General features: G+C 72.8%; 44 protein-coding genes and 2 tRNA genes. 20 read left to right on the plus strand and 26 right to left on the minus strand.

From position 1 onward, the window contains the following. On the minus strand, nucleotides 1-6,112 hold a 6,112-nt coding region (locus tag ACFOWE_RS20160), incomplete at its 3' end, for an RHS repeat-associated core domain-containing protein (RefSeq protein ID WP_377290046.1). Nucleotides 6,113-6,605: 493 nt separating this feature from the next. Here ACFOWE_RS20160 and ACFOWE_RS20165 point away from each other — a divergent pair. The 3 genes from ACFOWE_RS20165 to ACFOWE_RS20175 all read left to right on the plus strand — a co-directional run bounded on the left by ACFOWE_RS20165 (nucleotide 6,606) and on the right by ACFOWE_RS20175 (nucleotide 9,199). Beyond that, nucleotides 6,606-7,616, plus strand: coding sequence for a zinc-dependent alcohol dehydrogenase (locus tag ACFOWE_RS20165; RefSeq protein ID WP_377290048.1), 1,011 nt, complete (start codon nucleotides 6,606-6,608; stop codon nucleotides 7,614-7,616). Nucleotides 7,617-7,774: 158 nt separating this feature from the next. After that, a complete protein-coding gene (locus tag ACFOWE_RS20170) occupies nucleotides 7,775-8,374 on the plus strand; it encodes a CBS domain-containing protein (RefSeq protein WP_377290050.1) in 600 nt (199 codons plus the stop codon). A 111-nt stretch (nucleotides 8,375-8,485) separates the two neighbouring features. Next, nucleotides 8,486-9,199, plus strand: a complete 714-nt coding sequence (locus tag ACFOWE_RS20175; protein WP_377290052.1) for a CBS domain-containing protein — start codon at nucleotides 8,486-8,488, stop codon at nucleotides 9,197-9,199. A gap of 100 nt (nucleotides 9,200-9,299) precedes the next feature. Here ACFOWE_RS20175 and ACFOWE_RS20180 read toward each other — a convergent pair whose 3' ends face one another. Together ACFOWE_RS20180 and ACFOWE_RS20185 are read right to left on the minus strand one after the other, a co-directional pair. Further along, nucleotides 9,300-9,473: a hypothetical protein gene (locus ACFOWE_RS20180; protein ID WP_377290053.1), complete on the minus strand. Its 174-nt coding sequence runs from the start codon at nucleotides 9,471-9,473 to the stop codon at nucleotides 9,300-9,302. 235 nt (nucleotides 9,474-9,708) lie between these two features. Continuing rightward, a complete protein-coding gene (locus ACFOWE_RS20185; RefSeq protein WP_377290055.1) occupies nucleotides 9,709-10,185 on the minus strand; it encodes a hypothetical protein in 477 nt (158 codons plus the stop codon). A gap of 210 nt (nucleotides 10,186-10,395) precedes the next feature. Here ACFOWE_RS20185 and ACFOWE_RS20190 point away from each other — a divergent pair, with 210 nt between their 5' ends. Further along, nucleotides 10,396-11,088 carry a CBS domain-containing protein gene (locus ACFOWE_RS20190; RefSeq protein WP_377290057.1) on the plus strand — a complete coding sequence of 231 codons (693 nt, stop codon included), beginning with the start codon at nucleotides 10,396-10,398 and terminating at the stop codon, nucleotides 11,086-11,088. A 316-nt stretch (nucleotides 11,089-11,404) separates the two neighbouring features. Here ACFOWE_RS20190 and ACFOWE_RS20195 read toward each other — a convergent pair. Both ACFOWE_RS20195 and ACFOWE_RS20200 read right to left on the minus strand, forming a co-directional pair. After that, nucleotides 11,405-11,478: transfer RNA gene (locus tag ACFOWE_RS20195), tRNA-Lys, on the minus strand. Between the two features lie 103 nt (nucleotides 11,479-11,581). After that, entirely contained in the window at nucleotides 11,582-12,178 is a 597-nt protein-coding gene (locus ACFOWE_RS20200; RefSeq protein ID WP_377290059.1) for a nucleotidyltransferase family protein, read from the minus strand. A gap of 74 nt (nucleotides 12,179-12,252) precedes the next feature. On the opposite strand from ACFOWE_RS20200, the gene ACFOWE_RS20205 reads away from it, so the two are divergent. Both ACFOWE_RS20205 and ACFOWE_RS20210 read left to right on the plus strand, forming a co-directional pair. Then, complete coding sequence (locus ACFOWE_RS20205; RefSeq protein WP_377290061.1) at nucleotides 12,253-12,753, plus strand: DUF6328 family protein; 501 nt, start codon at nucleotides 12,253-12,255, stop codon at nucleotides 12,751-12,753. 25 nt (nucleotides 12,754-12,778) lie between these two features. Beyond that, nucleotides 12,779-12,928 carry a GPGG-motif small membrane protein gene (locus ACFOWE_RS20210; RefSeq protein WP_377290063.1) on the plus strand — a complete coding sequence of 50 codons (150 nt, stop codon included), beginning with the start codon at nucleotides 12,779-12,781 and terminating at the stop codon, nucleotides 12,926-12,928. A gap of 175 nt (nucleotides 12,929-13,103) precedes the next feature. Here the strand turns inward: ACFOWE_RS20210 and ACFOWE_RS20215 are convergent, their stop codons facing one another. The 4 genes from ACFOWE_RS20215 to ACFOWE_RS20230 form a co-directional block, all read right to left on the minus strand. Further along, on the minus strand, nucleotides 13,104-13,838 hold the full coding sequence (locus ACFOWE_RS20215; protein ID WP_377290065.1) for a metallophosphoesterase family protein: 735 nt from the start codon (nucleotides 13,836-13,838) through the stop codon (nucleotides 13,104-13,106). After that, nucleotides 13,835-14,083 carry a BON domain-containing protein gene (locus ACFOWE_RS20220; RefSeq protein WP_377290067.1) on the minus strand — a complete coding sequence of 83 codons (249 nt, stop codon included), beginning with the start codon at nucleotides 14,081-14,083 and terminating at the stop codon, nucleotides 13,835-13,837. Before ACFOWE_RS20220 ends, ACFOWE_RS20215 begins: the two co-directional genes overlap by 4 nt. A 217-nt stretch (nucleotides 14,084-14,300) precedes the next feature. Continuing rightward, a complete protein-coding gene (locus ACFOWE_RS20225; RefSeq protein WP_377290069.1) occupies nucleotides 14,301-14,555 on the minus strand; it encodes a DUF4235 domain-containing protein in 255 nt (84 codons plus the stop codon). A gap of 32 nt (nucleotides 14,556-14,587) precedes the next feature. After that, the gene (locus ACFOWE_RS20230; RefSeq protein WP_377290071.1) at nucleotides 14,588-14,851 is read right to left on the minus strand and encodes a DUF6458 family protein; all 264 of its coding nucleotides are present in this window, start codon (nucleotides 14,849-14,851) and stop codon (nucleotides 14,588-14,590) included. A gap of 59 nt (nucleotides 14,852-14,910) precedes the next feature. On the opposite strand from ACFOWE_RS20230, the gene ACFOWE_RS20235 reads away from it, so the two are divergent. Next, nucleotides 14,911-15,444 carry a shikimate kinase gene (locus tag ACFOWE_RS20235; protein ID WP_377290073.1) on the plus strand — a complete coding sequence of 178 codons (534 nt, stop codon included), beginning with the start codon at nucleotides 14,911-14,913 and terminating at the stop codon, nucleotides 15,442-15,444. A gap of 118 nt (nucleotides 15,445-15,562) precedes the next feature. On the opposite strand, the gene ACFOWE_RS20240 is transcribed toward ACFOWE_RS20235, so the two are convergent. The 4 genes from ACFOWE_RS20240 to ACFOWE_RS20255 all read right to left on the minus strand — a co-directional run bounded on the left by ACFOWE_RS20240 (nucleotide 15,563) and on the right by ACFOWE_RS20255 (nucleotide 19,602). Next, nucleotides 15,563-16,426: an SDR family oxidoreductase gene (locus ACFOWE_RS20240; protein ID WP_377290075.1), complete on the minus strand. Its 864-nt coding sequence runs from the start codon at nucleotides 16,424-16,426 to the stop codon at nucleotides 15,563-15,565. A 200-nt stretch (nucleotides 16,427-16,626) separates the two neighbouring features. Continuing rightward, nucleotides 16,627-17,307 (minus strand): DUF305 domain-containing protein, encoded by a 681-nt coding sequence (locus tag ACFOWE_RS20245; protein WP_377290077.1) that lies wholly within the window; start codon nucleotides 17,305-17,307, stop codon nucleotides 16,627-16,629. A 289-nt stretch (nucleotides 17,308-17,596) separates the two neighbouring features. Further along, nucleotides 17,597-18,478, minus strand: coding sequence for a lytic polysaccharide monooxygenase auxiliary activity family 9 protein (locus ACFOWE_RS20250; RefSeq protein ID WP_377290079.1), 882 nt, complete (start codon nucleotides 18,476-18,478; stop codon nucleotides 17,597-17,599). Between the two features lie 215 nt (nucleotides 18,479-18,693). Beyond that, a complete protein-coding gene (locus tag ACFOWE_RS20255) occupies nucleotides 18,694-19,602 on the minus strand; it encodes an NADP-dependent oxidoreductase (RefSeq protein WP_377290081.1) in 909 nt (302 codons plus the stop codon). 196 nt (nucleotides 19,603-19,798) lie between these two features. Between ACFOWE_RS20255 and ACFOWE_RS20260 the strand changes: the two genes are divergently transcribed. The 7 genes from ACFOWE_RS20260 to ACFOWE_RS20290 all read left to right on the plus strand — a co-directional run bounded on the left by ACFOWE_RS20260 (nucleotide 19,799) and on the right by ACFOWE_RS20290 (nucleotide 32,286). After that, entirely contained in the window at nucleotides 19,799-20,782 is a 984-nt protein-coding gene (locus ACFOWE_RS20260) for a DUF2804 domain-containing protein (RefSeq protein ID WP_377290083.1), read from the plus strand. 224 nt (nucleotides 20,783-21,006) lie between these two features. Continuing rightward, nucleotides 21,007-22,698, plus strand: coding sequence for a serine/threonine-protein kinase (locus ACFOWE_RS20265; protein WP_377290085.1), 1,692 nt, complete (start codon nucleotides 21,007-21,009; stop codon nucleotides 22,696-22,698). Further along, nucleotides 22,695-24,305, plus strand: a complete 1,611-nt coding sequence (locus ACFOWE_RS20270) for a serine/threonine-protein kinase (protein WP_377290087.1) — start codon at nucleotides 22,695-22,697, stop codon at nucleotides 24,303-24,305. The genes ACFOWE_RS20265 and ACFOWE_RS20270 overlap by 4 nt, the downstream gene beginning before the upstream one ends. 460 nt (nucleotides 24,306-24,765) lie before the next feature. Then, a complete protein-coding gene (locus tag ACFOWE_RS20275) occupies nucleotides 24,766-26,154 on the plus strand; it encodes a hypothetical protein (protein ID WP_377290089.1) in 1,389 nt (462 codons plus the stop codon). 2 nt (nucleotides 26,155-26,156) lie between these two features. Beyond that, entirely contained in the window at nucleotides 26,157-27,902 is a 1,746-nt protein-coding gene (locus ACFOWE_RS20280; protein ID WP_377290091.1) for a hypothetical protein, read from the plus strand. Nucleotides 27,903-28,107: 205 nt separating this feature from the next. Continuing rightward, entirely contained in the window at nucleotides 28,108-29,610 is a 1,503-nt protein-coding gene (locus ACFOWE_RS20285; RefSeq protein ID WP_377290093.1) for a helix-turn-helix domain-containing protein, read from the plus strand. Between the two features lie 396 nt (nucleotides 29,611-30,006). Further along, the gene (locus tag ACFOWE_RS20290; protein WP_377290095.1) at nucleotides 30,007-32,286 is read left to right on the plus strand and encodes a M4 family metallopeptidase; all 2,280 of its coding nucleotides are present in this window, start codon (nucleotides 30,007-30,009) and stop codon (nucleotides 32,284-32,286) included. Nucleotides 32,287-32,422: 136 nt separating this feature from the next. Here the strand turns inward: ACFOWE_RS20290 and ACFOWE_RS20295 are convergent, their stop codons facing one another. Both ACFOWE_RS20295 and ACFOWE_RS20300 read right to left on the minus strand, forming a co-directional pair. Then, entirely contained in the window at nucleotides 32,423-33,256 is an 834-nt protein-coding gene (locus ACFOWE_RS20295) for an SAM-dependent methyltransferase (RefSeq protein ID WP_377290097.1), read from the minus strand. A 179-nt stretch (nucleotides 33,257-33,435) separates the two neighbouring features. Further along, nucleotides 33,436-33,567, minus strand: a complete 132-nt coding sequence (locus tag ACFOWE_RS20300; RefSeq protein ID WP_377290099.1) for a hypothetical protein — start codon at nucleotides 33,565-33,567, stop codon at nucleotides 33,436-33,438. A gap of 87 nt (nucleotides 33,568-33,654) precedes the next feature. On the opposite strand from ACFOWE_RS20300, the gene ACFOWE_RS20305 reads away from it, so the two are divergent. Further along, complete coding sequence (locus ACFOWE_RS20305) at nucleotides 33,655-35,022, plus strand: hypothetical protein (protein WP_377290101.1); 1,368 nt, start codon at nucleotides 33,655-33,657, stop codon at nucleotides 35,020-35,022. A gap of 103 nt (nucleotides 35,023-35,125) precedes the next feature. Here the strand turns inward: ACFOWE_RS20305 and ACFOWE_RS20310 are convergent, their stop codons facing one another. Beyond that, nucleotides 35,126-36,748, minus strand: coding sequence for a CocE/NonD family hydrolase (locus tag ACFOWE_RS20310; protein ID WP_377290103.1), 1,623 nt, complete (start codon nucleotides 36,746-36,748; stop codon nucleotides 35,126-35,128). Between the two features lie 503 nt (nucleotides 36,749-37,251). Between ACFOWE_RS20310 and ACFOWE_RS20315 the strand changes: the two genes are divergently transcribed. Then, nucleotides 37,252-37,608, plus strand: a complete 357-nt coding sequence (locus tag ACFOWE_RS20315) for an STAS domain-containing protein (protein ID WP_377290105.1) — start codon at nucleotides 37,252-37,254, stop codon at nucleotides 37,606-37,608. Here the strand turns inward: ACFOWE_RS20315 and ACFOWE_RS20320 are convergent. Then, nucleotides 37,590-37,979, minus strand: a complete 390-nt coding sequence (locus tag ACFOWE_RS20320) for a VOC family protein (RefSeq protein ID WP_377290107.1) — start codon at nucleotides 37,977-37,979, stop codon at nucleotides 37,590-37,592. The genes ACFOWE_RS20315 and ACFOWE_RS20320 overlap by 19 nt on opposite strands. An 83-nt stretch (nucleotides 37,980-38,062) precedes the next feature. Continuing rightward, entirely contained in the window at nucleotides 38,063-38,302 is a 240-nt protein-coding gene (locus ACFOWE_RS20325; RefSeq protein ID WP_377290109.1) for a hypothetical protein, read from the minus strand. Nucleotides 38,303-38,444: 142 nt separating this feature from the next. On the opposite strand from ACFOWE_RS20325, the gene ACFOWE_RS20330 reads away from it, so the two are divergent. Further along, nucleotides 38,445-38,954 carry a DinB family protein gene (locus tag ACFOWE_RS20330; RefSeq protein WP_377290111.1) on the plus strand — a complete coding sequence of 170 codons (510 nt, stop codon included), beginning with the start codon at nucleotides 38,445-38,447 and terminating at the stop codon, nucleotides 38,952-38,954. A 157-nt stretch (nucleotides 38,955-39,111) separates the two neighbouring features. Here the strand turns inward: ACFOWE_RS20330 and ACFOWE_RS20335 are convergent, their stop codons facing one another. The 4 genes from ACFOWE_RS20335 to ACFOWE_RS20350 all read right to left on the minus strand — a co-directional run bounded on the left by ACFOWE_RS20335 (nucleotide 39,112) and on the right by ACFOWE_RS20350 (nucleotide 41,456). Beyond that, the gene (locus tag ACFOWE_RS20335; RefSeq protein ID WP_377290113.1) at nucleotides 39,112-39,585 is read right to left on the minus strand and encodes a VOC family protein; all 474 of its coding nucleotides are present in this window, start codon (nucleotides 39,583-39,585) and stop codon (nucleotides 39,112-39,114) included. A 652-nt stretch (nucleotides 39,586-40,237) separates the two neighbouring features. After that, nucleotides 40,238-40,311 (minus strand) — tRNA-Lys (locus ACFOWE_RS20340). Nucleotides 40,312-40,708: 397 nt separating this feature from the next. After that, nucleotides 40,709-41,116, minus strand: coding sequence for an OsmC family protein (locus tag ACFOWE_RS20345; RefSeq protein ID WP_377290115.1), 408 nt, complete (start codon nucleotides 41,114-41,116; stop codon nucleotides 40,709-40,711). Nucleotides 41,117-41,180: 64 nt separating this feature from the next. After that, nucleotides 41,181-41,456 (minus strand): hypothetical protein, encoded by a 276-nt coding sequence (locus ACFOWE_RS20350; protein ID WP_377290117.1) that lies wholly within the window; start codon nucleotides 41,454-41,456, stop codon nucleotides 41,181-41,183. A gap of 254 nt (nucleotides 41,457-41,710) precedes the next feature. On the opposite strand from ACFOWE_RS20350, the gene ACFOWE_RS20355 reads away from it, so the two are divergent. After that, nucleotides 41,711-42,082: a phage holin family protein gene (locus ACFOWE_RS20355; protein ID WP_377290119.1), complete on the plus strand. Its 372-nt coding sequence runs from the start codon at nucleotides 41,711-41,713 to the stop codon at nucleotides 42,080-42,082. Between the two features lie 174 nt (nucleotides 42,083-42,256). On the opposite strand, the gene ACFOWE_RS20360 is transcribed toward ACFOWE_RS20355, so the two are convergent. Both ACFOWE_RS20360 and ACFOWE_RS20365 read right to left on the minus strand, forming a co-directional pair. Continuing rightward, nucleotides 42,257-43,354 (minus strand): glycerophosphodiester phosphodiesterase, encoded by a 1,098-nt coding sequence (locus tag ACFOWE_RS20360; RefSeq protein ID WP_377290121.1) that lies wholly within the window; start codon nucleotides 43,352-43,354, stop codon nucleotides 42,257-42,259. A gap of 94 nt (nucleotides 43,355-43,448) precedes the next feature. Beyond that, on the minus strand, nucleotides 43,449-44,621 hold the full coding sequence (locus tag ACFOWE_RS20365) for a CynX/NimT family MFS transporter (RefSeq protein ID WP_377290123.1): 1,173 nt from the start codon (nucleotides 44,619-44,621) through the stop codon (nucleotides 43,449-43,451). Nucleotides 44,622-44,717: 96 nt separating this feature from the next. Here ACFOWE_RS20365 and pcaB point away from each other — a divergent pair, with 96 nt between their 5' ends. Beyond that, a complete protein-coding gene (pcaB, locus tag ACFOWE_RS20370) occupies nucleotides 44,718-46,043 on the plus strand; it encodes a 3-carboxy-cis,cis-muconate cycloisomerase (RefSeq protein ID WP_377290125.1) in 1,326 nt (441 codons plus the stop codon). Nucleotides 46,044-46,116: 73 nt separating this feature from the next. Here pcaB and ACFOWE_RS20375 read toward each other — a convergent pair whose 3' ends face one another. Further along, nucleotides 46,117-46,506 (minus strand): response regulator transcription factor, encoded by a 390-nt coding sequence (locus ACFOWE_RS20375; RefSeq protein ID WP_377290127.1) that lies wholly within the window; start codon nucleotides 46,504-46,506, stop codon nucleotides 46,117-46,119. Between the two features lie 201 nt (nucleotides 46,507-46,707). Here ACFOWE_RS20375 and ACFOWE_RS20380 point away from each other — a divergent pair, with 201 nt between their 5' ends. Continuing rightward, a complete protein-coding gene (locus tag ACFOWE_RS20380) occupies nucleotides 46,708-48,633 on the plus strand; it encodes an ABC transporter ATP-binding protein (RefSeq protein ID WP_377290129.1) in 1,926 nt (641 codons plus the stop codon). A 38-nt stretch (nucleotides 48,634-48,671) separates the two neighbouring features. Here the strand turns inward: ACFOWE_RS20380 and ACFOWE_RS20385 are convergent. Continuing rightward, nucleotides 48,672-49,021 (minus strand): penicillin-binding transpeptidase domain-containing protein (locus ACFOWE_RS20385; protein ID WP_377290131.1); only part of this gene is annotated, 350 nt, incomplete at its 5' end.

A 49,021-nucleotide genomic window follows, 5' to 3' on the forward strand; every position in this document is an offset into this window, starting at 1 on the left:
TTCCATCTTTGTATTCGCGGAACATCCATCCCCTGCCCTTGGCCGATCCACGACGGAGTTTCTCCACCTTCCATCCGGGAGTTCCCTTGAGTACGGCCTCGGCCTGAGCCGGGGTGAGATTCTCCAGCAGTAGTGGATTGGCCATCACGTCGTCGATGGACTCGAATACCGAACCGACCGGCCGCAACGCCTTTTGCGCTGCTTCCTTAGCCTTCTCCGCGGCCTTCAGCTTGTCCTTGGCCGCGAGCCAGTTCTTGAAGGCGCCGATCGCGTCGCCGGCGTGCTTCCAGACCTTCTTGCCGAGCTCGTAGGCCTTCTTCCACTTCCACGGCAGCGCGTACTTGGTGGCCAGCTTGCCGGCCAGGCCACCGGCCAGTGAGCCGAGGATGTTGAGGGCGGTGTCCCCGCACGCGCCGACGTTTCCGGTGGTGAAGCACTGGATGCCCGCGGTGATGCCGAGCTCGTCGGCTGCGATCTTGGCCAGGGCCAGGACCGCGTCGAGCATCAGCTTGAACTGCCGGTCGACCTCCGCCTTGGCCGCGTTGGCGGCCGCCTCGGCCTGGTGCTTGCGCTGGAGTTTGCAGGTACGGCTGCTGGGTTTGGCGCACGGGTCGGCCTTGCCCGTGGGGGTGTCAGGACGCAGCCCAGTGGGGTCGGAGGCGCCGATCGGGTCGTTGCCGGCGTAGCCGTAGGGGTTGATCCACTGAGGCTTGTCGAGGTTGAGCAGCGGATCGGGAGAGATGAACCGGGCGATCGAGGGGTCGTAGTAGCGGGCCGACAGGTGGGTCAGGCCGGTGGAGGCGTCCTCGGTCTTGCCGAGGAAGCCACGGTCGGTGAAGGGCAGGTCATCGACGCCGCGGCGCTGGCCGTACGGCAGGTAGCGCTCGCGGGAGACCTCGCCGGTGACGTCGTCGATGGCCAGCTGGGCCGAGCCGTGCAGGCCGGAGGCCAGCCACTTGACACCGGAGACGTCACGCATCGCGACCGTGGAGCCGTCGGGGCCGGTGTAGTAGCGGGTGGCCGTCACCTGGCCGCCGGCCGACCTCACCTCCATGCCGCCGAGGTAGAGGGTGCGACTGCCGTCGGGGTCGCGTCGGATCAGCCTCTCACCGTCGGCGTCGTAGACCATGGAGGTCTCGGCGCCGTCGATGACGGCCTTGTCCAGTTGGCCGAGCGGGTTCCAGGTGAAGGTGCCCTGCTTGCCGTCGACGGTGCGGTGGGTCAGCTGCCCGGCGTCGTCGTAGCCGTAGGTGTCGGTGCGGCCGCCGGGGCGGGTGACGGAGGTGACGGCGTTGGGTCGCACCGCCGCAGGACCCGCGGCGGGATAGCCGTAGGTGGCGGCGGCGCCGCCGTCGGTCAGCGAGGTGAGGTTGCCGATCGCGTCGTAGGCGTAGGACTGGTCGTAGGGGTCGGGGCCCTTGGTGTCGGGTCCGGTCTCGCAGGAGGAGCCGGTGGTGGTGAACGCCTTCGTCAGCCGGTCCAGGCCGTCGTAGGTGAAGCACTCGGACTGGCCGTCGTGGGTGCCGGGGACGGCGGAGGCGGCGTCCAGGATGCGGGTGATCTGCCCACCGGCGTTGTAGGTGTAGTGGTCGTCCTGAGCGGCGGCCGCAGTGGTGCCTGCCTTGGCGGTGGTGGTCAGCCGCGCCAGCCAGCCGGTCGCCGCGTCCCAGGTGAAGGCCCGCTTGACCTGGCCGCCGGCACCGTAGGAGCGCTCGGCCGGCCGGGCGGTCGCGGTGTAGGCGGTGTCCTTGACGTAGGTGGTGCCGCCGCCGTGGTCGGAGGTCAGGGACTCGGGCAGGCCGAGGTCGGTGTAGGAGAAGGCGAGCTTCTCCGCGGTCAGGCCGCCGACGGCGGGCATGGTCTGCTCGGTCGGGTTGCCGGCCCGGTCGTAGGCGGCGGTGAAGACGTACTCGCCCGCCAGCGCGCCCTCGGCGGCCGGGATGGTGAGCTTGGTGCCGGTCGGCCGGTAGGTGTGGTCGTATCCGGTGACCGTGTCGGTGTAGGCGTGACCGCCGACGTAGCGGGTGGCCGAGGTCGGCTGCCCCTTGGCGACGGTGTCGTAGGTCCACTCGGCGGCCTTGGTCCCGGTGCCGGCCTCGCCGACCCACTGGGCGGTGCGCCGTCCGAGGGCGTCGTAGCTGTAGGAGATCCTGGTGCCGTTGCCGTTCACGGTCCAGGCGATCCGGCCGGCCGCGTCGTAGCCGGTGCTGCTGCTTCCGGAGTCGGGGTCGGTGGCGGCCGTACGGCGCCCCAGCCAGTCGTAGGTGAAGGTGCGGACGTTGCCGTTCGCATCGGTGATCTTGCTCAGCCGGCCGGCGGCATCGTAGCCGTAGTGGGTGTCGTGGTGGACGGAGCCGTCCTTCCACTCCTCGGTGCGGACCGGGCGGTCGGCGGCGTCGGTGACCGTGACGGTCCTGCCGCCGACCGGCGGGATGACCTCGGTGCGGTCGGCACCCGGGTAGGCGGTCGTGGTGCGGCGCAGCTCGCGGTCCAGGTGGCGGTCGATGACCGCGGTCGGCCGCTCCAGGCTGTCGTGGAGCGTCTCGCTCCACTGCGGCACGCTGGACAGGGCTGGGTTGAGCAGGCCGCTGCCGGGCTCGTCGCCGTTGTGGAGCGGCTGGGTGACGGCGCGGGTCAGGCCGCGGGCGTCGTAGACGGTGGCGGTGACGATCCGGCCGCCCGCCGGGGAGGCCGCCTGCACCTCGCGGGTGCGGCCCAGGCCGTCGTCGTAGGAGTGGGTGGTCAGGTACCGCGCGCCGTTCCCGGTGCCGGACAGCAGCTTGCGCATCGTGGTGCGGGCCGGGGCGTCGCCGGGCACGTCGTAGGAGACGGTCGCGCTCGGCGTGCCGCCGCTGCGCGGCTCGCCCGGCCCCCAGAGGGCGGTGGTACGGCCCAGCGCGTCGTAGTCGATCTCGTAGCGCCTGCCGTTGGCGTCGGTCAGCAGCGCGGGCAGACCGCTCAGGTGCGAGGAGCGGGTGGTGACGGTGTGGCCGAGCGGGTTGGTGACGGTGACGCCGGTGTGCGGCCAGCCGGTCGCCGGGCTGTAGGCGGTGGTGGTGGTCTTGCCCAGCGGGTCGGTGGAGGTCAGCGGGCGGCCGTAGTCGTCGAACGTGGCCTTGGTGACCGAGACGCCGGTGGCGCTGACGTGGTTGCGGGTCTCGGTGGCGTTGCCGTCGCTGGGGGCGTTGGCCGCCGGGTCGGTGCCGCCGTCGTAGAGGGTGACGGTCCTGCTGATCACCTGTCCGCCCGAGCAGTCGTCCCCGGTGCGGGTCTCGACGGTTGAGGGCAGGCTGGTGAACCACTGCCCGGAGGCGGTGTTGCGGGCGTAGGTCGTGGTGGTGCAGGTGTTGTCGGCGGCGGTGGAGACGTCACCGTAGTCGTTGACCTTGGACGGCAGGCCGTCGGCGTTGTAGGCGGTGCGCTGCTCGGTCCACCGCCAACCGCCCCCGGTCACCTGCTCGCGGGTGCGCTCCCTGGTCCGGTGGACGAAGGCCGGGTCCTGCACGCCCGGCCCGGTGCCGGTGGCCACGACGGCGTACTCGTAGCGGGTCGACTCGGCCTCGGCGTAGGCGCGGGGACCGAGCGAGGTGACCTTCCAGGTCTGCTCCTGCAGCAGCTGGCCCTGGAGCGCGCGGGCGTCGATGACCGTGCCGCCCTCGAAGTCCTTCACCGGGGTGCCCAGGCCGCGCAGGAACGTGTCGGAGGTGACGGTGTAGCCGTCCGGGTCGGAGCCGGAACCACGGACGGTGCGCACGGTGCCGTAGCCGCGCCAGTCGGTCGAGGGCGGCGACAGGCCCGGCTCGGCGTACTCGACCGGGCTTGCCCAGCCGGGTCCGTCGAGGTACTCGTAGGCGTGCACCATGTCCGGCGAGCCGGCCACGAGGTCGCGTTCGGTGACCTTCGTCGCGAGCTGTTTGAAGTAGCGGGTCCAGGCCTCGTTGCCCTCGATGGAGGCGTCGACGTCGTAGCAGTCGCCGGCCTTGTCGGCGAAGTAGTCCGACCCGTCGCGGCCCCTGCCGCCCGAACACGGTGCGGCCTGGCCGTAGGCGACCTCGATCCGGCCGCCCATGCCGTTGGCGATCGCGGCGATGCGCGGCACCATCCGCCACGACAGCAGGTCCGTCCAGTCGGACATGTCGTCGTAGACCATCTTCCCGGCCAGCATGACCGCGTCGAAGTCGGTGGCCGGCAGCGTGATCGGCTCGTCTCCGGCCAGGCCGGTCTGCCGGACCGAGTCCAGCCAGAGCACCGGGTCGTACGGCGCGCCGAAGTCGGTGCGCGTGTAGACCCACTCGTGGTCGAAGTCCAGCCGGGTCACGTGGTTCCAGGCGCCGTCCGGGCCGGCCGCCTCGGTCAGCACGGAGGTCAGCTTGCGGGTGGAGTAGAACGCGATGGCGTCGTTGGCGCAGCCTTGGGCGGTGGCGCACAGCAGGTCGGCCGGAACGTCCACGCCGCCCCGGTCGGCGGTGGTGAAGACCGTGCGCGCGGTCGGGCTGCTCCCGGCCACCTGGGTGTTGTGGCCCCACTCGACCTTCGCCAGCGCCCCGCCCCGGTCGTACGGCAGCACCCGGTAGACCTCGTGCCGGCACGAGGGCAGGCAGAAGTAGTTGGTCTCCTTGTCGTAGGTGTAGTCGACGACGTTCTCGTTGGCGTCGATCGACTGATCCAGGTTCCAGCGCCACACCCCGGTGCAGGTCGGCGGGATGTCGTCGTTGAAGTAGCGCTCCCAGCACGGCTCGCCGCGCTGGTTGGCCACGTACGGCAGCTGCCACTGGGCGTCGCGGCGGTAGCCGAACCGGGAGACCTGCCCCTCGGCGGAGGTCACCTTCCAGTAGGCCTGACCGTCCGCACCCCCGGCCAGCTGCTCGATCTTCCAGCCGAAGTCCGGCACCGTCTTCCACGCGCCCGAGACGCGGTCCTTGACGATCGAGGCGGACCGGCCGCCGATGTTGAGCACCAGCTCCGACTGGGTGTAGTCGTTGGTGGTCGCGTCGTTGTCGTTCTCGTCCGGCGACTCCCAGCAGACCGCGCGCCCGGCCGTGCCGAGCTCGCGAGCCTCCCAGATCAGCTCCCCGGTCTCCCAGTCGTAGGCGTTGTCGACCGTGCAGCGCCGGTACTTGCGCTCGATGAACCCGGCGTTCAGCTCCCAGCCCGCGCCGACCACGCCGGACTGGTTGTTGGTCCAGTCGCCCTGGCCGTCGACGGAGGAGGCGTCGTACTGCAGCGACAGGCCGGGGCCGTTGCCGACCGGCGAGGGCGCCTCCGGCAGCGGGTAGTCGTAGCTGAACGACCCGCCGGAGGTGCCGGCCTGCCAGGTGCCCGACGGTTTGAGATCGGTGGCGCCGAAGTTGCCGTCCGGGCCGGTCAGCCCGCTGGCCAGCAGGTACACCGACCCGGCCGCCAGCTGCTCGGCCGCGGCCTGCTCTGCGCGGGCGCGGACGGCGGCCTTGGCGTCGCCCTTCGGCGGCGCCGCGCTCGTGGCCGGGGCGGCCCTGCCGATCTGCACGTCGGCGACCAGCACGCCGCGCTTGAGGTCGTTGCGGGCCTGGACGTACTGCGGGCGCACCACGCAGCCCTTCGGGCGCGGGCTGGTCAGCGCGCAGGCGGGCAGGCGCACCAGCTGCAGGCGGGAGGCGAGGTTGCCGCCGAAGGCGTTCCGGAAGCCGCCGTAGGAGAACTCCGCCCGCACCGTGCCGGGAGCGGCCGAGCCGTCGGCCCGCTCGATGCGGGCCGCCAGGCCGACGCCGCCGAGCCGGCGCACCGTCTCCGCGTCCAGGGTCCGCACCCTCACCTTGGCGGCGCCGGTGGCCGTGCCGGACGCGCCCACCCGGACCGGCAGGTCAGCGGCCCGCTCCAGCCCGGCCCTGATCTCCACCTCGGCGCTGCCCGCCTTCGGCCAGACCGGCGGTGCGGGGGTGACCTTCGGGTCCTTCTCCTCGGCGCCTTCGGCGGCCTTGGGCGCCGGGACGGCGCGGCCGTCGACCGACGGCTCGGGCTCCGGGGCGTCGGGGGCCGCGGCGGCCCGCCGCACCAGATCGTCGGGCACCCCTATCCCGGAGACCAGCACCGACATCGCCACCATGACGATGGCGGCCGTCAGCCACACGCGCACGCGCCGGATCCGCATCCCGAGCCCTTCCTCAAGGCACGCTGACGCGGACCCCGGAAGGCAGGCCAGAAGGCGTCAGAGAGCAGCGACACAAACAATCACCCGGAATGTTGATCAAGTTGACAGAACAGGTCAACCCAGCGGAGCGTCACCTACCGGATACACGGACGACTCCGGCGCGGACGGATGATCGAAAACCGGTGGCCAGAGAGCCGAAGAAAACGCACCGTGAATGCGCGTTCACCCGGAATTCCTTTATGTGACATATGCCACAAAACTCACTGGAACGTTTCTGGAGCGATTCAAAGGAAAACATGCGACCACAATCCTCCTTTCCGGATTCCGGAATTCATCCGCGGTGCCGGGCCGGGGTGCCCGGTCGCTCTCCCCTGGCGGGAGGGGCCCTTGGTCCTGACAGGTCGGGCCCTTTTCCCGAGTTCTGACCTGCGGTGACGGCGGAGGATGGGGGTGAGACAGATGAGAGGAAGACACCATCATGCGTGCAGCGATCGTCACCGCCTTCGACAAGCCCATCGAGATCCGCGAGGTCCCGATCCCCGAGCCCGCGCCCCACCAGGTGCTCGTCCGGATCGAGGCCAGCGGCCTGTGCCACACCGACATCCACGCCGCCCGCGGCGAGTGGCCGGTCAAGCCCACCCCGCCGTTCACCCCCGGCCACGAGGGCGTGGGCGTCATCGAGAGGCTCGGCTCCGCCGTACGGGGCCGCTCGGTCGGCGAGCGCGTCGCGATCCCCTGGCTGGGATACGCCTGCGGCACCTGTGAATACTGCGTCAGCGGCCGGGAGACGCTCTGCGAGTCCCAGCTGAACAGCGGCTACTCCATCGACGGCGGGCACGCCGAGTACGCGGTGGCCGCCGCCGACTACGTCGTGACGGTCCCCGACGGCGTGTCCCCGGTGGAGGCCGCCCCGCTGACCTGCGCGGGCGTCACCACCTACAAGGCCGTCAAGGTCTCGGGCCTGCGCCCGACCGAGCGGGCCGCGATCTTCGGCATCGGCGGACTCGGGCACCTCGCCCAGCAGTACGCCCAGATCTTCGGCGGGGAGACCATCGCCGTCGACGTCACCGAGGAGAAGCTCCAGCTCGCCAAGGAACTGGGCGCCGCCCACGTCGTCAACGCCGCCCAGGTCGACCCCGTGGAGCAGATCCGGGCACTGGGCGGGGCGGACGTGGCCGTGGTCCTGGCCGCCCACCCGACCGTCCTGGAGCAGGCGCACGCCTCGCTGCGGCGCGGCGGCCGGCTGGTCCTGGTCTCCCTCCCGAAGGACAACGGCATGAACCTGCCGATCTTCGAGACCGTGCTGGGCGGCATCAGCGTGATCGGCTCCATCGTCGGCACCCGCGCCGACCTCGCCGAGGTCTTCCGCCTGCACGCGGCCGGCCGTACCAAGGTGATCTGCGAGACCCGCACGCTCGACCAGATCAACGAGGCGGTCGACGAGGTGCTCGGCGGCCGGGTCCCGGCCCGCCTCGTCTTCGAGATCTGACCCGCCGGACCGGTGGCCGAAAGACCCTGTCCCCCGGGACCTCCGCCCCCTCCGCACCCGCCCCGCCCGGCGGTGGAATGAGGGGGCGGGGACATCCCGTCCCCCTCCCGGGGAAGCCCCCGGGAAAGAGCCCGCCCGCGCACGAAGGGGTTGCCGCCATGCTGGTCCGCGAGGTCATGACCGAACCCGTCGTCACGGTCCGCGCCACCGATCCGGTACGGCAGGCGGTCCGGGTGCTGCACGGCCGCGACATCACCGCGGCGCCCGTCCTCGACTCCGGCGGCCGCCTGGTCGGCATCGTCAGCGAGATGGACCTGCTCCGCGGGGAGTTCGAGCGCGACCCCCGGGCGAGCGCCCGGGCCGTGCTGGGGCACGGCGAGCGCCTGCCCCTGCGGGTCGAGGAGGTCATGACGCCCCGGGTGACGACCGTGACCCCGACGACCGACGTGGTCGAGCTGATCGACCTCATGGTCGGCGAGCGGATCAAGAGCCTCCCGGTGGTCGTGGACGGCCGCCTGGCCGGCATCGTCAGCCGCCGCGACCTGATGGCCGTCCTGGCCCGCGCCGACGAGGACCTGCGCGCCGACGTGCTGGCCGTGCTGCGCGAGCAGTTCCCCGCCGGCCCCCGCTGGGAGGTCACCGTCCGCGACGGCGTCGCCGAGCTGCGCGGCAACGGCGGCGAGCTCGCCGACAAGATCGCCGATCTGCTGGCCCGCACCGTCCCCGGCGTCGTCCGGGTCCGGCACGTCACCGGCTGATCCCCGCGCCGTCCCCTCCCCGGCTCCCCGCCCCTCCCCGATTCCCCGCCCACGTCCCCCGCGCCCCAGGCCCCTGCACCTCAGGCCCCTGCACCCCATCGGAGGTCCGCCATGAAAGTCACCGTCAAGAACGTCATGACCGTCGACGTCGCAGCCGTGACGGCGAACGCGCCCTTCCACACGATCGCCGAGCTCCTCATCGACCGGGGCGTCAGCGGCGTGCCGGTCGTGGACGCCGACCAGCGAGTGGTCGGCGTCGTGTCCGAGGCCGACCTGCTCCGCAAGGAGGAGTTCAAGGAGCGCTACTACGGCGAGGAGTACCGCCCGCCGCTGCGCACCCGGCTCCGCCACCACCTGGCCGCCGACGGCGACGTCCAGCGCCGGGCGGCCGGGGAGACCGCCGAGGAGCTGATGACCTCCCCCGCCGTCACCGTGACCCCCTCCTCGTCCGTCATCATGGCCGCCCGCCTGATGGACCGGCACGGCGTCAAGCGGCTCCCCGTGGTCGGCGACGACGGCGTCCTGCTCGGCATCGTCAGCCGCCGCGACCTGATCCGGGTCTTCGTCCGCAGCGACCACGAGATCGAGCGCCGCGTGCGCGAGGACGTCATCGTGCGCAACCTCTGGGCGGACCCGCAGAGCGTGCGGATCACCGTCCGCGAGGGCGTCGTGACGCTCTCCGGCGAGCTGGAGACGCGCAGCCAGGCCGCCACCGCGGTCCACGTGACCCGCAACCTCGACGGGGTCGTCGACGTGATCGACGAACTCGGCTGGGGCAAGGACGACGTGGCGCCCGTGCCGACCGCCTGGGGCGGGGCCGCCTGAGGCCCGTCCCGCGCCCGCCGTACGGGGAAGCCGGCCGCCTCCCGCGGCCGGGCCTGCCCTGGGCAGGCGTGCGGCGGGCCCGGGACCCGAGCGGGCCGGGTCAGAAGGTGAACCCGGACCCCTGGCCGGGGTCGTCGTCCCCCCGGAACCGTTCCAGCTCGGCCTCCAGGCCGGGCACCAGGCGTTCGAGGGCCTCGTGCCACTCCCGGTGGCGTCCGGGGTGCTCCACCATGGACCCACAGGTCCGGCAGAGCGGCTGCGGATTGCTCGTCATTCGTGATCCCTCCGGGGTGGGTGAGGGCGGGCGATCGGCGTCCCCCTCAACTGCCCCGCAGCGGGCTCCTATCACCCCGCCGCGCGCCGCTGTCGCCTCGCTCCGCGGCGGCTCAGCGCCGCATCCGGTTCCCAGGCGAACCCCGCCGCGTCCGGCTGCCCGCGCGGACCTCACCGCGTCCGGCTGCCCGGCACCGCGTCCGGCTGCCCGCGCGGACCTCACCGCGTCCGGCTGCTCAGGCGAAGACGTAGCACTCCACCTCGGCTCGGCGCCGCGCCTGGCCGCCCGTCTCCGCCTCCCTCACGCACTGCTGCTCCCGGTCGCTGAGCAGGAGCCGCCCGCACACCGTGACACCGGAGTAGGTCCGGCAGTCCAGATCGCGGTTCTCCCGCCCCACCCGGTACTCGCGCTCGGCCGCCGCCAGGCACTCCTCGCGCAGCGACGCGCTGTCGGCGTACCGGCACTGCCCGGTCAGGATCCGGTGCTGCTCCCGGCTCACCTCGATCCGGCCGTCCGGGGCCTGTGCCGTCGCCTGGTCCGGGGCGGGCGACCGGGCCGTCGCCTGGTCGGGGGCCGGTGTCTGGGACCGGCTCACCGCCGTCCCGGCGGCCGAGAACGGTGCCGGAGCCTGGGCTGCGGTCCTCTCGGGTTCGGCGCCGCAGCCGGCGACCACGGACAGCGCCAGTGCCAGTGCGCAGGCGAATGCTCTCATATCGTGACCCCCGGCCCAGGTTAACCCGCACCGGGTCTCATCCGGGGAAACCACGTGCATTGGTTGGGTAGGACCGGCCCGGTGGCCGCCCGGGCGTGGACCGTCGAAAGGCGCAACGACCTGGGGATGAGGGACTTCCGGCCCTCCGCCCGAGGGGTGGCGCCGCGATGTGATGGGGGAAGAGGATCCGCGCTTCCCGAGGAGGAGACGATGCGCGTCAAGGTCGGCGAGGTCATGACCCGCGAGGTGGTGTCGGTCACCGGCGCGACACCGTTCAAGGACGTCGCCCAGACGCTCCTGACGCACCGCGTGAGCGCGGTGCCGGTGGTCGACGGCGACGGCCGCGTCATCGGCGTGGTCTCGGAGGCGGACCTGCTGCTGAAGGAGGAGTTCAAGGAGCAGTACTACCGCGAGGACTACCAGCCGCCGCTCCGCGTCCGGCTCCGCCGCCGGTTCGCCCAGGAGGGGGGCAGGGACCTCGCGGTCAAGGTGCGCGGCGACACGGCGGCCGAGCTGATGACCGCGCCGGCGGTCACCATCCGGCCGGAGGCCGCCGTGGTGTACGCGATGCGGCTGATGGACGAGCACGGCGTCAAGCGCCTGCCCGTCGTCGACTCCGACGGCCGGCTGGAGGGCATCCTCAGCCGTCAGGACCTGCTCAAGGTCCTCGTCCGCAGCGACGAGGAGATCGCCCGGGAGATCCAGCGGGACGTGCTGGACCACTCCGTGTGGGTGGACACCTCCGGGGTGCGGGTCTGGGTGAACCGCGGTGTCGTGACACTGGGCGGGCGGGTACGGCAGCGCAGCGACGCGCAGATCTTCCCCCGCTCGGTGCTCCGGGTCAACGGCGTGGTCGACGTGATCGACGAGCTGCGGTGGGACGTGGACGATCTCGACGGCTGACGGCCGGAACCGGCCCGCCCGGTGGAAGGCCGTCCTCCGCAGGACCGCCCTGCGGAGGGCCGCGGGCGCCCACCGGGCGGAGCCCCGGAAGCCGGGCCCTGAGACCGGACCCCGGGCAGAGAGAAGCCCGGGACGGCAAGATGCCAGGGACAGCGAGAAGCCAGGGACAGCGAGAAGCCCGGGACAGCGAGAAGCCCGGGACAGCGAGAAGCCCGGGACAGCGAGAAGCCCGGGACAGCGAGAAGCCCGGGACAGCGAGAAGCCCGGGACAGCGAGAAGCCCGGGCCACCTGAGGTGGCCCGGGCTTCTCCCGGAGTGCGCCGCCAGGGACTCGAACCCCGGACCCGCTGATTAAGAGTCAGCTGCTCTAACCAACTGAGCTAGCGGCGCCTGACCTCGACAAGACTACCGGACTTCGGACGGTGCTCCGTACACCAGCCGACATGCCCGCAACTCCGGCGTCCCGGCACGCCCCCGGCCCCGGCGCCCGGCCTCAGGGCCAGGACGGGTTACCCGAGGCGTCGACGGGCTCGGAGATCACGCCCAGCCGTTCCAGCAGGACCAGGAACGTGGACGCGTACGGCGACTCCTGGACCACCGCGGCCACCCGGTTCCAGTCGACCTGTTCGCGCAACGCCCTGACCTGGGGGAGCAGGGAACCGTAGTCGCAGGCGTGCTCGGACAGCGGCAGCAACCACGAGATGACCAGGTCCGTCGCCTCCAGGACGGGCACGATCACGGCGGAGGCCTTCAGCGGCTCGGCCCGTTCCAGCAGCGCGGGCGTGACGGTGTTGTCGGCGATCCGGAAGATCAGATCCACCAGCCGGCCGTCGTCGTAGGCCTTGACCAGCCAGTCCTCCGGCGGTTTGGCCGTGGTGAAGCCCAACTCGCGCAGCGCCTCCAGCGCGGACGGGACGTCCTCCTCGGGGAGGACGAAGTCGACGTCATGGAGCGACGGGGCGGCTCCGCGCGCGTAGGCGGCGCACCCCCCGGCCAGAGCGAATCGGACACCGGCGTCTTTCAGTGCGCTGCTCGCACGCTTCAACGTCTCCAGGATCGCGTCGGTGACCTCGTGGCTGTGGCTTCCCATAAACGAGTGGCTACCCCCTGAACGGCTCCGTAGTCCCCGGGCATAAGCAAGTAAAACAGGGGCAATTGACTTTGATGATTGAAAAGGAAGATGTGCGCACAGAGGGCCCGGCGCCCGGCGAGAGCCACAAGGAACGCGTTGACCGCGAGTTGACCGAACTGCTTCAGGGCCTGAGGGTCGCGGTCACCGGCATCCAGGTCCTGTTCGCCTTCCTGCTGACGCTGCCGTTCTCGGCGGGGTTCGAAAAGGTGGACACCCTCGGTCTCTGGCTCTTCTTCATCTCCCTGCTCAGCTCGGCCTGCGCCTCGGTCTGTTTCATCACCCCGGCGGCCCAGCACCGCCTGCTCTTCCGGACCGGGCTCAAGGAACGCATGCTGCACCGCGCCAACGAGCTCGGCGTCCTCGGTGCGATCGCGCTCGCCGTGGCGATGACCAGCGCCGTCGCGCTCGTCACGGAGACGGTGATCCCCGGCTGGCCGGCGGCGGCGTTCGGCGGGCTGGTGGGGCTGCTGAGCGCCTGGCTCTGGTTCCTCCAGCCCCTGGTGGATCTTTACCGGCTCAGGAGTGTTAGTTGACCTCCCTCCGGGGCAGAGGCGGGCCATGGTTACCTTGCTCTGGATCATCGCAGTCGCACTGGTCATCTCCGGGATCTACGTGATCCTGGCCCGCCGCGATCTCCTCTGGGGGATCGTGCTCATCGTCCTCGGTTTCCTGGTCGGTCCGGGGGGTGTGAGCATCTTCAACGTCTGACGCGGGCCGTGGCCCGCACCCGAGCGGAGCGGCCGCTCCCGGACCCACCCATCGTCCGGGGCCTGTCCGCGACAACGACGTCCATGTCCATGACCGCACGAGATAGCGGGCCGGATCCGGTGTCCGGCCCGCTTCGTGTGCGACGCCCCGGCCCGCGGGGCCCGGGCGTCGCGGATCAGTCGCAGCTCTCGCCGTCGCCGCCGTGGCAGTAGACCGCGTAGGCCCGGTTCAGCACCGGCAGCGCCACGTTGCGCACCCGGATCCCACCGGGCGTCATGCCCTTCTCGGTGCCCATGTGCGCGTGACCGTGGACGATCAGGTCGGCGCCCTCGGCGTCCACCGCCTCGGCCAGCAGGTAGCTGCCGAGGAACGGATAGATCTCCCGCGGCTCGCCCTCGAGCGTGTCGTTGACCGGCGAGTAGTGCGACAGCACGATCCGCCGGTCCGCGTCGACCTCCTTGAGCGCCCGGCGCCAGCGGTCCGCGATCCGCTTGGTGTGGTTCACGAACGCCTTGATCTCCGGCTCGCCGAACTCGCTGGCGCACTTGCCGGCGAATCCGCCGCCGAACCCCTTGCCGCCGACCACGCCGAGCCGTACCCCGTCGACGTCGAGGACGACCGAGTCGTCGTGCAGCACCATGATGCCGGCGTCGCGCAGCACCGCCGCGAGCTCCGCGGGCTTGTCGGAGTGGTAGTCGTGGTTGCCGAGCACGGCGACCACCGGGACCGGCAGGTCGCGGAACTCGTCGGCCACCACCCTGCCCTCCTCCAGGGTCCCGTGCCGGGTCAGGTCTCCGGCCAGCAGCAGCACGTCGGCCCGTTCCTCGATGCCGGCGAGGTGCGGGCGGTAACGCCCCCGCATGTCCTCGCCCAGGTGCACATCGCCCACGGCCGCGACTCGCACACTCACAGCTTCTCCTCCCCTTCCGGTTCCCGGACGTCCGCCACGGTCAGCTCGTTGCGGATGGCCAGCCCGGGAACCACCTCCCCGGCCACGTCGGCGATCAGTTCCCGTCGCTCCTCCGAGGTCACCTGGCCGCGCAGGAAGAGCTGCTCTCCCCGCACGTCCACCCGGATGCCGAGTTCGGTGGTGCGCTCGTCCTCCGCCAGCGCCTGCTGCACCCGCGCGGCGACGTACTGCGGAGCCTCTCCCATGATCGAACTCCTTTCACCTCAGCCCCTGATCGCCTTCCCGCCACGCCGCAGGGCAAACGGCACTAAAGATCAACAAAGGTGACGGAGGGAACGACGCGGGACATGCGTGAGCCCCGGCGCCGTCTTCCGGCGCCGGGGCTCGCGCGTGGGCCTGCTTCCGGCCGCTCCCGGGCGTCCCGCGGGCCTGCTTCCGCCCGCTTCTGGGCGTCCCGTGGATCTACTTCCGGCCGCTCCTGGGCGTCCCGTGGACCGTGGAGCGGTCGATCGCCGCCTTGACCATGCCGTAGATGGCGCCCTGGATCGCCGCCGCGACCAGGACCTCCCGCCACCCGTACTCCTCTGACGTGGCCTGGGGCGCCTCCTCCTTGCCCGAGGCGAACTTCCAGATCTGCTTGAAGATGGCTCCGGCGATGAGACCGCCGGCCATTCCGCCGGCAAGGCCCACGGTCCGGGACACGAGGGTGTCGCTCACTTTCCGTCCTCCGTCTCATGCTTCGGGGAAACTCACACCATCGGCGGGTCGTCGTAGCGCTCCTCGTAGACGCGGCGGTGGGTGACCGGGTCCTCCTCGACGACCACCGTTGTGGGCGGCGCCACGGCCCTGCGGGCGACCTGGGCCCGGTAGAGGGCGGTGAGCAGCCAGACGAGACCGCCCAGCATCAGGATGACGCCGAGGACGTTGATGTCGAACCCGGCGAGGTCGAACTCGACCGCCCATGTGAAGATTGCGCCGAGCATGATGAGGATGATGCCGCCTGCGATGGTCATGGGGTTTCCCTCCTTCGTGCCAACGCCCATTCATCTATCCCCCACACGGATCTCAAACGTTGACCTGGGAGGAAGCCGTGGAGCACGACCGTCCCGTCGTCGTGACGGGCCTGATGGGAGCGGGGAAGTCCTCCGTCGCCCGGATCCTCGCCGCGGAGCTGGGCCGGGAGCTGCGTGACAGCGACCCCGACCTCTCCGCCCGGTACGGTGCCACGGCGGCCGAGATGGCCGAGCGCGACGGCGCCGACGAACTGCACCGGCGGGAGGCCGAGCACCTGCGGGACGCCCTCGCCGAGCGCCCGTCCCCGGTGATCGCCGCGGCGGCGAGCACGGTGGAGGACCCGGATTGCCGGGCCGCGCTGGGACCGGCGGTGGTGGTCTGGCTGGACGCACCGCCGGAGGTCCTCGCCGAGCGCATGCTCTCCGGCGGGCACCGCCCGCACTTCGAGCCCGACCTCGGGGCGATGCTCACCAAGCAGCGGGCCCGCAGGGGGCCGCTCTTCACCGAGGTCGCGGACCTGACCGTCGACGTCTCGTCGACCAGGCCCGAGGAGGCGGCCGCCGAGGTGCTCGCCTTCCTCGGTGGCCGCTGAGCCCGAGGAGCCCGGCGGGGTCCGGGGAGCCTGCGGAGTCCGATGAACCCGGCGGGTCCGGGGAGCCCGGCGGGTCCGGCGGGGCCACCCCGCCGGACCCGGGAACGGCCCGCGGAGGTCATCCGGGGAGCGTCTCCCCGCCGATCGGGGCCAGGACCTCCCCGGTGTAGTAGGAGGAGAGCCGGTCGGCCGCGAAGAAGACGTACGACGGCGCGATCTCGTCGGGGTCGGCCGCCCGCTTCATCGGCACCTGCTCGCCGAACTTCTCCACCTTCTCCTGGGGGAAGGTGGCGGGGATCAGCGGCGTCCAGACCGGTCCGGGCGCCACCGCGTTCACCCGGATGCGCCGTTCGACGAGCGTCTGCGCCAGCGAGTAGGTGAGGGCGTTGATCGCCCCCTTGGTCGCGGAGTAGTCGATCAGGCTCTTGTTCCCGCGCAGCCCGTTGATCGAGGAGGTGTTGATGATGGCTCCCCCGTCGGGCATGTGGGCCAGGGCCGCCTTGGTCACCCAGAAGTAGCTGTGGATGTTGACCGCGAACGTGCGCTCCCACTGGGAGTCGGAGAGCTCCTCCAGCGACTGCACCGGCGCCTGCGTGGCGACGTTGTTGACCAGCACGTCGATCCCGCCGAGCGTGGAGGCGGCGGACTCGACCGCCTGCCGGCAGTGCTCGGCGGAGGCCAGGTCGCCGGGGAGCAGCAGGCAGCGCCGCCCCTCCTTCTCGACGAGGCTCTTGGTGTGCTCGGCGTCGTCGTGCTCGTTCAGATAGGCGATGGCGACGTCCGCGCCCTCCTTGGCGAAGGCCACCGCTACCGCCCGGCCGATGCCGGAGTCACCTCCGGTGATCAGGGCGCGCTTGCCGGCGAGCAGGTCGCGACCGGCGTAGCCGCGCATCTCGTCCCGGGGCTCGGGCGTCATCTCGCCGCTGTGGCCGGGGTAGGGCTGGGTCTGGGGCGGGGGCGTGCTGTTCGGTTCCTGTGGCATACGGCCCCGTCTACCCGGCCCCGCGCCCGGCATTCCCTCGGTCCTCTCCACGCCGCCCCACCGCCGCCCCACCGCCGCCCCACCGCCGCCCCACCGCCGCCCCACCGCCGCTCCGCCCTCGGCCCGGTCCCGGCACGACATCGGCCACAGCCCCTGCACGGTGGCGGCACGGTGGCGGCACGGTGGCGGGGCCGGAGGGGTCAGCCCTCCAGCAGCGCCAGCATCCGCTCGATCTGCGCCCTGCGGGAGCTCTCGACCCGGCCGGCCATCGCCCTGACCTCGGGGTGCAGCCCACCGGACGCCTCCGCCGCGGCCAGCTGCACCGCGTCGTCCTGATGGGCGATCAGCGTGTTGAGCAGCGCCCGCTCGAAACCGGCGGGGGCCGCCGCCGCGACCGAGGCGATCTCCCGGGCGTCCGTCTCCGGCATGCCGCCGTGCGCGGCGTGCCCGTCGGGCGGGGCCGTCGGCGGCTGGCCCCACTCGCGCAGCAGGCCCGCCATGGCCGCCGTCTCGTCCTCCTGCGTCACGGCGATCGCCCCGGCCAGCAGCGCGACCTCCTCGCGGACCGGCCGGCCGTGCGCCAGCCGCGCCAGCTCGACGCCCTGGCCGTTGTGGACCACCATCATCTGCAGGAACATCACGTCGGCGGCGTTGAAGCCCCGCTCGGCGCCGGCGTCCGCCGCCCGGCTCGCCATGACCTGCCGCGCCCACTGCCCGTCGGAGGCGCCGCAGCCGGCGGTCCCGGCGACCAGGAGTACGGCCAGGAGCAGAGCCAGGGGCAAAGTCATGGGCAAAGTCATGGGCAGGGCCGGGGACAGGGTCAGGGGCAGGGCCGGTACGGCGCGCCGTACGGTGGCCTCCCGCGCGCGGTGCCCCGCCATGGGCGTCTCTCCTCGTGTCGCGGACCTCATGGAGCCTTCCGCCGGATCTCTGCCGGATCCGCTGTACCCCCGCCGGATCCGCCGGACGGGCCCGTGCCGGGGAGTCCGCATCTCCCCGGCACGGGCGGGTACGGCCGCGCATGCGTGCGGCACGGCCGTACGGCCTGCGCGGACGGCACGGCGGGCGCCGTCCGGTGACCTCGGGGACGCCCCAGAGGCGTCTTCGGGGCGTCTCCGGAGACGCCTCCGGAGCACCTCTGGGGGCCCCTGGAGACGGGGCCGGCGGCGTCTAGAGGCGCTGCCAGAGCGCCGGGACGTTCGGCGGCTCCCAGCCCGGCAGGGAGGTGTGCGCCTGCCGGCACTGGTAGGTCGCCCCGCCGTAGGTCACCCGCGCGCCCACCGCGTAGGCGGTGTTCGGGGCCCAGGTGCCGCCCGGCTGCGAGGTCGGCGTGACGGTGGGCGTCACGGTCGGCGTGGCCGTGGGCGTCGCCGTCGGGGTGGCGGTGGGCGTCACGGTCGGGGTGGGCGACGGGTTGGAGCCGCCGCCGAAGTCGACGTCGCTGCAGGTGTAGAAGGCCTCCTCGCTGCCCACCACCCGCTGCCAGATCGAGTAGATCATGGCGCGGCCGGTGCGCTGCGGAAGGTTGATCGTCCAGTTGGTGTAGGTGGTGGGGTTCTGGTTGTTGAAGGTCTTGATGTGCTCCAGGTCCGACCAGCGCAGCGGCTGGGTGGGGTTCCAGCCGGGCTTGGTGATGTAGAACTCGAAGTTGCTGTTCGCGTGCGGCGCGGTCGCGTGGTAGGTGATCGTCAGCGGTCCCGGGCTGACCCGGGTGGCGGGCCAGTCGGCCCGGGCCAGGTCGAGGCCGCGGTACTTGTCGCGCCCGGCGCTGCAGAGCTTGCCGTCCGGGATGAGCTGGCGGTGCCGCCCGCCCGCGTTCAGCAGGGACACCTCGTGCCAGTCGTAGAACGCCTGGGTGCCCCCGGCCGCGACGGCCGCCTTGCACGCGGCGGAGTCGGGGCTGTCGGGCCCCTCCGTCTTGCAGACGTAGGCCCGGCTGGGCGGGTTCGACATGGATCCGTGAGCCTGCGCGGGGGTCGAGGGGAGGACCGCCAGCAGGGATCCGAGCATGAGGGCGGCGGCCCCGGTGGCCGCCTTGGGTCGCACGTTCACGTGGACTCCTCCTTGGGGGGAAACGGAGGTGACTCATGTCCAACGGCCGACGGATAGCACGTTATTGATAGTAAACCTTACTAAGGATTAACGACGGTGACCACCCTCCGGCAGCCGGGCCGGACCCTCGGGCGGCGACCGGCGCCCTGTACCCCACTCCACGCCCCGGCACCCCCGTGCACCGGGCGGAGGCGCCGGGACCCTTCCCGCCCCGGTCAGAGGACCGTGAGCACCACCTTGCCCCGGCCGTGCCGGCCCTCGACCTCGCGGTGGGCGTCGGCCGCCCGGTCCAGCGGGTAGGTCCGGCGGACGTGCCAGGCGAGGTCGCCCTTGACGTGCAGCCCGGCCAGCTCGGCCAGCCGGGAGGCCAGCCGGAGGCCCCGCGTGGTCTGCACCCCCAGCTCGGCGGCCCTGCCGTGCTCGACCAGGGTGATGATCCGCTCCGGCTCCGCCAGCCGGAGCGAGACCTCCAGCGCCTGTCCGCCCGCGCCGTCGATGACCGCGTCCACCCCCTGCGGGGCCGCCCGGCGGACCCTCTCCTCCAAGCCCTCGCCGTACGCGACCGGGACGGCGCCGAGGGAGCGCAGGTAGTCGTGGTTCTCCTCGCGCGCGGTGCCGACGACCCGCACCCCCCGCAACCGGGCGAGCTGCACCGCCGCGGTGCCGACCGCACCGGCGGCGGCGTGGACCAGGAGCGTGTCCCCCTCGCCCACGCCGAGCTGCTCCACCGCGATGGAGGCGGTCTGGGCCCCCGCGGTCAGTCCGCCCGCGACCTCCCACGACATGCCCTCGGGCTTGGCGGTGACGTTCTCCGCCGGGACCACGACGTACTCGGCGTAGCAGTTCAGCAGATCGAAACCGAGCACCTCGTCGCCGGGCGCGATCCCGCTGACCCCCGCCCCCACCTGGTCGACCACCCCGGCGAACTCGTTCCCCGGCACCCGGGGGAGGCCGCCGGAGACGCCGGGCGGGGTCCAGCCCTGCCGTACCGCCACGTCGAAGGGCTGCACGCCCGCCGTCCGCACCCGCACCCGCACCTGGCCCGCGCCCGCCTCGGGTGTCTCCAGCTCCATGGTCCGCAGCACCTCGGGGCCGCCGAACTCGGAGAACGCCGCCGCCTTCATCCCTGACTCCTCTGCTCGTCCGTGTCAGGCCTCAACCCTGCAACCTCAACCGAAGTCGAGGTCAACTCCCGGCCGGGGCGCCCTCCGCACGGCGCCTTCGGGGACGGGGGCGTGCGGTGGGGCGGGCCGCCCCCGGACCCGCGTCCGGCGCCGGGCTTCTTCCCCGTCGTCCGGATCCGGCCATTACGCTCTCGCCATGCGGACCCATGAGCGCGAGATCACCTCCCCCGTCGACCTGTGCCTGCCGGACGGGCGGCTGAATCCCGCGGCGGTCGGCTGGACCCGGCGACCGCTGCACCGGGCGAACCTGCGCGGCTGGGGGCGGACCAAGCGCTGGGAGTACTGGGGGATCGTCACCCCGGGCCACGTCGTCGGGATCGTGGCGTCCTCACTGGACTACGCGGGCCTGCACGGCGTCTACGTGCTGGACCGCGCCACCGGGGAGGAGATCTCGGAGGACGCCGTGGTGCCGCTGGCGCGCGGCGCCGTGCTGCCGGAGCGCAGCGGCGCCGGTACGGCCTCCGTCCGGGGCGGCGGCGTGGCGGTCGAGATCGTCCAGCGCCCGGACGGCACCTCGCTGCGCGCCCTCGCGCCCGGGGTCGAGGTGGACCTGGAGATCCCGCTCCCCGAGGGGCACGAGTCGCTGGGCGTGGTCGTCCCGTGGGGGCCCCACCGCTTCCAGTACACGGTCAAGGACGTCGGCAGGCCGGTGCGCGGGCGGCTCCGGCTGTCCTCCGGCGAGCACGAGGTGCGCGAGGAGGACTCCTTCGCGGTGCTCGACCACGGCCGGGGGAAGTGGCCGTACGCGATCACCTGGAACTGGGCGGCGGGCGGCGGCCCCGGCCGGGCGGTCCAGCTCGGCGGGAAGTGGACCGACGGCACCGGCATGACGGAGAACGCGCTCTTCGTGGACGGGCGGCTGCACAAGATCGGCGACGAGCTGGAGTGGCGTTACGACCGGACGGACCGGCTCCGCCCCTGGCGGATCACCGGGCCCCGGGCCGAGGTGGAGTTCCACCCGTTCCACGAGAGGGTCGCCCGCACCGAGCTCGGCGTGGTGGGCAGCGAGACGCACCAGTGCTTCGGCCACTTCACCGGGCGGATGCGGACCGACGACGGTGACTGGGTCGACCTCGACGGCCTGACCGGCTGGGCGGAGGAGACCCGCAACCGCTGGTGACCCGCCCGGCCCCTGCCCGCCGGTCCACCTGCCCGCCGGTCCACCGAGTCCCCTTACATCACCAAGTCACGATTGTGAACCTGTTTAAACACGCTTGCGCACATCTCCCCTCTCCGCTCGTCCGCGCCGGACGTCCGGTGCGGGCGAACGGAGTGCTTGGGAGTGTTTGTCACACTTATGGCACTTGAGCGATCACAAGTAGTAAGTCCGCTATTCTCCCGCCTATGCCAGACGGGGAGGGCTTCACGACGCGCTACCGCCTGCTGCGCGAGTTGGGCAGCGGCGGCATGGGCACCGTGTGGCTGGCCAGAGACGAGATGCTCGACCGCGAGGTGGCGGTCAAGGAGCTGACGCTGCCCGCGGGGATGAACGAGGCCCAGCGGGCGGACATGGTGGCGCGCGCCGTACGGGAGGCGCAGGCCACCGCGCAGCTGCGTCATCCCGCGGTCGTCGCCGTGCACGACGTGGCGGTGCACGACGGCAGACCGTGGATCGTCATGGAGCTGCTGCGCGGGCGGACCCTCACCGAGGTGGTCGAGGAGCAGGGCCCGCTCCCGCCGGAGCGCCTGGCCGAGCTCGGCGCCCAGCTGCTCGACGGGCTCGCGGCCGCGCACACCCGCGGCATCCAGCACCGGGACGTCAAACCGGGCAACGTCTTCCTGACCGACTCCGGGCGGATCGTCCTGACCGACTTCGGCATCGCCCGCCTGGCGGGCGACGCGACGCTGACCCAGACGGGCATGCTCATCGGCTCGCCCGGCTTCATCGCCCCGGAGCGCCTCGACGGCGACCAGGGCGGGCCCGCCTCGGACCTGTGGTCGCTCGGCGCCACCCTCTACTTCGGGGTGGAGGGCGTGCCCGCCATCGAGGGCGACACCATGGCGCGGCTGGCCGCGACGCTCGCCGGCCGGATCAGGCCGCCGCGGCGCTCGGGCGCGCTCGGCCCGGTCCTGATGGCGATGCTGGCCCACCACCCCGCACAGCGCCCGGACGCCGGCAGCCTGCGCTGGCTGCTCGACCAGGTCGCCGCCGGGAACGCCCCCCTGCCCCCGCTCCCGCCCCCGCCGCTCCCGGACCAGCAGGCGCACGGCCCGGCGGCGCCCGTGGGCACCGGCCCCCACGGGACCGGGCCGCACGGAACGGGACCCTATGGAACGGGTCCCCACGGCATGGGTCCCCACGGCACCGGACCTTACGGAACTGGACCCCACGGCATGGGTCCCCACGGCACCGGACCTGTGGGCGCGGGCGGGACCGGGGGCTCCAGCCCCGTCCCGGCCAAGGGTCGCAGGCCCCTCCTCCTCTGGGGCGGTGTGGCAGTGGCGCTCTGCCTGGTGGTGGCGGCGGTCGTGACGCTGCGGTTCCCGCCGGGGAAGCCGGAGCGCACCTCGTACGACCAGCCCGTGGACTTCTGCAAGCTGCTCACCGCCGACCAGGTCCGCCAGATCATGAACATCTCCCAGCCCCCGGCAGGGAAGCCGGACGGCGACGGCTGCTCCTGGATCGACGGGAACAGCGGGCTCGCGCTGCTCCCCCTCACCGACAGCGACACCCCGCAGCCGTGGGCGATGACCCCCGAGACCGCGCACGCGCTCTTCACCAGCCTCGACCGGGAGTACGGCGAGGCCACCGAGGTCAACTGGAGCTGGAAGGAGATCGGGGTCGAGCAGGTGACCGCCCAGCGCACGGCCCGCCGCCAGGTGCCGGGCCTGGGCGAGGAGGCCTTCGCCTACGACCTGACCTCCCCTCCCCCTCACGAAGCGACCCACACCAGCGTCGTGACCTTCCGCCTCCTCGACCTCGTCGTCGAGGCCCAGTACTCCTCGCACGCGTCCCGGCCCACCGACGACGACATCAGGAACCGGGCGCTGGAGGCAGCGCGGCGGGGCGAGGCGGCGCTGCGGGGGCTGGAATGAGCGAGCACATGCTGGCCGGCCGGTACCGGCTGCTGGAACGGCTCGGAGAGGGCGGCGCGGGCACCGTCTGGCGGGCACGCGACGAGACGCTCCGCCGCGACGTCGCGGTCAAGGAGATGCGCGGCAGCGAGAACTTCGCCGAGCGCGCGATCCTGGAGGCGCGGGCCGCCGCCCGGGTGAACCACCCGTCCATCGTCATGGTCCACGACGTGGTCACCGAAGGCGGCCGGCCGTGGATCGTGATGGACCTGGTGGACGGCGTCTCACTGGACAAGCTGATCGGGCAGGGGCCGATCCCGCCGCCCCGGGCCGCCGCGATCGGCCTGCGGATCCTGGACGCGCTGGAGGCCGCGCACGCGCACGGCATGCTCCACCGCGACGTCAAACCGGGCAACGTCCTGGTCGAGCGGGACGGTACGGCGATGCTCGCCGACTTCGGCATCGCGGTCCCGCTCACCGGTGAGGAGAGCCTGGCGGACCGGGCCGGCTCCGCCGGGTACACGGCTCCCGAGCGCCTGCGGGAGGAGCCGGCGGGCCCCGCCTCCGACCTGTGGTCGCTGGGAGCGACGCTGTACGCGGCCGTCGAGGGACGGCCGCCCTTCCACCGCGACCACCCGGCCGCCGTGGCCGCCGCGGTGCTGATGCACGAGCCTCCCGCGCCCACCCTGGCCGGGCCCGAACTCGGCGGGCTCCTGCTGGCCATGCTGGCCAAGGATCCGGCCCGGCGTCCCGCGCCCGCGACCGTCCGCCAGGTGCTGAGCGGGCTGGCCCGGACGGACACCGCCCCCGCCGCCGTGCCCCCGACGCCCCGGGGCGCCCCGACCGTGCCGACCTCCGTCTACCGCGCCGCCCCCACCGGGCCGGACGCCGGGCACGGCCACGGTGCTCCGGGACTCCACGGCCACGGCGCCTCCTGGGCTCCGGATCCCGCCCCCGCCCCCTGGACGCCGGGTCCCCCGAGTCCCGGCCCCCGGCGCCGTCGGTGGTGGATCCCCGTCGCGGCCGTGCTGACCGCGGCGGCCGCCGGCGCGGCGGTCGCCTGGGCCACGATCCAGCCGGGGGAACCGGCCGTGGACCCGGGGCGGTTCGCCACCGCCCCGCAGGCCTGCGAACTGCTCACCGTCGAACAGGTGCGCGAACTGGTCGACCAGGTCACCGACCCCAGGATGACCAAGGCGGACGAGTGCACCTGGAACTACCTGAAGAGAGGCACCGCCTACCGCTGGATCAGCGTGCAGACGCAGGCCGTATCCCCGCAGGGGGAGACGGGCGCGCCGGAGGCGGCACGGGCGCTCTTCGAGAGGACGCGCCGGGAGACCGACGCCGAGGCCGGCACCGACACCATGTTCGGCCGGCAGACGAGGTCGGGGGTCCGCGACCTGCCCGGGATCGGTGAGGGGGCGTTCGCCCGCGACTACGCGCGCGAGGGCACGAACATCTCCCGCACCGTCTGCACGGCCTGGCTCCGCGTCAGCAACCTGATCGTCAAGGTGGAGTGGACCCGCGCCGAGGACGGCGGGGTCACCCCGTCCGACCAGGAGACCGTGCGCCGCGCCGCCGAACTCGTGGCGGCGGGCCTCGGCCCGGCCGGAACGCCCGGCGGCTGACCGCTCTCATCCCCCTTTCCCGCACATGGAGGTTCCTGTGAGTCCCGGCAATCCCGAACCCCCGGCGAGACCCGGCGGCCCTCAACCCCCCATGGGCCCCGGCGGTCCTCAGCCCCCCGCAGGTCCGGGTGGAGCCCAACCTCCCACGGGCCCCGGCGGTCCTCAGCCCCCCATGGGCCCCGGCGGTCCTCAGCCCCCCATGGGCCCCGGCGGTCCGTACCCGCCCATGGGCCCCGGCGGAGCCCAGCTCCCCATGGGTTCCCATCCGCACATGGGCCCCGGCGGTCCTCAGCCCCCCACCGGCCCCGGCGGTCCGCACCCGCACATGGGCCACCACGCGGCCATGGGCCCCGGCGGTCCGTACCCGCACATGGGCCCCGGTGGTCCCGGTGGTCCCCGTCCCCCCGTGGGCCCCGGAGACGGTCGACCGCCCACCGTCCCGGCCGAGTGGGGGCCGACCGTGCCCTCCTCGGCACCCCGGCGGGGGTGGCTGCTCCCCGCCGCGGGCGTGGCCGCGCTCGCCCTCGTCGCCGGTGGAGGCGCCTACCTGGTGGTGAGCAAGACCGCGGGGAAGGACTCGCCCACCCCCGCCGGTTCCACCGCCCCCGCCACCCCCGTCGCGCAGTCCCCGTCCGGGCCGATCAATCCGTGCGCCGTGATCGACCAGGTCGAGCTCGACCGTCTCGTCCCGCAGGCGCAGGTGAGCGACTCCACCTCGGACAACCGCACCTCGTCGCCCGCCTACATCGACTGGAACTGCACCTGGAGCAACCTCAACTACTCCTACGGCGAGTACCGCCGGAGCCGTCAGCTCAGGGTCAAGATCACCCAGAACGTGGGGAAGGGCACGGAGACCGCCGACAGCATCGCCCGTCGGGACTACGGCTTCGACCTCCAGTCCTCCCAGTACAGGGAGGCCAATCCCGACAAGAAGACCTACTACTCCCCCGTCCGCAAGTTCACCGGCGTCGGTGACGAGGCGCACGCGCAGTACACCTGGTCCAAGGGCGAGAACGGGTACGCCCTCGTCACGGGGTACAGCCGGGTCGGCGACATGATCATCGAGGTGGAGTACCAGGCCAGCCAGCAGCCCAAGGACGTGCCCATCCTCAGCAGCAAGGGCAGGAAGTTCATCACCGAGCAGAACGCGCTGCGGGAGGTCGAGCTGCTGCTCAAGCAGTCGGCCGAATCCGTCGCGGCCTGGCGGCAGGGCAAGCCGTACGCCCGCTCCACCCCGAAGCCGACGCCGACGCCCTCCGGCACGCCCACGCCGGTGCCGATCGACTTCCCGGCGACCTGCGCCGCGGTGACCCCGGTCGCCGAGCCGCTGGTCCCCGGCGCGGCGCTCAAGTCCGAGCGCACGCAGGAGGCCGACCGGACGACCGTCACCTGCCGCTGGAACAACCGGGAGATCCCGAACGGGAAGAACCTGCGCCTGCGGAGCGTCTTCGTCAGCTTCATCACCTTCGTCAACCGTTCGGGGACCAAGGACGCCTGGGCGGCCAAGCAGTACTACATCGACAAGCGGGCCGACGCCAAGGAATGGGAGGGCAGCGGGTTCCAGGGGATCTTCTGGTACAAGGTGACCGAGCCCAAGGGGCTGGGCGAGCGCGCCTTCTACCAGTACCGGAAGAACCGCACCCCGAGCGCGCACGTCGGGGTCGCCGACGCCGCCGTGCTCGTCGGCTCGACCGTGATCGAGGTCTCCTACGGCGGCTCCGACCGGCCCAAGGGCGCCGAGATCAACTCTCCCAAGTCCGTCCTCATGCCGCAGAAGGAGGTGATCACGGGTCTCGTCCCGGTCACCGAGGCGATCGTCGCCTCCTTCCAGAAGTCGGGGATCGAGTAACGATGGCCGGCGCGGGCGGGACGCCTCCGCAGCAGGGACCGGAGGGCGGCGCCTCCTGGCCGGGCCCTCCGGCCGGTGGAGGCTCCTGGCCCGGAGCCCCGGCCGGCGGGACCCCCTGGCCCGGCGGACTCCCCAATCACGGCCAGACCCCCTGGCGCGACGGCTGGCAGGGCGGACCCGCGGACGCGGGCGGCGCGCCCGGCCAAGGTCACCGGCAGGGCCACCAGCAGGGCCACTGGCAGGGTGGCTGGCAGGGTGACTGGCAGGGCACGGCTCCCCCGCACGGCGGGCCGCCGGACAGGCCACCCGGTACGGCGCGGCGGCGCTGGCTGGTGCCCGCCGCGGCGGGCGCGGCGGCGCTGGCCGTCACCGGCGGCCTCCTCGTCCACGTCTCGGCCGGGACCGCCCCCCAGGGCCCCGCCACGGCCGCGTCGGCCTCCGCGAGGCACACCCCGGCCGGCTCCTCCGCCGACCCCGACGTCTGCGTCATGGTCGGCGAGGGCGACCTGGACCGTCTCGTCCCGGAGGCGGAGAGCTCGCGCCGCCGCAGTGACGACAAGGGGTTCACCTCCTGGCGCTGCCACTGGGACGGCTCCGGCCGCCCGGCCGGGGAGTACACCGAGAGCCGCCGCATCGACGCCGACGTCGTCCGGCTCAAGCCCCCGGAGGGCATGGCCTCCGGGGTCTACGCGGAGGCCGGCTATGACAGCCGCCTGCGGGCCACCCGGACCAAGGTCGACGCCCCGGTCGGGGACGTCCGCATGTCCCCCGGCGTCGAGATCACCGGCATCGGCGACGAGGCGTACGTCCAGTACGTCCGGAGCGGCGACTCCTCCGCCGGCGGCACCGGCGTCAGCAGGGTCGGTGACGTCCTCGTCACGGTGACCTACAGCGCCACCAGGTATCCCCTGGACGGCTCCACCTTCTCCGCGAAGGCGCCGCCGCCCCCCAGGCAGGAGGTGCTGCGCGAGACCCGGCTCCTGCTCGCCCAGGTCGCGGAGTCCGTCGCGGCCTGGCGGCAGGGCAGGCCGTACGCCCGCCCGTCCGCCCCGGCCGCCGCTCCGTCCCCGGCGGCCCCCACCGGGACGCCCCCGGCCGCTCCCACGGCGGCACCCACGGCGACATCCGCGACGGCACCCACCGGGGTCCCCTCCGGGACGCCCACCCCGGAGCCCTCACCGATGATGATCACCTTCCCCCGGACCTGCACCGCCGTGACCCCGGCCGCCGCCCGGCTGGTCCCCCGGGCGAAGACCCAGGCCCAGCGCACGCGGCACCACGACCGGACGGTCTACGGCTGCTGGTGGCAGAACACCGAGATCCGGACCGCCAGGGGACTGCGGCTGCGCAACGTCTTCGTCGGCCTGACGACCTTCCGCACCCGGACCGGGAGCCCGGACCCGGAGGCGGCCGCACGGCACTACGCCGACGCCCTCACCGAGGCGCGCCGCCGGACGGGCGGCGAGCACGAGGGCTCCTCCTACGGGCAGGTCACCGAGGTGCCGGAACTGGCCGACCAGGCGTTCCACCAGTACCGGCGGAACCGGAACGCGGCCGCGCACGCGGGGGTCGCCCGCGCCGTCGTGCTCTCCGGCGGCACCGTGGCCGAGATCGCCTACTGGGCCTCCGACCGGCCCCGGGGCACGGAGATGACCTCTCCGCGCTCCGTCCTCCTGCCGGAGGAGCAGGCGCTGGCAGGCCTGCTCCCGGTCACCGACGTGCTCACCAGAGCCCTCCGGCAGCCCTGATCATCTTCCGGGAAGCGCACCGTCGCGGGCACCGTACGGCGTGCGCTTCCCGGAAGAGGATCACCTGCCCTCAAAGCCGGAGTGGCCGATCTGTACGGAAGGCGTATATCCGCGCTGAATGCCGGGTGTTACGATCTCGGCGCCTCGGTGACCGAGTGGTGATATATCGCGCCGCTCTGTGTGCTCCGTGCGCGCGGGAGGTCTGGTGGACGTCGTCGATACCCGGGCGGACGCACCTGGAGCGCCGGCGCCGTGGGCCGGGTTCGGCCATCAGCTCCGCCGCTGGCGGCAGCGGGCCGGCCTCACCCAGGCGCAGGTCGGCGCCAGGGTCGGTTACGACCACAGCGCGATCAGCAAGCTGGAGGGCGGCAGGCGCGAGCCGTCGCCTCGGCTGGCGCGCCACCTCGACGAGGTGCTCGGAGCCGGCGGGGAACTCCTGGCGGCCTACACGGCCTCCCGGCACGAGGAGACGGACGGCGCGGCCGGGGTCACCGGCGGAGGCGGGTCCGGCCCACCGCCCCGGAACGGCGGGAGCCGGTTCGGCCCGCTGCCCGGGGACATCGGAGAGACCGGGGACACCAAGGACACCCGGGGCCTCGAGGACGCCGAGGGCGCCGGTGGCGTCGGAACCTCGGGTCCGGGCTTCCCGGACCTGCCCGGCTGGCCGGTCCGCCTGCCCAGCAACGGCCTCGAGTGCCCTCTCCACGATGACGAGGGCTGCACGGTGCCCGCTCCCGCGGACGCGCTCCCGGTGTATCTCGCGTTCCGTGACCCCGGGCTTCCCTCGGGCGCCGGTTCCGACACCGTCCACGTGCTCTGCGGGCTCCTGGTGACCTGCTGGCGCGCCGCCGTCGAGCGGGCGGCGCCGGAGACGATCACGGTGGTCGAGCAGGCGCTCCACGCGATCGCACGGCGCACGGAGTCGCTCGCGGGACCGTACCGGCGGGCGCTCCGGCGGCTCGCCGCCGGTTACGCGCAGCTCGCCGGTGAGCTGCGGATGGAGCACGGCCAGAACGGGATGGCGATGGCCTGGCTCCACCGAGGGCTGGACTGGGCCGCCGTGTCCGGCGACATCGCGTCGTGCGCCGCCATCCTCCACGACATGAGCACGGTCGCCCGCCTGGAGTACGACACGTCCTCGGCCCTGGGGTACGCGCGCGCGATCAGAGCCGCCGATCCCGGCCGGCGCTGGACGGCCGTCGTGGCCGATCTCTGCGAGGCACGGGCGCACGCCCTCGGCGGCGACGCGCTGGAGTCCCGGCGGCACCTGGCCCGGGCGCGGACGGGCCTGTCCCGCCTCGGCGAGCGCGACCTGGCCGAGGCGCCGTGGCTGTGCGGGGCCCGTGGAGAGGTCTACCTGGAGTCGGGGACCGGCGGCGCGCTGCGCGACCTGGCCGCCCTGACGGCGGACCGGTCGGTGGCCCGCCTGGCGGCCGAGGCGACGGAGCGGTCGCTGGGCAGCCTCGCCGAGCGGATGCGCCCCGCCAGGCTGCTGTTCACGCTACGGCTGGCCGACTGCCACGCGTGCGCCGGAGATCCGGAGGCGGCGCTGGCCGTCGCCGTCCCGGTCCTGGCGGAGGCGGCCACCGTACCGACCGCGCTGATCGGCCGGGAGCTGCGCGGGCTGCGCAGCAGGCTGGCGGCCCGGTGGAGCGGCCGGCCGGACGTGCGCGACTTCGCCGAGCACCTCGGCCGCGGCCTCCTCTGACGGTCCCCGCCTCCTCCGACAGCGGGGACGCAGGTGGACGCCTCCCGGCGAGGCTCGGCCCGTCCTCCGACCGGCCACCGCGCACCGGCTCACCCGCTTGCCGATCCGCTTGCCGGTTCCGGATACGGCAAGCGCCTTCCGACGCTCTCCGCACAGTCGCCGACACATCCAGTGATCACTCTGCCGGTTCGATCGACAGAAGTTTGCATCATGAGTCGGAAATATTGACCCAATCCTGTCCAAAGTGGGACCGTTCGTCCGCGTTGATCGCGGCGATCCCTGCCGGGAGGTCTTGCCGGGCTCCGCCCGTCACGGCAGGTCTCGCGTCGATGTCCGCGGCGGCGGCCGTACACCGCCACCGCGGTTCCCCCCACATCGCCAGAGAGCGAGAACAGCATGAGAGGGTCCCTCCGGATACCGGCCTCGGCCGGTATCGCCGCCACCCTGACCGCGGCCACCGTGCTCGCCGCACCCGCCTGGGCGGATCCGCCCCCCACACCCGCCACCGCGGCCGCCGTGGCCAAGGCCGAGCAGGCCATCGAACGGCACGGCGAGGCGATCCGCGGGGCCGGCCAGGACGACTACAAGGTGCAGAACGTCCGGGTGGACGCCGACGGCTCGTCACACGTCCGCTACCAGCGCACCTACCGGGGCCTGCGGGTCCGCGGCGGCGACTTCGTCGTCCACCTGAAGCCCGACGGCGCCTTCGCCGACGCCTCGGTGGGCCTCACCGAGGCGCTGACGCTCGGCACCGGCCCGAAGGTGACCGCCGGCACCGCCGCCGGGAAGGCGAAGAGCGCGTTCACCGGGCGGATCACCGAGGCCACCGAACCGGAGCTGTTCGTCGACGCCACCTCCGGGCAGGGACGCCTGGCCTGGGAGACCGTGGTCAGCGGCTGGGCCCCCGACGGGCAGACGCCCTCCCGCCTGCACGTGATCGTCGACGCCGGGTCCGGAGAGGTCACCGACTCCTACGACGAGATCAGGTCGGCCGTCGAGGGCGCCACGACGGCCACCGCGAGCACCGCGAACGCCCTGGTGGACGGGACCGGGAACTCGATCTACTCCGGCACCGTCACGATCTCCACGACGCAGTCCGGGAGCTCGTACAGCATGGTCGACCCTGACCGCGGCAACGGCAGAACGTGCGACATGGGCAACCGCACCAGCGGCTCGTGCACGACGTTCACCGACGCCGACAACACCTGGGGCACCGGCTCCAACGGCGACCGGCAGTCGGCCGGGGTGGACGCCCACCACGGCGCCGCCAAGACGTTCGACTACTTCAAGAACGTGCACGGCCGCAACGGCATCTTCGGCAACGGGAGCGGCGTGCCGAGCCGGGTGCACTACGGCAGCAACTACGCCAACGCCTTCTGGGACGGCTCCCAGATGACCTACGGCGACGGCTCGGGCAACTCCCGGCCGCTGGTCGCCATCGACGTGGCCGGGCACGAGATGGCCCACGGCGTGACCGAGAACACCGCCGGCCTGGTCTACTCCGGCGAGTCCGGCGGCCTGAACGAGGCCACCAGCGACATCTTCGGGAACATGGTCGAGTTCTACGCCGGCAGCAGCGCGGACCCCGGCGACTACCAGGTCGGCGAGAAGATCGACATCAGGGGCAACGGCACCCCGCTCCGCTACATGTACAACCCCTCGCTGGACGGCAGCTCGCACTCCTGCTGGTCGACCAGGACCGCGAGCGTCGACGTGCACTACTCCTCCGGCGTCGGCAACCACTTCTTCTTCAACCTCGCCGAGGGCACCGGCGCGACGCAGTACGGCACCTCGCCCGTGTGCGGCTCGGCCCCCGCGGTGACCGGCATCGGCCGGGCGAAGGCGGAGAAGATCTGGTTCCGGGCGCTGGACGCCTACTTCACCTCCAGCACCCGCTACGTCAACAGCGGCAACCCGGCCAACACCGCCCGCGCCTACACGCTCCGCGCCGCCACCGACCTGTACGGCAGCTGCTCCACCGAGTACAAGACCGTCCAGGCGGCCTGGACCGCGGTCAACGTGGCGGGCAGCGACGCCCCGTGCTCGTCCGGGAACGACTTCGCGGTCTCGGTCTCCCCGACCTCGGCCGCCACCAGCCCCGGCGGCTCCGTCACCGCGACAGTCTCCACCCAGGTCACCGGCGGATCCGCGCAGACCGTGGCGCTGTCCGCCACCGGCCTGCCCGCGGGCGCCACCGCCTCCTTCGACCCCGCCTCCGTGCAGGCCGGCGGCACCTCCACGCTGACCGTGGCCACCACCGCCTCCACCCCCGCCGGCACCTACCCCGTCACCCTCACCGGCACCGGTCCCGGCGCCACCCGCACCGCCACCTTCACCCTGACCGTGAACGGCCAGGGCGGCGGCGCCTGCCAGGGCTTCGAGACCATCAAGACCGGGACCCTGAGCTCCGGCGCCAGCCAGTACCAGCCCGACGGCGGCTCCTTCCAGACCACCGTGAGCGGCGCCCACCGCGCCTGCCTCGACGGGCCCGACGGCGCCGACTTCGACCTGTACCTGCAGAAGCGGGGCACCTTCGGCTGGAGCACCGTGGCCCGCAGCACCTCCTCCGGCCCCGATGAGAGCCTGACCTACAGCGGCACCGCCGGCACCTACCGCTACCGCGTCCACTCCTACCACGGCAGCGGCGCCTACACCCTCGGCTACGACGCTCCGTAGCCTCCGACAGCCGTCCGACAGCCTCCGACGCCTCCCGGGCGCCCGGCCGAGCCCCCCGTGGCTCCGGCGGGCGTCCGGGAGGCCCGATCCCCACGGCGGGAGGCGCGGTCGCCGTGGCGGGCCTCCGCCGGGGGCCTCACGGCTTGCGCGCCACCCCGCCGGCGATGCAGATCCCGCCCAGGCCCAGGGGATACTCGACGGGCCGCTCCGGCCGCCACTCCGGCACGTGCACCACGCCGGGCTCGACCGGCTCCAGCCCGTCGAAGAACCCCGTGATCTCCGGCATGTCCCGGGCCCGGCCGGTGCCCAGCATCGTCAGCAGGACCGCTTCCAGGGCCCGCACCTCCGGCGCGCACGAGCAGAAGTGCGTCAGCTGCATGTAGCTGCCCGGGGCCAGCCTCTCCTTGTAGGTCTTCACCAGGCCCTCGGGGTCCTCGTCGTCGCCCAGGTGGTGCACGACGGCCACCAGCAGCAGGCCGATCGGGCGGGAGAAGTCCAGGAAGCCCTCGACCTCCGGATGGTTGAAGATCTTCTCCGGCTCGCGCATGTCGGCGGTGATCACCCGGGTGTTCCCGTTGGTCTGCAGGATCGCCCGGGCGTGGGCGAGCACGATGGGGTCGTTGTCGACGTAGACGACACGGGCGTCCGGGTTGACCCGCTGGGCGACCGAGTGGGTGTTGTCCATCGTGGGCAGGCCCGAGCCGATGTCGAGGAACTGGTCGACGCCCTGCTCGGCCATGAACTTCACGCCCCGGAAGAGCATCGCGCGGTTCTGCCGCGCCCCCTCGCCGTTGTCGGGGAAGTGCTTCATCCCCTCCATGGCGACGGCCCGGTCCACCGCGAAGTTGTCCTTGCCGCCCAGGAACGCGTCGTAGACCCGGGCGATGCTGGGCCTGCTCGTGTCGATCTCCGGAGGCAGGTAGTCCGGATCCCCGTGCGTCCACTTCAAGCTCTGGGTGCCCTCGCCCATGGCCGCCTCCACCGCAGCTCGTAGATCGACATCGACCGCGTCTGGAGCATAACCAGCGCCTCGGGAAAGCACAGGTCCGGCTGAAACTTTCATCCACCAAACAGGCAGATACAGCCATATAACATCCTGTTTCATGATGAGCGGCGTCCCGGCCGCGCGGTGATGCCGTGGAAGGACGTTCACCGCCGGACGCCCACCGTGCCGTAACAGTCGAACAGCAGCTCACCGGAGAGGAAGCACCCGGTGATCCGCTGGACCGGCCGGCGGCCGTCCTCCCCCGCCGGGCCCTCGCCGGAGCCGATGCCGGGCATCGGGCGGACGGCCCGCCGGGGGTCGTGCGATCTCCTTCACCGGAGACCGATTTGCCCGCCCGTCGTGGTCGCCTGAAGGATGCGGGGGTGATCTCCCCCAGCCCTCGGCGGCGTTCCCTGTTCTTCCTGGCCGGCGGTGTGAGCCGGCAGGCCGCCATGTGGGTCCAGGCCTACACGGTCGCCCAGGTCGGCATCTCCTTCCTGGAGACGGACCCCGCCGAGATCGACCGGCTGGAGGCGGCCGCGGCCCTGCTGCCGGTGCTGCTGGTGGTACCGCTGGGCGTGCTGGCCGACCGGGTTCGGCGCGGGTCCGCCCTGGCGGTGCTGGGCCTGCTGAACGCGGGGGTGCTCGCCTCCCTCTCCGCCGCCGTCTGGTTCCAGGTGCTCACCCTCCCGCACCTCGCGGTGGCGGCGGCCGTACTCGGGCTCACGTGGCTCGCGGGCGACCTGACCCAGGAGGCCTACCTGCCCGCCGCCGTCGGCCGAGACCGGCTGATCCTCGTCAACGCCGCCCTGCTCTGCACGGCCACGCTCATCTCCTTCACGGAGCCGCTGGCGGAGGGCCGCTCCGGCCTCGTGGCGTTGGGCGACCCCCGCTCCATGGCGACGGCCGTCCTAGCCGTCATGGCCGTGGCCTCCGCCGCCTCGGCGCCGCTGTTCCGCGGTGTCGGCGTGGCCGAGGAGCCGCCGCGGCCGTGGACCGGGTGGCGGCGCGAGACGGCCGAGGGGGTGCGCTTCACCCTGACCCATCCCGTGCTGCGGGCGATCACCGTGTGCCTGACGGTCCCGGTGCTGCTGGAGGCGGTGGTCGACGAGGCGGCCCGGCTCCCGCGCGACAGGAGGGACGACGAGGGCGTTCTCATCGACCTGCTCTCCGTGCTGGACGACGGTGCTCCCCTGATCGGAGCCGTGGCGGCGGCGCTGTTGTACCGGCGCGTCGGCGCCCTGCGACTGGCCTGGCTGGCCGTCCTGACGACCCAGCCGTTCATGCTCCTGTACGCCCTGACCGGCCTGGAGGGCGGCCGGATCTGGTATCTGCTCGGCGGCGCCGTCCCCTGGGCGGGCTGGACGGTCGTCACGCTGGTCCTGCTCAGCCACCGCCAGGCGATCACCCCCGCCCGTCTGCTGGGCCGTACCGGTGTCACGCTGCTCGTGTTCGGCATCCTCGCCGAGGTGGCCGGCGCCCTCCTGGAGGTGCTCGTCCGCCCCCTGCTCCCGGCGGTGTTCTTCGGCCAGGTCCTCGAGCCTCCCATCGAGATCGGCGGCCTCGCCCCGCCCGAGTTCCTCGTCCGGGCGGTGCTCCTCGCCCTGTGCACGGCGGGCACTGTCGCCGCGGCCCTCCCGCTCCGAAAGGCCCTGCGCCCCGCCGGGTCCGTCTCCCCGGAGGACCCGCCCGCTCCTCCGGAGGACTCCGCTCCCCCGGCCGCCGCACCGGCGGCCCCGCCCGGGGCCTGAACGGGCGGTCCCCGCATGCGGGAACACGCATGGTCCCGGCACGCGGAAGGCCCCGCGGAGGCGCCCGGCCGGGTGCGCCCCCACGAGGCCGTGCGGGAGAAGGTCAGCGCAGCGGGAGCGTGAGCCGCGCCGGGTCGCCGGCCGGCGAGGAGAACGTGACCTTGGCGAAGGCCGGGTTGTTCTCCTTGTACATCGCGTCGACGGTGTCCACGACCAGCGCCAGGCGGTGCCCGGCGGGCACGTCGTAGGCGGTGCCCTGGAAGGTCACGTCCGCGGCGAACGGCTTGCCGGCCTGCTTGCCCTCGAAACCGTACGGCGTGTGCGTGATCAGCTTCGCGACGCCCAGCACGTTGACGTCGTACAGGTAGGCGAAGAGCGTGCCCTCGGCGGCCGTGGGCGTCACCGTCACGCGCAGCTTCGCGGTGCCGCGCAGCTCGCGCTTCTCGGTGAGGCGGCCGGTCTTCCAGACCCCGGCGTGGGCCCGCTTCACCCCGGCGAGCGCGACCGTGGGCGGCAGCTCGGCGAGCTGCTCCAGCGTGGGCGAGATCATGATGATGCCCGCGCTCGCCCCGGAGTCGATGTCGGCGGAGATGGTGGTCCGCCAGCCGGTGCCCGCGTCACCGGAGAGCCTGCCGGTGCGCAGGAGGTTCTCGTCGCCCAGCCCGAGCGTCAGTTCCGAGCCTGTCAGGGCGGACCAGCTCGGGTAGCTCTCGTAGCCGTCCTGGAGCTTCGGCTGCACCAGCACGGGGCCCTTGGCGTCGATGCCGTTGCCGGCTCCGCGCAGGTGGCGCTCCAGCCAGGCGTGGGTGTCGTCCCAGGCGTCGTTGGGCAGCCCGACCAGGCCGAGGCCCTCGGTCGTCGCGTGGTCGCCGGGGCGCATCTCGAGCAGCTTGGGCCCGGTGAGCCGGTCGAAGAACTCGCCGACCTGGTTGGGCGGGAAGATGCTGTCGCCCCAGGCGTTGGAGATCATCACGGCGGTGCCGTTGGCGTTGATCCGGTCGACGTAAGTGGCCGGCGAGCGGAGGGCCGCCCAGTCCATCACCTTCGGGATGTCGTCGCCCTTGTAGAACTCGTCCAGCATCCCGGTCAGCTCGGGCGAGGGCCTGCCCGTCAGGCGCGCGGCCACGTCCAGGAGTCCGGCCGCCATCAGGTGCTGGGTCCCGCCGCCGTACAGGGACTCGGCCAGGTCGCCCCAGCCGCTCAGCGCGACCACGGCCTTGATGCGGGCGTCGAAGGCCGCGCCGAGCAGGCCGAGGCCCGCGCCGTACGAGACGCCGGCGGTGCCGATGCGCCCGCCGTCGGACGGCGTCTCGGCCAGGGCCCAGTCGATGACCTTGGAGATGTCGGCCACGTCGTCGGCGCCCGCGACGCCGATCCTGTCGCCGGAGCCGTAGAAGCCGCGGGGCGTGTACGACAGCGCCACGAAGCCCTTCTCCGCCAGCTTCCTGGCCTGGACGAGGTATTCGATCTGGGGCAGGCCCCAGGAGGTCGGCAGGATCACGAGGGGCGCCGGGTTCTCGGCGTCGGCGCCGGCGGGGGTGTAGACGTTCGCCTTGAGGACGACACCGGGGGCCACCTCGATGTCGGCCAGGCGGAGCGCCGGCCCGGCGGAGACGGCCACGGCCGGGGCGGCCGTCGCGCCCGCCGCCAGAGCCGGTGTCGCGGCCAGGGGGAACGCGGTGATCGCCGCTACGGCCGCGGCAGCTAAATAGAACCGGTTATACATTCGGCGTGAGGGACGAGGGGGGAGGTTGCGCATGAGGGGTCCCGACACTCAGACCCGGCGCGGGCAGCCCAAAAACAGCGGAGCACCTGGCAATGTGCTCGCCACGGGCTCGCGCTGGGCGAACGAACGACGACCCCGCCGGATGATCGGCGAGGTGGCTTGAATGTAACCAGTTCTATTACTGGTCGGTAGTGTTCCCCGGATCACAAGTCGATGACGGGGAGCTGTGAGGAGTACACGATCCCTGCTGTCAGACGGCCTCGCCGGACGGTTCCGGTTTCCCGCCCCGGGCGGGGTGTCCCGTCAGGTGGGCCGCCGGTTGTCCGGCATCGGGGGCTCCGTCCCGCCTGGACCGTTCCCAGGGACTTTCGCCCCTACTCCCGGGTGCCCCGATGGAGGAGGATGGGGGCAGCACCCCCGATGGGAAGGGACCGCGCCCCTTCAGCCGACCAGCCTCGACGCGCCCGCGGGCGCCGTCCGACCGTCCTCGCTGGAGGGATGAGATGAGATCGTGCCGGTCAGCCGACCCTCGTGAAGCGCCGGTCCGCACCGAGAGGTCCGGTGCCCGCCGCATCTCCCTCAGAGGCGAGGTCGACGTCGCCACCGCCCCCCTGCTCGACGTCCGCCTCGCCGAGCAGCGCATCCCGCCCGGCACCGACGTCGTCCTCGACGTCAGCGGGGTCTCCTTCATGGACGCCTCCGGCCTGAGCGCCCTCATCCGCGCGGACAGGCGGCTGCGCCTCCTCGGCGGCCGCCTCCGGCTGACCGGCGTCCCGCGCAACGTCGCCAGGCTGCTGCTCCTCACCCGGCTGGACGAGCGCTTCGACCTCGCCCGGCGGGGTCAGAGCTCCTGGGGGTAGAAGCTGATCTCGATGAGGTTGCGGTCGGGGTCGCGCAGGTAGACGCTCTCGATCGGCCCCAGCGCCCCGGTGCGGCGCACCGGGCCCTCCTCGATCTCCACGCCGTGCCGTGCCAGCTCGGCGATGACGTCCTCCAGCGGGTCGGCGCTGATCAGGCAGAGGTCGGCGCTGCCCGGGACGGCGCGGGCGGCCTTCGGCTCGAACTCCTCGCCCGCCCGATGGAGGTTGATCTTCGACCGGCCGAAGGCCAGCGCCCGGCGCCCCTCGCCGAACGTGACCGGCTCCATGCCGAGCACCCGGCTGTAGAAGTCGACCGTCACCTCGATGTCGGCGACGGTCAGCACCAGGTGGTCAAGGCGGTCGATGCGCATCGGGGGCCTCCTCGTCACTGCGGTGATCACGGCAGGCGGCCATCCTCGCACGCGGCCCGGCCGGCCCGGCCGGCCGGACCGGCTCACGCACCCGGCGGGGTGTCGCCCACGTAGACGAAGACCGGCAGCGGTTCCTCGCCGGTCCACTCGGTCCTCTCGGTCGTGCGCTTGAAGTAGAGCGGACCGCCCTGGTACGGCATCTGGTAGACGTCCGATCCCTGCGGGACGTCCATGACCGTGTCGTCCAGGCGGCGGATCTCCGGGTCGGCCCCCGGAGGGACCCGCAGGATGCACCTCTCGCTGTCGTCCATGCCGATGGTCACCCCCTCACGGCCTATATATCCGCTCCCGCCGAGATCACTTCCGGGGCGCCGATCCGCCCGGCCGCGCCGGGAGCGGGAAATGTCGGTGGTGATCCCTATCGTGGGTGCGACGGATCACACGAGGGCACGGAGGCCGGAGAGCATGACCACCCAGGAGAAGACCATCACCGGCGAGCGGGCCGACCTGCTGCAGACGCTGGGCAAGCACCGGGGCTTCCTCCGCCAGACGGTCGAGGGCCTGACCGACGAGCAGGCGGCGCTGCGCACCACGGTGAGCGAGCTCTGCCTGGGCGGGCTCATCAAGCACGTGGCCGGCGTCGAGGAGCGGTGGGTGCGGTTCATCGTCGGCGGGGCCGAGGCGATGCACAGCGATCCCGTCGACTGGGAGGGCCAGTTCCGCATGGCGGAGGGCGAGACGCTGGCCGGTCTGCTCGAGGCCTACGAGCGGGTGGCCCGCCGGACCGACGAGCTGGTTGCGACCCTGCCCGACCTGGACGCCGCCCACCCGCTCCCGGAGGCGCCGTGGTTCGAGCCGGGCGCGTCCTGGTCGGCGCGCCGGGTGCTGCTGCACATCATCGCCGAGACCTCCCAGCACGCCGGGCACGCCGACATCATCCGCGAGGCCCTGGACGGCGCGAAGACCATGGGCTGACGGCCCGGCGGGACGTCCCGCACCCGGGACGGGACACGCCCGGTGACCACTGCCGTGTCCCACCATGTCCCACCGTGTCCCACCAGGCCCCTCCGGCGTCTCGACCAGCCTGACGCCTGTCTCTCCTGAGCTCCGGCGTCAGGCTGGAGACGGCTCCTCAGACACGCCAGGGCATGTACTGGAGGGTCCAGGTGTTGCCGTCCGGGTCGGCGAACCGGGCGTAGAGAACGCCGCCCATGTCCTCGACCGGTTCCACCTCCGTGCCGCGCTCGATGAGTTCCGCGCGGGCCTTCTCGATGTCGCCGACCACCAGGTGCAGGCCGCGCAGCGTGCCGGCCGGCATGTCGAGGGACTCGACGCCCTCGGTCAGAACGATCGAGCAGGCCGAGCCCGGCGGGGTGAGCTGGACGATGCGGACCCCGTCGGCGGGCTGGACGTCGACGTCCACGTGGAAGCCGAGGCAGTCGGCGTAGAAGGCCTTGGCCCGGTCGATGTCCGTGACGGGCACCGGCACGAGCTCGAGGAGGAACATGCCGGGACGCACGGGCGGCGCGGCGGGGTCGGCCGGGACATCGGCGACGTCGGCCGGGATCTCGGTCTGCGTAGGCCGGATGCGCTGGGTGTCGGTCATGGCGGATCGCCTTTCGGGGTCGTCTCGCTGAGCATCTCGGCGAGACGGTCGTGCGCCTCACCCGCGCCGCGTCCCATGGGGGTACGGAGCACGCTGCCGCGGGTCTTCCGCGAGGGGTGGCGCACCGTGGTGGTCATTACGGTCCTGCCCGTCCCGTTCACCGAAGACGACCCGAGGACCCCGCCTTCCCGGGCCGGAATCATCCGGCGGATCGGGTCGGCCGGCACGGCGAGCCTCGGCAGCCACATTGATTACCATTCAGTTTTATAACCAGATTGTTTTGTACACTGCCGGACCCGGTACCGTCAAGGACTCGGATCGAGCGACCACACCGTTCCCAGGCCATCGTGGACGGCGCCCATCCCGATGGATCGGCCGGCGGCCAGGAGGCCGCCCTCCCGGCAGGCATCACCGGCACGACATCGACGTCCGGGCCATGAGGCGCCCACGTCGCCGCCCTCACCACGCGCCCGGGATCGTTCAGGCGGTCCTCGTCATTCAGGCCTGCGAAGACAGCCGTCGCTCAGGACGGGGAGCGCTCACCGGACCTGGGCCGAGAGGCGCACGAAAGGGCCGCACCTCTGCGGCCGACCGGATGACCCGCGGAAAGGAAAAACCCGGGCCGATGAGATCGGCCCGGGTTTCCCACCGGTGCGCCGCCAGGGACTCGAACCCCGGACCCGCTGATTAAGAGTCAGCTGCTCTAACCAACTGAGCTAGCGGCGCTTGCGATGGGAGAACTCTACCAGTCCCGCGTAGGGCAACGCACATCCGTACAGACGACGCGGAGCGCGGACGCCGGAGCCGCCGGACGCGGCCCTCCCGGAAACCCTCGGAAACAGGTGCGGGGCCGGACAGTTCCCCCAACTGTCCGGCCCCGTCTTCACCTGGCGGGCCCTGCCGGTGCCTCCCCCAAGACACCGGCGGCTCCGCTCGCGGACGCGATCCCCCCGCGTCCTTTCCGGTAAAAGCCTCTGGGTCTCGTGCCGAGCTTGTCGGCCTCTCGACCTGCTTCCACATTAGCGAGACGAAGGCAACGAGAACGTCATCCACAGGTTGTTTTTGCCTCTACACCCAGAGTGACCCGGTATAGCCCGGACCACGTCCCGAAGACGGGACGGCCTCAGGACGCCGCCCCGGGCAGCTCCAGGAGGATCTCGCTCCGGCCGCGCAGGGCGTTCCCCACCGTGCAGTGCTTCTCCTCGACGCGCCGGGCGACCGCACGGAAGACCTCGTCCGCCTTCTCGTCGCCCTCGGGCAGCTCGACGTCGTAGGTGATGGTGATCGGCCCCAGTTCCGTCGGCGCGGCCTTCTCTCCGCTGACGGTCATCGCCAGGCGGACCAGCCGGTGGCCGCGCTGGGCGGTGAGCGGCTCCACGGTGACGATGTTGCAGCCGCCGAGCGCGGCCAGCAGCAGCTCGACCGGGGTGAAGACCCCCTGCTCGTCGCCGCCGCCCATGGCGACCTCCGCGCCGCGGTCGTTGCGTGCGAGATAGCCGTCCTCGGTCCGCTCCACGTGCACCGATGCCATGGTGTCCCTCCCTCGTCGCTCGCCGGTCACCCTACCGAAGGCGCGGGCGCGGCCGGGCGGCGGATCAGGCGTCCGGGTGCTTGGACAGATAGTCGATGTAGAACGGCCGCAGGGCCTCGCCCAGCTCGCCTTCGCCGGCCACCATGGCGTCACTGAGCAGGGCCGAGACCCGAGTGAGATCGTTGGTCACTTCATCGCCGTCCCCGCTGGCCGCTTTGGCCGGCGGGATCATCTTGAGCAGCTCCCACAGGAAGCCGAGGTCCCCGTGGTGCACCGCGTACCCCACGGCACGGTCATGGAGCTCCCGGGCCGACAGCGCCTCCAGCTCATCCGTTTCCACCGATCCCACCCCCTTACGCCCCATCTGCCCCCAGATGCGGGTGATCATGCGTGTTCACCGTCGATCGAACGGTCACCGCACGGGAGAGAGAAGGTAAACGGTCCACCACCGCGGACCCGACGAGCGGAGATCAGACGCGTCCTCCGCCACGATGGGCGCCGAGGCGTGCAGAGTGGAGGTATGGCCCCCACCGCGAAGATCTACGGTCCTCCGGCCCTACCGGCCGTCCGACAACCGTGCGAGGATCCCCGAACGTGAAGATAATCGCCAAAATCCTCATCGTGGCGGCCTCCCTCTGGGTGGCCACCCGGCTCGTGGACGGCATCGCCGTCTCCGGGGACACGACCACCAAGGACGTCGTCACGCTGATCGCGGTCGCCCTCATCTTCGGCCTCGTCAACGCGGTCATCAAGCCGTTCGTCAAGACCGTCGGCTGCGCCTTCTACGTCCTCACCCTCGGCCTGTTCGCACTCGTCGTGAACGCCGGCCTGCTCCTGCTCACGAGCTGGATCGCCGAGCAGGTCGATCTCCCCTTCCACGTGGACGGCTTCTGGGCCGCCTTCTGGGGCGCGATCATCATCGGCGTGGTGAGCTGGCTGCTCGACCTGCTGCTGCCCGGCGACTGAAGGCCCGGTCCACCGGACCGGGCCGTCGGCCGCCGCTCCCGGGAAGCCCGCCTCCCGGGAACCCTGCCTCCCGGGAACCCTGCCTCCCGGGGAAGTCCGCCTCCCGGGAGCCTCCGCGCCTTCACGGAAGGTCGCGAGCACCCGCGGAAGGCCGTCGCGAGCACCCGCGGAAGATCAGAGCACCCGGTCCCGGACCGCCCGGGCGACCCCCGGATCGTCGGCGAAGACGCCGTCCAGGCCGAGCCGGTAGAGCTTCTCCAGCCAGCCCATCACGTCACCCGTGGCGCGCCCGTAGGCCGGGTTGGCCGGGTCCCCCAGCCGGAAGTCGACCGGGAGCTGGGAGTTCTCGTTCCGCACGGTCCAGGTGTGGACCTTCAACCGGGCCCGGTGGGCATCGCGGACCAGGGTCGTGGGCTCCAGGAGGCGGCCGTCGGGGCCGGTCGGCACGATCCGCCAGGTGTCCACGCCGATGCCGTCGGCGTATCGCGCGACCTCGCGCAGGCCCTCCCGGGTGACCATGCCGTCGTAGGTGAGCGGGTCGCCGGCGGCGACCCGGTCGTACGGCGCGCCGCTCGCGCTGATCAGCTGGATCAGCGGCAGCCGGGTCTTCTTCCGCAGGTCCCGCAGGTTCGCGGTCTCGAAGGACTGGATGAATACGGGCGCGCGCCGCCCGTCCCAGCCGTGCTCGCGCAGGGTCGCGAGCAGCGGCTCCTCCAGGGAGAGCCCGATGGAGTCGAAGTAGGTGGGGTGCTTGGTCTCGGGGTAGACGCCGACCCCGTGCTCCTTGGCCAGCCGCAGGACCTCCGCGAAGGTCGGGATATCCGCCAGCCCGTTGAATACGGTGTTGTCCGGCCGCAGGTCGGGCACACGCTCCACGGCCCGGAGGGTCTTCAGCTCGGCGAGGGTGAAGTCCTCGGTGAACCAGCCGGTCACCGGCCGTCCGTCGATGGTCTTGGTGGTCCGGCGATCCGCGAACTCGGGGTGGTCCGCCACATCGGTGGTGCCGGAGATCTCGTTCTCGTGACGCGCGACGAGCACCCCGTCCTTGGTGGAGACGAGGTCGGGCTCGATGTAGTCGGCGCCCAGGGCGATCGCGGCCTCGTAGGAGAGCAGGGTGTGCTCGGGCCGGTGGGCGCTCGCGCCCCGGTGGCCGATGACGATGGGCGCGTCGCCGCGGTGGTCGGCGGCGGCGGGTTCGGGTCGGTGCAGCACAACGGTGACGGTACCGGCCGCCAGGACGGTCAGCGCCACTGCCAGGAACCTACGGATCAACCTACGGATCATGGTCTGGACCGTAGGGAGCCCAGGTGACCGCCAGGTGCCCGGGACACGACGAACCGCGCACGTCCCGGTGTCGGGGGCCCACTCACCGCGGCGCCGGGCGGCCGGCGAGGAATCCGGCGACGAGCTGGAGCCCGCACGCGCCGAGCCCGGCCAGCAGCGGCACCGTCCAACCTCCCGAGGTCTGGCGCAGCAGGCCGATCAGGAACGGGCCGAGCGCCGCCAGCACGTATCCGGCCGACTGGGCGACGGCCGAGAGCGTGGTCACCGCCGCCGGGTCCGGGGCGCGCAGGGTGATGATCAACAGGGCCAACGCGATCCCCGCGCCCTGGCCGAGGCCGAGGACGAGCATCCAGAGCCAGGGGACGGTGGCGGGGGCCACCAGCACCCCGGCGTACCCGGCGGCGGTGAGCAGGGTCGCGGCCGTCACGTGCGGCGCCTGCGAGCGCACCCTCCCGGCGTGCAGCGGTACGGCGAGCGTGACCGCGATCTGGACGAGGTTGGACAGGCTCAGCAGGTAGCCGGCCTGGTCGGCGGGGATCCCGGCCTCCTGGAAGATCGTCGGCAGCCAGGCGAGCGTGATGTAGAAGGTCAGCGACTGCAGGCCCATGAAGGCGGTGACGTACCAGGTCACCGGGGTGCCCAGCACCCGGCGGAACGCTCCCGGCACGCGGTCGGGGACGACCTGGGGCCGCAGCGCCTGCGGCAGCCAGAGCACGGCCGCCGCCACGGCGGGGAGCGCGGCCAGCGCGGTCGCCCCGCGCCAGTCGTACCCGGTGGCGTTCTCCAGCGGGATCGTCAGCCCGGCGCCCGCGGCGGCGCCGAGGACCAGGGCGGAGACGTAGAGACCGGTGACCAGGCCGACGCGCTCGGGGAAGTGCTGTTTGACGATGCCGGGCATCACCACGTTCATGATCGCGATGGCGGTGCCCACCACGGCCGCCCCCGCGTACAGCGCGGGAACGTTCCCCGCGCTGCGGAGCAGCACCCCGGCGGTCAGGACGAGCAGCCCCGCCAGGAGCGTGCGGTCCAGCCCGAACCGGCGGGCCAGCACCGGGGCGAGCGGGGCCAGCACGCCCAGGCAGACCACCATGACCGTGGTGATGGCCCCGCCCTGGGCGGGGCTCAGCCCGAGATCGTCCATGATCTCGTCGAGCACCGGCGAGATCATGGACAGGGCGGGGCGCAGGTTGAACGAGGCGAGCACGACCCCTGCGACCAGCAGGAACCATGACGGACGGACCCGGTGCGCGGACATCGTCCCACTCTCGCACAGCCTCTCCGGCGGGACCGTCACGGGGCGGCGGGGTCCCGTGACACGCTGGAGAGGTCACGAGCGGAAGGTGGGTGCGCGATGGTGCCGGGACTGGACGGGCTGTTCTCCCAGGTGTTCTCCCGGGGCGGGGCTGCGGCCGAGGTGACGGACGCCGCCTGGCTCGCCGCGATGCTCGACGTGGAGGCCGCGCTGGCCTGCGCCCAGGCCGGGCTCGGCATCGTCCCGGAGGCCGCCGCCGAGGCGGTCGGAGCCGCCTGCGACCCGGAGCTGTTCGACCTGGCCGAGATCGGGCGCCTGGCCGCGCGGACCGCGAACCCGGTGGTCCCCCTGGTCGCCGCCCTGCGCGAGCAGGTCCCCGCCGGCCTGCGCCGGTACGTGCACCACGGCGCCACCAGCCAGGACGTCAACGACACCGCGATGATGCTGCTGGCCAGGCGCGCGCTCACGCAGATCCTCGGCGACCTGCGCGCCGCGGCCGACGCCTGCGCCGGCCTCGCCGGGCGGCACCGCGACACCGTCATGGCCGGGCGCACCCTCCTGCAGCAGGCCGTACCCGTCACCTTCGGCCTGAAAGCGGCCGGCTGGCTGACCGCGCTGCACCGCTCGCACGCCCGGCTGACCGCGCTCCGCCTGCCCGTCCAGTACGGCGGCGCGGCGGGCACGCTCTCGGTCCTCGGCGAGCGCGGCCACGAGGTGCCGCCCCGGCTCGCGGCCGAGCTGGAGCTGGCCGCGCCGGTCGTGCCCTGGCACACCGACCGGACCCCGGTCGCCGAACTGGCCTGCGCGCTGGGCGTCACCGCCGGAGCCCTCGGCAAGATCGCGACCGACGTGAAGCTGCTGGCCCAGACCGAGGTCGGCGAGGTCGCCGAGCCGTCGGCCCCCGGCCGGGGCGGCTCCAGCGCGATGCCGCACAAGCGCAACCCGGTCGGCGCGGTCAGCGCGCTGGCCTGCGTCCAGCGCGTCCCGGGGCTCGTGGCCTCCGTGCTGGACGGCATGCTCGCCGAGCACGAGCGTGCCGCCGGCTCCTGGCAGGCCGAGTGGGAGACCGTGGGCGAGCTGCTCCGCCTGACCGGCAGCGCCGCCTCCTGGCTCCGTGAGGTGCTGGAGGGCCTGACCGTGGACGCCGGGCGGATGCGCGCCAACCTCGAACTGACCCTGGGCCTGCCGATGGCCGAGAACGTCGTCGCCCGGCTCGGCGGCACGCCGCAGGCCCGCGAGCTGGTGGACGCCGCCTGCGCGCGGGCCGCCGCCGAGCGGCGTCCCCTGAAGGAGGTGCTGCTCGCCGGCTCCGGCCTCGGCCTGTCGGAGCAGGAGCTGGACAGCGTGCTCGACCCGGCACGCGCCCTCGGCTCGGCCGGCGCCTTCGTCGACCGCGCGCTGGAGCGGAGCAGAGAGGACCGGTGACGGGCACGCGGCCGGGAGGAGTCCGGGCAGTGGCCCGGGCGGGAGCGGGTCAGGGACGCCGGGCGGGAGCGGGTCAGGGGCCGGAGCGGGTCCGCGCCACGCGCTCCAGCAGGTCCTGGACCCGCCGGGTGAACTCCTCGTGGTCGAACGGCTTGATCATGTAGTCGTCGACGCCGGCCCGGAACGCCTCCATCTCGTCGTCCGGCCCCACCCTGACCGTCAGCATCAGCACCGCCACCCGGTCGCCTCCGGGCATCGCCCGCAGCTCGCGGCAGACTTCCGGGCCGGAGAGCCCGGGCATCATCCAGTCCAGGATCACCGCGTCGGGAATGCGTCTGGCCATCGTGTCGAGGGCGGCCTGGCCGTGACCGGCCGTCACCACCTCGTGTCCCGCCCGTCTGAGCAGCAGGTCGATCACGAACTGGAGGTCGACGTCGTCCTCCACGACCAGAACGCAGGCCATCGCCTCACCCCGAAAGAATGCCTACGACAGGAGATGCCCCGGTCCGCCGCGGCTATGCGGTCTCCCCCGGTTTCTCCTCACCCGGTACGGCCCGCGCGCCCGCATCCGGTGCGGCGCGCACGCCCTCACCAGGCCCGCGTGTCCGATGGTGGACACCCCGGGACCATGGCGGCCGTGCGCGCGGCGGTTCACACTGCGAGCATGGCGGACACCTCACCGGATCCTGTCCCAGCGCCCCGCGGACCGGAGGAAGCCGGCGGTCCGGCGCCCGACGTCCCCGAGCTCGGCGAGCTGACCTTCTCCGGCTGGCACGCGCACGCCGACGAACTGGCCGGTGTCGGCTTCCTGACCATCGCCCGCAGGCTCCCCGCCCTGGTGGCCCAGGCCGTACGGCTGGCATGGCGGGCCAGTCCCCGCGACACCGTCACCGCGATCACGCTGAACCTGCTCGGCGGCGTCTTCACCGCCTTCGGCCTGCTCGCCACGACCGGGGTGCTGACGGCTCTCTTCGAGGCGGGACCCACCCCGGAGCGGGTCAGGGCCGCCCTGCCCAGCCTGGTCCTGGTGGGGGTGGCCGCCGTGGCGCGCACGCTGGTGCAGGCGGGCGCGGGCTGGGCCCAGTCCCGGCTGGAGCCGCAGGTCAGCCGGGTCGCGGAGGAGCGCCTGTACGGACTGACCAGCCGGGTGGACCTGACCGCCTTCGACGAGCCGGACTTCCACGACGCGCTCCAGCGGGCCCGCACCCGCGGTGTGGCCATGGTCGACCAGGTGGTCGCCACGGCCATCGACGTGATGACCGCGGCGATCGGCCTCGCCGCCGCGGCGGGCGTGCTGGGCGTGCTGCACCCGCTGCTCCTGCCGCTGCTGGTGCTGGCCGTGCTGCCCGACGCCTGGGCGGCCGTCCGGGCGGCACGCATGCGCTACACCACGATGTACCGGTTGATCCCCGCCGCCCGGCGCAAGTGGATCATCGCCGAGCTGCTCGCGGAGCGCGAGCCCGCGGCCGAGGTGCGCTCGTTCACGATGCGCGGCTTCCTGATGCGGATGTACGACGCGGTCTCCCGGGCCGAGCAGTCGGTCATGCTGGATCTGGCACGGCGGCAGACGCTCGTCCGGGTGGCCGGTGAGGCGCTCGGCGGCCTGGGCACGGGCGCGGTCTACGTCGCGCTCGGCGTGCTGCTGGCCGTCGGTGCGGTGCCGCTGGCCGTGGCGGGCACCGCCGTGCTCGCGATCCGCTCCGGCCAGACCTCCATCTCCAACCTGATGTACGCCACCAACCGCCTGTACGAGGAGGGGCTCTACTTCACCGACTTCCTGGACTTCTCCGCCGAGGCGGAGAGCCGGCTGACCACCGGGCGCGCCGGACCGGTCCCGGAGGCGTTCGAGCGCATCACGGCCGAGGACGTCACCTTCACCTACCCGGGTGCGGGCGCCCCCGCCCTGCAGGGGGTCTCGGTCCACCTCGACCGGGGCGAGGTGGTCGCGCTCGTCGGGGAGAACGGCTCCGGCAAGACCACCCTGGCCAAGATCCTGTCCGGTCTCTACGAGCCCGACGGGGGGCGGGTCCGCTGGGACGGGACGGATCTGGCCGAGGCCGACCCCGAGCGGCTCCGCGAGCGCATCGCGGTCATCGCCCAGGACCATACGCACTGGCCGCTGACCGCCCGGCACAACATCACGATGGGCACCGGCAAGGGCGAGCCCGCGCTGCTCGCGGCGGCCGCGGTGGCCGGGGCCGACGAGGTGGTGGCCGATCTGCCGCACGGCTACGACACCCTGCTGGACCGGCGCTTCAAGGACGGGCAGGAGCTGTCTGGCGGGCAGTGGCAACGGATCGCGGTCGCCCGCGGATTCCACCGGGACGCGCCCCTGCTGATCTGCGACGAGCCCACCGCCGCCCTCGACGCCCGGGCGGAGCACACGCTCTTCGAGCGCATCCGCGAGCACGCCGGCGGCCGTACCGTCCTGCTGATCACCCACCGGCTGGCCAGCGTGCGCTACGCCGACCGGATCTACGTGCTCGACCACGGCAAGGTCACCGAGGAGGGCACCCACACCGAGCTCATGGCGCTCGGCGGCCTCTACGCCGAGCTGTACGGCCTGCAGGCCGACGCCTACTCGGCCTGACCTGATCAGTGCAGTACGGCCTGCCCGACCTGACCTGATCAGTGCAGTACGGCCTGCATGATCGCCTTCGCGACGGGCGCCGCCACCCGGCCGCCGGATCCGCCGCCCTCGACGACGACCCCCACGGCCACCCGGGGCTCCTCCGCCGGGGCGAAGCCCGTGAAGACGGCGTGGTCCCGGCCGGCGTTCTCCGCGGTGCCGGTCTTGGCCGCCACCGCGACGCCCGGAACGGCCGCGGCGCGGCCGGTGCCGCCTGGCCCGGTGACACCGGTCATCATGGCGGTCAGCCGCGCGGCCTCGCGACGGCCGAGCGCGCGGCGGTACCGGGACGGCTCCGCCTCCCGGACCACCGTGCCGTCGCCGAGCCGCACCTCCTGCACCAGGTAGG

The sequence above is a fragment of the Planomonospora corallina genome, assembly GCF_042650625.1.
In the GTDB taxonomy this organism is placed as follows: Bacteria; Actinomycetota; Actinomycetes; order Streptosporangiales; family Streptosporangiaceae; genus Planomonospora_B; species Planomonospora_B corallina.

What these genes read in the sequence shown, in the direction of transcription:
- ACFOWE_RS20300 (WP_377290099.1), bottom strand. Translation starts at nt 33,567, where the DNA reads ATGCCCGGCATCGGCTCCGGCGAGGGCCCGGCGGGGGAGGACGGCCGC.
- ACFOWE_RS20205 (WP_377290061.1), top strand. Translation starts at nt 12,253, where the DNA reads ATGATTGAAAAGGAAGATGTGCGCACAGAGGGCCCGGCGCCCGGCGAG.
- ACFOWE_RS20210 (WP_377290063.1), top strand. Translation starts at nt 12,779, where the DNA reads ATGGTTACCTTGCTCTGGATCATCGCAGTCGCACTGGTCATCTCCGGG.
- ACFOWE_RS20380 (WP_377290129.1), top strand. Translation starts at nt 46,708, where the DNA reads ATGGCGGACACCTCACCGGATCCTGTCCCAGCGCCCCGCGGACCGGAG.
- ACFOWE_RS20280 (WP_377290091.1), top strand. Translation starts at nt 26,157, where the DNA reads ATGGCCGGCGCGGGCGGGACGCCTCCGCAGCAGGGACCGGAGGGCGGC.
- ACFOWE_RS20315 (WP_377290105.1), top strand. Translation starts at nt 37,252, where the DNA reads ATGAGATCGTGCCGGTCAGCCGACCCTCGTGAAGCGCCGGTCCGCACC.
- ACFOWE_RS20265 (WP_377290085.1), top strand. Translation starts at nt 21,007, where the DNA reads ATGCCAGACGGGGAGGGCTTCACGACGCGCTACCGCCTGCTGCGCGAG.
- pcaB (WP_377290125.1), top strand. Translation starts at nt 44,718, where the DNA reads ATGGTGCCGGGACTGGACGGGCTGTTCTCCCAGGTGTTCTCCCGGGGC.
- ACFOWE_RS20295 (WP_377290097.1), bottom strand. Translation starts at nt 33,256, where the DNA reads ATGGGCGAGGGCACCCAGAGCTTGAAGTGGACGCACGGGGATCCGGAC.
- ACFOWE_RS20345 (WP_377290115.1), bottom strand. Translation starts at nt 41,116, where the DNA reads ATGGCATCGGTGCACGTGGAGCGGACCGAGGACGGCTATCTCGCACGC.
- ACFOWE_RS20190 (WP_377290057.1), top strand. Translation starts at nt 10,396, where the DNA reads ATGCGCGTCAAGGTCGGCGAGGTCATGACCCGCGAGGTGGTGTCGGTC.
- ACFOWE_RS20310 (WP_377290103.1), bottom strand. Translation starts at nt 36,748, where the DNA reads ATGTATAACCGGTTCTATTTAGCTGCCGCGGCCGTAGCGGCGATCACC.
- ACFOWE_RS20175 (WP_377290052.1), top strand. Translation starts at nt 8,486, where the DNA reads ATGAAAGTCACCGTCAAGAACGTCATGACCGTCGACGTCGCAGCCGTG.
- ACFOWE_RS20255 (WP_377290081.1), bottom strand. Translation starts at nt 19,602, where the DNA reads ATGAAGGCGGCGGCGTTCTCCGAGTTCGGCGGCCCCGAGGTGCTGCGG.
- ACFOWE_RS20320 (WP_377290107.1), bottom strand. Translation starts at nt 37,979, where the DNA reads ATGCGCATCGACCGCCTTGACCACCTGGTGCTGACCGTCGCCGACATC.
- ACFOWE_RS20165 (WP_377290048.1), top strand. Translation starts at nt 6,606, where the DNA reads ATGCGTGCAGCGATCGTCACCGCCTTCGACAAGCCCATCGAGATCCGC.
- ACFOWE_RS20180 (WP_377290053.1), bottom strand. Translation starts at nt 9,473, where the DNA reads ATGACGAGCAATCCGCAGCCGCTCTGCCGGACCTGTGGGTCCATGGTG.
- ACFOWE_RS20185 (WP_377290055.1), bottom strand. Translation starts at nt 10,185, where the DNA reads ATGAGAGCATTCGCCTGCGCACTGGCACTGGCGCTGTCCGTGGTCGCC.
- ACFOWE_RS20170 (WP_377290050.1), top strand. Translation starts at nt 7,775, where the DNA reads ATGCTGGTCCGCGAGGTCATGACCGAACCCGTCGTCACGGTCCGCGCC.
- ACFOWE_RS20375 (WP_377290127.1), bottom strand. Translation starts at nt 46,506, where the DNA reads ATGGCCTGCGTTCTGGTCGTGGAGGACGACGTCGACCTCCAGTTCGTG.
- ACFOWE_RS20330 (WP_377290111.1), top strand. Translation starts at nt 38,445, where the DNA reads ATGACCACCCAGGAGAAGACCATCACCGGCGAGCGGGCCGACCTGCTG.
- ACFOWE_RS20290 (WP_377290095.1), top strand. Translation starts at nt 30,007, where the DNA reads ATGAGAGGGTCCCTCCGGATACCGGCCTCGGCCGGTATCGCCGCCACC.
- ACFOWE_RS20230 (WP_377290071.1), bottom strand. Translation starts at nt 14,851, where the DNA reads ATGACCATCGCAGGCGGCATCATCCTCATCATGCTCGGCGCAATCTTC.
- ACFOWE_RS20335 (WP_377290113.1), bottom strand. Translation starts at nt 39,585, where the DNA reads ATGACCGACACCCAGCGCATCCGGCCTACGCAGACCGAGATCCCGGCC.
- ACFOWE_RS20270 (WP_377290087.1), top strand. Translation starts at nt 22,695, where the DNA reads ATGAGCGAGCACATGCTGGCCGGCCGGTACCGGCTGCTGGAACGGCTC.
- ACFOWE_RS20200 (WP_377290059.1), bottom strand. Translation starts at nt 12,178, where the DNA reads ATGGGAAGCCACAGCCACGAGGTCACCGACGCGATCCTGGAGACGTTG.
- ACFOWE_RS20245 (WP_377290077.1), bottom strand. Translation starts at nt 17,307, where the DNA reads ATGGCGGGGCACCGCGCGCGGGAGGCCACCGTACGGCGCGCCGTACCG.
- ACFOWE_RS20240 (WP_377290075.1), bottom strand. Translation starts at nt 16,426, where the DNA reads ATGCCACAGGAACCGAACAGCACGCCCCCGCCCCAGACCCAGCCCTAC.
- ACFOWE_RS20365 (WP_377290123.1), bottom strand. Translation starts at nt 44,621, where the DNA reads ATGTCCGCGCACCGGGTCCGTCCGTCATGGTTCCTGCTGGTCGCAGGG.
- ACFOWE_RS20220 (WP_377290067.1), bottom strand. Translation starts at nt 14,083, where the DNA reads ATGGGAGAGGCTCCGCAGTACGTCGCCGCGCGGGTGCAGCAGGCGCTG.
- ACFOWE_RS20260 (WP_377290083.1), top strand. Translation starts at nt 19,799, where the DNA reads ATGCGGACCCATGAGCGCGAGATCACCTCCCCCGTCGACCTGTGCCTG.